The organism is Streptomyces sp. NBC_01808, assembly GCF_035917395.1.
Classification (GTDB): Bacteria; Actinomycetota; Actinomycetes; order Streptomycetales; family Streptomycetaceae; genus Streptomyces.
This window is the reverse complement of record NZ_CP109072.1, coordinates 4,876,291-4,932,134: the sequence shown is the minus strand read 5'-3', so window position 1 is coordinate 4,932,134 and position 55,844 is coordinate 4,876,291. Positions and strand designations below refer to the sequence as shown.

The 55,844-nt window shown below is 71.0% G+C and carries 59 protein-coding genes and 1 pseudogene (2 of these 60 only partly in view); 21 read left to right on the top strand and 39 right to left on the bottom strand.

Features of this window, described 5'->3' with window-relative positions; all coding sequences use genetic code 11:
* Positions 1-1,025, top strand: the 3' portion of a protein-coding gene (locus tag OG946_RS21855; protein ID WP_326797741.1) for a fumarylacetoacetate hydrolase family protein. Its footprint begins 199 nt before the window's first position; the window shows 1,025 of its 1,224 coding nt (coding positions 200-1,224); its start codon lies beyond the left edge, outside the window; the stop codon is at positions 1,023-1,025.
* A 42-nt stretch (positions 1,026-1,067) separates the two neighbouring features.
* Here OG946_RS21855 and nuoN read toward each other — a convergent pair whose 3' ends face one another.
* The 14 genes from nuoN to OG946_RS21785 form a co-directional block, all read right to left on the bottom strand.
* Positions 1,068-2,711, bottom strand: a complete 1,644-nt coding sequence (gene nuoN, locus OG946_RS21850; protein ID WP_326797740.1) for an NADH-quinone oxidoreductase subunit NuoN — start codon at positions 2,709-2,711, stop codon at positions 1,068-1,070.
* Positions 2,704-4,323, bottom strand: a complete 1,620-nt coding sequence (locus OG946_RS21845; protein WP_326797739.1) for an NADH-quinone oxidoreductase subunit M — start codon at positions 4,321-4,323, stop codon at positions 2,704-2,706. The genes nuoN and OG946_RS21845 overlap by 8 nt, the downstream gene beginning before the upstream one ends.
* A 6-nt stretch (positions 4,324-4,329) precedes the next feature.
* Entirely contained in the window at positions 4,330-6,231 is a 1,902-nt protein-coding gene (nuoL, locus tag OG946_RS21840) for an NADH-quinone oxidoreductase subunit L (protein WP_326797738.1), read from the bottom strand.
* 12 nt (positions 6,232-6,243) lie between these two features.
* Positions 6,244-6,543: an NADH-quinone oxidoreductase subunit NuoK gene (nuoK, locus tag OG946_RS21835; protein ID WP_326797737.1), complete on the bottom strand. Its 300-nt coding sequence runs from the start codon at positions 6,541-6,543 to the stop codon at positions 6,244-6,246.
* Positions 6,540-7,424 (bottom strand): NADH-quinone oxidoreductase subunit J, encoded by an 885-nt coding sequence (locus OG946_RS21830; protein ID WP_326797736.1) that lies wholly within the window; start codon positions 7,422-7,424, stop codon positions 6,540-6,542. Before OG946_RS21830 ends, nuoK begins: the two co-directional genes overlap by 4 nt.
* Entirely contained in the window at positions 7,421-8,044 is a 624-nt protein-coding gene (gene nuoI, locus OG946_RS21825) for an NADH-quinone oxidoreductase subunit NuoI (RefSeq protein WP_326797735.1), read from the bottom strand. The genes OG946_RS21830 and nuoI overlap by 4 nt, the downstream gene beginning before the upstream one ends.
* The gene (gene nuoH, locus OG946_RS21820; protein ID WP_326797734.1) at positions 8,037-9,422 is read right to left on the bottom strand and encodes an NADH-quinone oxidoreductase subunit NuoH; all 1,386 of its coding nucleotides are present in this window, start codon (positions 9,420-9,422) and stop codon (positions 8,037-8,039) included. The genes nuoI and nuoH overlap by 8 nt, the downstream gene beginning before the upstream one ends.
* A 64-nt stretch (positions 9,423-9,486) precedes the next feature.
* Positions 9,487-11,958: an NADH-quinone oxidoreductase subunit G gene (locus OG946_RS21815; protein ID WP_326797733.1), complete on the bottom strand. Its 2,472-nt coding sequence runs from the start codon at positions 11,956-11,958 to the stop codon at positions 9,487-9,489.
* Positions 11,955-13,301 (bottom strand): NADH-quinone oxidoreductase subunit NuoF, encoded by a 1,347-nt coding sequence (nuoF, locus tag OG946_RS21810; protein ID WP_326797732.1) that lies wholly within the window; start codon positions 13,299-13,301, stop codon positions 11,955-11,957. Before nuoF ends, OG946_RS21815 begins: the two co-directional genes overlap by 4 nt.
* Positions 13,301-14,191, bottom strand: coding sequence for an NADH-quinone oxidoreductase subunit NuoE (gene nuoE / locus OG946_RS21805; protein WP_326797731.1), 891 nt, complete (start codon positions 14,189-14,191; stop codon positions 13,301-13,303). Before nuoE ends, nuoF begins: the two co-directional genes overlap by 1 nt.
* Positions 14,188-15,516, bottom strand: coding sequence for an NADH-quinone oxidoreductase subunit D (locus OG946_RS21800; protein ID WP_326797730.1), 1,329 nt, complete (start codon positions 15,514-15,516; stop codon positions 14,188-14,190). Before OG946_RS21800 ends, nuoE begins: the two co-directional genes overlap by 4 nt.
* Positions 15,513-16,253: an NADH-quinone oxidoreductase subunit C gene (locus OG946_RS21795; RefSeq protein ID WP_326797729.1), complete on the bottom strand. Its 741-nt coding sequence runs from the start codon at positions 16,251-16,253 to the stop codon at positions 15,513-15,515. The genes OG946_RS21800 and OG946_RS21795 overlap by 4 nt, the downstream gene beginning before the upstream one ends.
* On the bottom strand, positions 16,250-16,804 hold the full coding sequence (locus tag OG946_RS21790; RefSeq protein WP_047017472.1) for a NuoB/complex I 20 kDa subunit family protein: 555 nt from the start codon (positions 16,802-16,804) through the stop codon (positions 16,250-16,252). Before OG946_RS21790 ends, OG946_RS21795 begins: the two co-directional genes overlap by 4 nt.
* Positions 16,805-16,816: 12 nt before the next feature.
* The gene (locus OG946_RS21785; RefSeq protein WP_018840719.1) at positions 16,817-17,176 is read right to left on the bottom strand and encodes an NADH-quinone oxidoreductase subunit A; all 360 of its coding nucleotides are present in this window, start codon (positions 17,174-17,176) and stop codon (positions 16,817-16,819) included.
* 811 nt (positions 17,177-17,987) lie between these two features.
* Here OG946_RS21785 and OG946_RS21780 point away from each other — a divergent pair.
* On the top strand, positions 17,988-18,719 hold the full coding sequence (locus tag OG946_RS21780; RefSeq protein WP_326800330.1) for a C40 family peptidase: 732 nt from the start codon (positions 17,988-17,990) through the stop codon (positions 18,717-18,719).
* A 96-nt stretch (positions 18,720-18,815) separates the two neighbouring features.
* Here the strand turns inward: OG946_RS21780 and OG946_RS21775 are convergent, their stop codons facing one another.
* The 5 genes from OG946_RS21775 to OG946_RS21755 all read right to left on the bottom strand — a co-directional run bounded on the left by OG946_RS21775 (position 18,816) and on the right by OG946_RS21755 (position 24,880).
* On the bottom strand, positions 18,816-20,102 hold the full coding sequence (locus OG946_RS21775) for a geranylgeranyl reductase family protein (RefSeq protein WP_326797728.1): 1,287 nt from the start codon (positions 20,100-20,102) through the stop codon (positions 18,816-18,818).
* A 95-nt stretch (positions 20,103-20,197) separates the two neighbouring features.
* Entirely contained in the window at positions 20,198-20,893 is a 696-nt protein-coding gene (locus tag OG946_RS21770; protein ID WP_326797727.1) for a demethylmenaquinone methyltransferase, read from the bottom strand.
* On the bottom strand, positions 20,890-22,086 hold the full coding sequence (mqnC, locus tag OG946_RS21765) for a cyclic dehypoxanthinyl futalosine synthase (protein ID WP_326797726.1): 1,197 nt from the start codon (positions 22,084-22,086) through the stop codon (positions 20,890-20,892). The genes OG946_RS21770 and mqnC overlap by 4 nt, the downstream gene beginning before the upstream one ends.
* A gap of 92 nt (positions 22,087-22,178) precedes the next feature.
* Positions 22,179-23,951 (bottom strand): serine/threonine-protein kinase, encoded by a 1,773-nt coding sequence (locus OG946_RS21760; protein ID WP_326797725.1) that lies wholly within the window; start codon positions 23,949-23,951, stop codon positions 22,179-22,181.
* A gap of 62 nt (positions 23,952-24,013) precedes the next feature.
* A complete protein-coding gene (locus OG946_RS21755; protein WP_326797724.1) occupies positions 24,014-24,880 on the bottom strand; it encodes a menaquinone biosynthetic enzyme MqnA/MqnD family protein in 867 nt (288 codons plus the stop codon).
* Between the two features lie 227 nt (positions 24,881-25,107).
* On the opposite strand from OG946_RS21755, the gene OG946_RS21750 reads away from it, so the two are divergent.
* On the top strand, positions 25,108-25,311 hold the full coding sequence (locus tag OG946_RS21750; RefSeq protein ID WP_018840208.1) for a cold-shock protein: 204 nt from the start codon (positions 25,108-25,110) through the stop codon (positions 25,309-25,311).
* A 360-nt stretch (positions 25,312-25,671) separates the two neighbouring features.
* The gene (locus tag OG946_RS21745; RefSeq protein WP_326800329.1) at positions 25,672-26,574 is read left to right on the top strand and encodes a phosphotransferase; all 903 of its coding nucleotides are present in this window, start codon (positions 25,672-25,674) and stop codon (positions 26,572-26,574) included.
* 48 nt (positions 26,575-26,622) lie between these two features.
* Here OG946_RS21745 and OG946_RS21740 read toward each other — a convergent pair whose 3' ends face one another.
* The 7 genes from OG946_RS21740 to OG946_RS21710 form a co-directional block, all read right to left on the bottom strand.
* Positions 26,623-28,596, bottom strand: coding sequence for an AMP-dependent synthetase/ligase (locus tag OG946_RS21740; RefSeq protein ID WP_326797723.1), 1,974 nt, complete (start codon positions 28,594-28,596; stop codon positions 26,623-26,625).
* Between the two features lie 210 nt (positions 28,597-28,806).
* Positions 28,807-29,226: a hypothetical protein gene (locus tag OG946_RS21735; RefSeq protein WP_326797722.1), complete on the bottom strand. Its 420-nt coding sequence runs from the start codon at positions 29,224-29,226 to the stop codon at positions 28,807-28,809.
* 79 nt (positions 29,227-29,305) lie between these two features.
* Positions 29,306-29,782, bottom strand: coding sequence for a GNAT family N-acetyltransferase (locus OG946_RS21730; RefSeq protein ID WP_326797721.1), 477 nt, complete (start codon positions 29,780-29,782; stop codon positions 29,306-29,308).
* Between the two features lie 73 nt (positions 29,783-29,855).
* On the bottom strand, positions 29,856-30,272 hold the full coding sequence (locus OG946_RS21725) for a hypothetical protein (protein ID WP_326797720.1): 417 nt from the start codon (positions 30,270-30,272) through the stop codon (positions 29,856-29,858).
* A gap of 83 nt (positions 30,273-30,355) precedes the next feature.
* A complete protein-coding gene (locus OG946_RS21720; protein ID WP_326797719.1) occupies positions 30,356-31,738 on the bottom strand; it encodes a caspase family protein in 1,383 nt (460 codons plus the stop codon).
* 6 nt (positions 31,739-31,744) lie between these two features.
* Positions 31,745-32,089: an effector-associated constant component EACC1 gene (locus OG946_RS21715; protein WP_326797718.1), complete on the bottom strand. Its 345-nt coding sequence runs from the start codon at positions 32,087-32,089 to the stop codon at positions 31,745-31,747.
* 51 nt (positions 32,090-32,140) lie between these two features.
* Positions 32,141-32,311 (bottom strand): hypothetical protein, encoded by a 171-nt coding sequence (locus OG946_RS21710; protein WP_326797717.1) that lies wholly within the window; start codon positions 32,309-32,311, stop codon positions 32,141-32,143.
* 240 nt (positions 32,312-32,551) lie between these two features.
* Here OG946_RS21710 and OG946_RS21705 point away from each other — a divergent pair, with 240 nt between their 5' ends.
* Genes OG946_RS21705 through OG946_RS21695 form a run of 3 tightly spaced genes read left to right on the top strand, consistent with a single transcriptional unit; the run spans position 32,552 to position 34,410 of the window.
* Positions 32,552-33,745, top strand: a complete 1,194-nt coding sequence (locus OG946_RS21705; RefSeq protein ID WP_326797716.1) for an AAA family ATPase — start codon at positions 32,552-32,554, stop codon at positions 33,743-33,745.
* 3 nt (positions 33,746-33,748) lie between these two features.
* Complete coding sequence (locus OG946_RS21700; RefSeq protein WP_326797715.1) at positions 33,749-33,925, top strand: hypothetical protein; 177 nt, start codon at positions 33,749-33,751, stop codon at positions 33,923-33,925.
* Positions 33,922-34,410: a DUF4276 family protein gene (locus tag OG946_RS21695; RefSeq protein ID WP_326800328.1), complete on the top strand. Its 489-nt coding sequence runs from the start codon at positions 33,922-33,924 to the stop codon at positions 34,408-34,410. Before OG946_RS21700 ends, OG946_RS21695 begins: the two co-directional genes overlap by 4 nt.
* Before the next feature lie 351 nt (positions 34,411-34,761).
* Here the strand turns inward: OG946_RS21695 and OG946_RS21690 are convergent, their stop codons facing one another.
* The 6 genes from OG946_RS21690 to OG946_RS21665 form a co-directional block, all read right to left on the bottom strand.
* The gene (locus tag OG946_RS21690; RefSeq protein ID WP_326797714.1) at positions 34,762-36,108 is read right to left on the bottom strand and encodes a dicarboxylate/amino acid:cation symporter; all 1,347 of its coding nucleotides are present in this window, start codon (positions 36,106-36,108) and stop codon (positions 34,762-34,764) included.
* A 349-nt stretch (positions 36,109-36,457) separates the two neighbouring features.
* Complete coding sequence (locus OG946_RS21685) at positions 36,458-36,769, bottom strand: DUF4229 domain-containing protein (RefSeq protein ID WP_125936568.1); 312 nt, start codon at positions 36,767-36,769, stop codon at positions 36,458-36,460.
* 99 nt (positions 36,770-36,868) lie between these two features.
* The gene (locus tag OG946_RS21680; RefSeq protein WP_326797713.1) at positions 36,869-37,396 is read right to left on the bottom strand and encodes a GNAT family N-acetyltransferase; all 528 of its coding nucleotides are present in this window, start codon (positions 37,394-37,396) and stop codon (positions 36,869-36,871) included.
* A gap of 7 nt (positions 37,397-37,403) precedes the next feature.
* Entirely contained in the window at positions 37,404-38,021 is a 618-nt protein-coding gene (locus tag OG946_RS21675) for a hypothetical protein (protein ID WP_326797712.1), read from the bottom strand.
* A gap of 63 nt (positions 38,022-38,084) precedes the next feature.
* Positions 38,085-38,537, bottom strand: a complete 453-nt coding sequence (locus tag OG946_RS21670; protein WP_326797711.1) for an Lrp/AsnC family transcriptional regulator — start codon at positions 38,535-38,537, stop codon at positions 38,085-38,087.
* Positions 38,538-38,631: 94 nt separating this feature from the next.
* Positions 38,632-39,381 carry a UbiX family flavin prenyltransferase gene (locus tag OG946_RS21665; protein WP_326797710.1) on the bottom strand — a complete coding sequence of 250 codons (750 nt, stop codon included), beginning with the start codon at positions 39,379-39,381 and terminating at the stop codon, positions 38,632-38,634.
* Between the two features lie 167 nt (positions 39,382-39,548).
* On the opposite strand from OG946_RS21665, the gene OG946_RS21660 reads away from it, so the two are divergent.
* The 4 genes from OG946_RS21660 to OG946_RS21645 are packed head-to-tail and all read left to right on the top strand — an operon-like array spanning position 39,549 to position 41,326.
* Positions 39,549-40,121 (top strand): rhomboid family intramembrane serine protease, encoded by a 573-nt coding sequence (locus tag OG946_RS21660; protein ID WP_326797709.1) that lies wholly within the window; start codon positions 39,549-39,551, stop codon positions 40,119-40,121.
* 47 nt (positions 40,122-40,168) lie between these two features.
* Positions 40,169-40,789 carry a DUF4870 domain-containing protein gene (locus OG946_RS21655; RefSeq protein WP_326797708.1) on the top strand — a complete coding sequence of 207 codons (621 nt, stop codon included), beginning with the start codon at positions 40,169-40,171 and terminating at the stop codon, positions 40,787-40,789.
* 37 nt (positions 40,790-40,826) lie between these two features.
* Positions 40,827-41,078 carry a type II toxin-antitoxin system Phd/YefM family antitoxin gene (locus OG946_RS21650; RefSeq protein ID WP_326797707.1) on the top strand — a complete coding sequence of 84 codons (252 nt, stop codon included), beginning with the start codon at positions 40,827-40,829 and terminating at the stop codon, positions 41,076-41,078.
* Complete coding sequence (locus OG946_RS21645) at positions 41,075-41,326, top strand: type II toxin-antitoxin system RelE family toxin (RefSeq protein WP_326797706.1); 252 nt, start codon at positions 41,075-41,077, stop codon at positions 41,324-41,326. The genes OG946_RS21650 and OG946_RS21645 overlap by 4 nt, the downstream gene beginning before the upstream one ends.
* Before the next feature lie 9 nt (positions 41,327-41,335).
* Here OG946_RS21645 and mqnP read toward each other — a convergent pair whose 3' ends face one another.
* Positions 41,336-42,256, bottom strand: coding sequence for a menaquinone biosynthesis prenyltransferase MqnP (mqnP, locus tag OG946_RS21640; protein WP_101422486.1), 921 nt, complete (start codon positions 42,254-42,256; stop codon positions 41,336-41,338).
* A gap of 179 nt (positions 42,257-42,435) precedes the next feature.
* Here mqnP and OG946_RS21635 point away from each other — a divergent pair, with 179 nt between their 5' ends.
* Complete coding sequence (locus OG946_RS21635) at positions 42,436-43,665, top strand: RNA-guided endonuclease InsQ/TnpB family protein (protein WP_326797705.1); 1,230 nt, start codon at positions 42,436-42,438, stop codon at positions 43,663-43,665.
* 35 nt (positions 43,666-43,700) lie between these two features.
* On the opposite strand, the gene OG946_RS21630 is transcribed toward OG946_RS21635, so the two are convergent.
* Entirely contained in the window at positions 43,701-45,146 is a 1,446-nt protein-coding gene (locus OG946_RS21630; protein ID WP_326797704.1) for a menaquinone biosynthesis decarboxylase, read from the bottom strand.
* Between the two features lie 189 nt (positions 45,147-45,335).
* On the opposite strand from OG946_RS21630, the gene OG946_RS21625 reads away from it, so the two are divergent.
* From OG946_RS21625 to OG946_RS21605, 5 genes are all read left to right on the top strand, one after another.
* On the top strand, positions 45,336-45,770 hold the full coding sequence (locus OG946_RS21625; protein ID WP_326797703.1) for a PLD nuclease N-terminal domain-containing protein: 435 nt from the start codon (positions 45,336-45,338) through the stop codon (positions 45,768-45,770).
* 71 nt (positions 45,771-45,841) lie between these two features.
* Positions 45,842-46,222: a PLDc N-terminal domain-containing protein gene (locus OG946_RS21620; protein ID WP_326797702.1), complete on the top strand. Its 381-nt coding sequence runs from the start codon at positions 45,842-45,844 to the stop codon at positions 46,220-46,222.
* A gap of 157 nt (positions 46,223-46,379) precedes the next feature.
* On the top strand, positions 46,380-46,748 hold the full coding sequence (locus OG946_RS21615) for a hypothetical protein (protein ID WP_326797701.1): 369 nt from the start codon (positions 46,380-46,382) through the stop codon (positions 46,746-46,748).
* A complete protein-coding gene (locus tag OG946_RS21610; RefSeq protein ID WP_326797700.1) occupies positions 46,745-47,182 on the top strand; it encodes a MerR family transcriptional regulator in 438 nt (145 codons plus the stop codon). The genes OG946_RS21615 and OG946_RS21610 overlap by 4 nt, the downstream gene beginning before the upstream one ends.
* Positions 47,183-47,255: 73 nt before the next feature.
* On the top strand, positions 47,256-48,062 hold the full coding sequence (locus OG946_RS21605) for an SAM-dependent methyltransferase (RefSeq protein ID WP_326797699.1): 807 nt from the start codon (positions 47,256-47,258) through the stop codon (positions 48,060-48,062).
* 22 nt (positions 48,063-48,084) lie between these two features.
* Here the strand turns inward: OG946_RS21605 and OG946_RS21600 are convergent, their stop codons facing one another.
* Entirely contained in the window at positions 48,085-48,321 is a 237-nt protein-coding gene (locus OG946_RS21600) for a hypothetical protein (RefSeq protein WP_326797698.1), read from the bottom strand.
* A gap of 126 nt (positions 48,322-48,447) precedes the next feature.
* Between OG946_RS21600 and OG946_RS21595 the strand changes: the two genes are divergently transcribed.
* Positions 48,448-50,559: an effector-associated constant component EACC1 gene (locus OG946_RS21595; RefSeq protein WP_326797697.1), complete on the top strand. Its 2,112-nt coding sequence runs from the start codon at positions 48,448-48,450 to the stop codon at positions 50,557-50,559.
* Positions 50,560-50,681: 122 nt separating this feature from the next.
* Here OG946_RS21595 and OG946_RS21590 read toward each other — a convergent pair whose 3' ends face one another.
* From OG946_RS21590 to OG946_RS21580, 3 genes are all read right to left on the bottom strand, one after another.
* Positions 50,682-50,978: a hypothetical protein gene (locus OG946_RS21590; RefSeq protein WP_326797696.1), complete on the bottom strand. Its 297-nt coding sequence runs from the start codon at positions 50,976-50,978 to the stop codon at positions 50,682-50,684.
* Between the two features lie 348 nt (positions 50,979-51,326).
* On the bottom strand, positions 51,327-52,376 hold the full coding sequence (locus tag OG946_RS21585; protein ID WP_326797695.1) for a fatty acid desaturase family protein: 1,050 nt from the start codon (positions 52,374-52,376) through the stop codon (positions 51,327-51,329).
* A 123-nt stretch (positions 52,377-52,499) separates the two neighbouring features.
* Positions 52,500-52,670, bottom strand: coding sequence for a hypothetical protein (locus OG946_RS21580; RefSeq protein ID WP_326797694.1), 171 nt, complete (start codon positions 52,668-52,670; stop codon positions 52,500-52,502).
* Between the two features lie 519 nt (positions 52,671-53,189).
* Between OG946_RS21580 and OG946_RS21575 the strand changes: the two genes are divergently transcribed.
* From OG946_RS21575 to OG946_RS21565, 3 genes and pseudogenes are all read left to right on the top strand, one after another.
* Complete coding sequence (locus OG946_RS21575) at positions 53,190-53,393, top strand: cold-shock protein (RefSeq protein ID WP_037748811.1); 204 nt, start codon at positions 53,190-53,192, stop codon at positions 53,391-53,393.
* 191 nt (positions 53,394-53,584) lie between these two features.
* Positions 53,585-55,048, top strand: a complete 1,464-nt coding sequence (locus OG946_RS21570; RefSeq protein ID WP_326797693.1) for a DEAD/DEAH box helicase — start codon at positions 53,585-53,587, stop codon at positions 55,046-55,048.
* Positions 55,049-55,217: 169 nt separating this feature from the next.
* Positions 55,218-55,355 (top strand): annotated as a pseudogene (locus OG946_RS21565) (transposase); the annotation flags it as partial.
* 28 nt (positions 55,356-55,383) lie between these two features.
* On the opposite strand, the gene OG946_RS21560 reads toward OG946_RS21565, so the two are convergent.
* Positions 55,384-55,844, bottom strand: the 3' portion of a protein-coding gene (locus OG946_RS21560) for an enoyl-CoA hydratase/isomerase family protein (protein WP_326797692.1). It continues 373 nt past the right edge of the window; the window shows 461 of its 834 coding nt (coding positions 374-834); its start codon lies off the right edge, out of view; the stop codon is at positions 55,384-55,386.

The following is a 55,844-nucleotide window of genomic DNA, read 5'->3' as shown; positions in this document are numbered from 1 at the left end:
CGCCGCTCATGGCCGCGGGCCGGCCGGTGTGGCAGGCCGTACGCGCCGGGGTGACCGGCTGGCTGACCGACCCGGCGCACCGCGACGCCGTCGAGCCGCACCTGCACGCGGTGGACCGCGTCGCGCTGCACATGCCGTTCGAGGTCGGCGACTACGTCGACTTCTACTCCAGCGAGCACCACGCCGCCAACGTCGGCCGCATCTTCCGCCCCGGCGAGGAGCCGCTGACGCCCAACTGGAAGCACCTGCCCATCGGCTACCACGGCAGGTCCGGCACGATCGTCCCGTCCGGCACGCCCGTCGTACGACCCGCGGGGCAGCGCAAACGCGCCGCCGACGACCCGGCCCGCGGCCCCGAGTTCGGACCCAGCATCCGCCTCGACATCGAGGCCGAGGTCGGCTTCGTCGTCGGCGTACCGTCGCGGATGGGCACGCCCGTGCCCCGTACCGCCTTCCGCGACCACGTCTTCGGCGTCTGCCTGGTCAACGACTGGTCCGCGCGCGACGTCCAGCCGTGGGAACAGCGCCCCCTCGGCCCGCACCAGGCCAAGTCCTTCGCCACGTCCATCGGCACCTGGATCACCCCCCTCGACGCCCTCGAAGCCGCCCGCGTCGCCCCGCCGGAGCGCACGCACCCGCTGCTGCCGTACCTCGACGACACCGGTCCCGACGCCCCCGACGACGGCTACGACCTGCGACTTGAGGTACGGATCAACGGCGAGCCGGTCTCCCGCCCGCCGTTCGCCTCCATGTACTGGACCGCGGCGCAGCAGTTGGCCCACATGACGGTCAACGGCGCTTCCGTACGCACCGGCGACCTCTACGCCTCCGGCACCGTCAGCGGTCCTGAACCCGATCAGGTGGGCTCGCTGCTGGAGCTGACGAAGGGCAAGGGCCCGTGGCTGGAGGACGGGGACACCGTCGCCATCGACGGCTGGGCCCCGGGTCCGAACGGCGTGCGGATCGCCCTCGGCGGAGTCCACGGCCAGGTCAAGCCGACCGGCTGGACCCCGCCGCAGGGATAGGCGGCTGCGGGGTCTGGGGGCGGCGCCCCCAGACCCCGCCGCTCAGCGGACGAACACCCCCGCGTTCCCGGCCAGATCCAGGAAGTACTGCGGCGCCACGCCCAGCACCAGCGTCGCGGCCAGGCCGACGGCGATGGCGGTGACGGTGAAGGCGCTCGGCACGGTCACCGCGGGGCCCTCGGGACGCGGCTCGCTGAAGAACATCAGCACGATGACGCGGACGTAGAAGAACGCGGCGATGGCCGAGGCGATGACGCCGACGACGACCAGCGGCGTCGCGCCGCCGTCCGCCGCCGCCTTGAACACCGCGAACTTTCCGGCGAAGCCGCTGGTCAGCGGGATGCCCGCCATCGCCAGCAGGAACACCGCGAAGACCGCCGCGACCAGCGGCGAACGCCGGCCGAGCCCCGCCCACTTGGACAGGTGCGTCGCCTCGCCGCCCGCGTCCCGCACCAGCGTGACGACGGCGAACGCGCCGAGCGTCACGAAGGCGTACGCGGCCAGGTAGAACAGCACCGAGGAGATGCCCTCCTCGGTGGCCGCGGTGACACCCGCGAGAATGAACCCCGCGTGCGCGATGGACGAGTACGCCAGCAGCCTCTTCACGTCGGTCTGGGTGATCGCGAGGATCGCGCCGATGACCATCGTGATGATCGCGACGCCCCACATCACCGGCCGCCAGTCCCACTTCATGCCCGGCAGCACGACGTACAGCAGCCGCAGCAGCGCGCCGAACGCGGCGACCTTGGTGGCCGCGGCCATGAAGCCGGTGACGGGGGTGGGGGCGCCCTGGTAGACGTCCGGGGTCCACATGTGGAACGGCACGGCGCCGACCTTGAAGAGCAGGCCGAGCAGCACCATCGCGCCGCCGATGAGCAGCAGCGCGTCGTTGCCCATGGTGTCGGCGAGCGCCGGGGTCATCTTCTGCGGGTTGCCTGCGACGACGTCGGCGATCTCGGCGTAGCGCACGCTGCCCGCGTAGCCGTAGAGCAGCGCGACGCCGAAGAGCAGGAACGCCGACGAGAAGGCGCCCAGCAGGAAGTACTTCACCGCCGCCTCCTGCGACATCAGCCGCTTGCGGCGGGCGACGGCGCAGAGCAGGTACAGCGGCAGGGAGAAGACCTCCAGCGCGATGAAGAGCGTCAGCAGGTCGTTCGCGGCCGGGAAGATGAGCATGCCGCCGGTCGCGAAGAGCAGCAGCGGGAACACCTCGGTGGTGGTGAACCCGGCCTTGACCGCGGCCTGTTCCGCCTTGCCGCCGGGTACGGCGGCGGCCTCGGCGGCGAAGGAGTCGACCCGGTTGCCGTGCGCGACCGGGTCCAGCCGGCGCTCGGCGAAGGTGAACACCCCGAGCACGCCGACCAGCAGGATGACGCCCTGGAGGAAGAGCGCCGGGCCGTCGACGGCCAGCGCGCCCATCGCCGCGGTCTGCGCCTCGTCGGTGCCCTTGCCGCTCGCGGCCTGCGCGACGATGACGCCGAACGCGCTGCCCATGGCGATCACGGCGAGGAAGACCTGCGTGAAGTACCGGTGCCGTCGCGGGACGAACGCCTCGATGGCGATGCCCAGCACGGCCGCGCCGATGACGATCAGCGTGGGCGCCAGCAGGTCGTACTCGATGTGCGGCGCCTTGATCTTGTCGACACCGTCCTGCGCCATCCACAGGCTGTGGACACCCCTACTCATGCGCGGCCTCCACAGGGTTCACATCGGGCTCCGGGTCGGACTTCTGCACGTCGGACATGGTGTGCTCGACGGCCGGGTTGACGATCTCGGTGAGCGGCTTCGGGTACACGCCGAGGCCGATGAGCAGCGCGATCAGCGGCGCGACCACCAGCACCTCGCGCACCCGCAGGTCGGGCAGCTTCGCGACCTTCTCGGTGACCGGCCCCGTCATCGTCCGCTGGTACAGCACGAGGACGTAGATCGCGGCCAGCACGATGCCCACGGTGGCGATGATGCCGATCGCCGGGTAGCGGCTGAACGTGCCCACCAGCACCAGGAACTCGCTGACGAACGGCGCGAGCCCCGGCAGCGAGAGCGTGGCCATGCCGCCGATCAGGAGGGTGCCGGCCAGCACCGGCGCCACCTTCTGCACGCCGCCGTAGTCGGCGATGAGCCGCGAGCCGCGGCGGGTGATGAGGAACCCGGCCACCAGCATCAGAACGGCGGTGGAGATGCCGTGGTTGACCATGTACAGCGTCGCCCCGGCCTGGCCCTGGCTGGTCATCACGAAGATGCCCAGCACGATGAAGCCGAAGTGGGAGATCGAGGCGTACGCGATCAGCCGCTTGATGTCCCGCTGCCCGATCGCGAGCAGCGCGCCGTACAGGATGCTCACCAGCGCGAGCACCAGCACCACCGGCGTCGCCCAGTCGCTCGCCTCGGGGAAGAGCCCGAGGCAGAAGCGGAGCATGGCGAACGTGCCGACCTTGTCGACCACCGCGGTGATGAGCACGGCGACCGGCGGGGTGGACTCGCCCATGGCGTTGGGCAGCCAGGTGTGCAGCGGCCACAGCGGCGCCTTCACCGCGAAGGCGAAGAAGAAGCCGAGGAAGAGCAGCCGCTCGGTGTTCGTCGAGATGTCCAGGTCGCCGTTGCCGCGCGCCTGGAGGATCTCCTGGAGCGAGAACGTGCCCGCGCCGAGCTGGTCGTCGGTGACGACGAAGAGGCCGATCACCGCGGCCAGCATGATCAGGCCGCCGGCCAGGTTGTACAGCAGGAACTTCACGGCCGCGTACGAGCGCTGCCGCGCCGCCTCTTCCTCGCCGTGTTCGTGCGCCTTGTCCCCGAAGCCGCCGATGAGGAAGTACATCGGGATGAGCATGGCTTCGAAGAAGATGTAGAAGAGGAAGACGTCCGTGGCCAGGAAGCTGACGATCACCATCGCCTCGACGGCCAGGATCAGCGCGAAGAAGCCCTGGGTGGGGCGCCAGCGGGAACTCTTGGTCTCGACGGGGTCCGCGTCGTGCCAGCCCGCGAGGATGACGAACGGGATCAGCAGCGCCGTCAGCGCCACCAGCACGACGGCGATGCCGTCGACCCCCAGCTCGTATCTCACCCCGAAGTCGGCGATCCACGCCCGCGACTCGGTGAGCTGGAAGCGGTCGCCGTCCGGGTCGTACCGGACCGCGATCACCGCGGCCAGCACCAGCGTCGCCAGCGACACGCCCAGCGCGAGCCACTTGGCCAGCTCGCGCTTGGCCGCGGGCACCGCGGCGGTGGCGATCGCGCCCACGGCCGGGACCGCCGCGGTGATCGTCAGCAGCGGGAACGTCGAAGAAGCAGCATCAGCCATGGATAATCAGACCGCCCTCATCAGCAGGGTGGCGGCGATGAGGACCACCGCGCCCCCGAACATCGAGACCGCGTAGCTGCGGACGTAGCCGTTCTGGACCCGCCGGGTCCTGGCGGAGAGCCCGCCGAACGCCGCCGCGGTTCCGTTGACGATGCCGTCGACCAGCTTGTGGTCCAGGTAGACCAGGCCGCGGGTCAGGTACTCGCCGGGCTTGACCAGCGCCACGTGGTTGAAGTCATCCTGCAGCAGGTCGCGCCGGGCGGCGCGGGTGAGCAGGGAGCCGCGCGGTGCGGCGGCGGGGACCGGGCGGCGGCCGTACTGCAGCCAGGCCACCGCGACACCGAGGACCATGCAGGTGACGGTGGCGCCGGTGACGATGCCGACGCTCAGGCCGTCCGGCAGGTGCCCGTGCTCGAAGCCGGTGACCGGCTCCAGCCAGTGCACGAACCGCTCGCCGATGTCGAAGAACGCGCCCGCGCCGACCGAGCCGATCGCCAGCACGATCATCGGGATCGTCATCGTCTTCGGCGACTCGTGCGGGTGCGGCTCATTGCCGTTCGCGTCCGGCTCCCAGCGCTTCTCGCCGAAGAAGGTCATGAGCATCACGCGCGTCATGTAGTACGCGGTGAGCGCCGCGCCCAGCAGCGCCGCGCCGCCCAGGATCCAGCCCTGCGTACCGCCCTTGGCGAACGCCGCCTCGATGATGAGGTCCTTGGAGAAGAAGCCCGACAGGCCCGGGAATCCGATTATGGCCAGATAGCCGAGGCCGAACGTCACGAACGTGACCGGCATGTACTTCCTGAGGCCCCCGTACTTGCGCATGTCGACCTCGTCGTTCATGCCGTGCATGACGGAGCCCGCGCCGAGGAAGAGCCCGGCCTTGAAGAAGCCGTGGGTCACCAGGTGCATGATCGCGAACGCGTAGCCGATCGGGCCGAGCCCGGCGGCCAGGATCATGTAGCCGATCTGCGACATGGTCGAGCCGGCCAGCGCCTTCTTGATGTCGTCCTTCGCGCAACCGACGATCGCACCGAAGAGGAGCGTGACCGCACCGACGATCGTGACGACGAGCTGCGCGTCCGGCGCCGCGTCGAAGATCGCGCCGGAGCGGACGATCAGGTAGACACCCGCGGTCACCATCGTGGCGGCGTGGATCAGCGCGGAGACCGGCGTGGGGCCCTCCATCGCGTCGCCCAGCCAGGACTGCAGCGGCACCTGCGCGGACTTGCCGCACGCCGCGAGCAGCAGCATCAGGCCGATCGCCGTCAGCTTGCCCTCGCTGGTCTCGCCGACCGAGTTCATCACCGGCTCGAACGCGAAGGTGCCGAAGGTGACGAACATCAGCATGATCGCGATGGACAGGCCGACATCGCCGACGCGGTTGACGATGAACGCCTTCTTCGCCGCCGTCGCCGCGCTCGGCTTGTGCTGCCAGAAGCCGATCAGCAGGTACGAGGCGAGGCCGACGCCCTCCCAGCCGACGTACAGCAGCAGGAAGTTGTCCGCGAGGACCAGCAGCAGCATCGCCGCGAGGAAGAGGTTCAGATAGCCGAAGAACCGGCGGCGGCGCTCGTCGTGCTCCATGTAGCCCACGGAGTACAGGTGGATGAGCGAACCGACGCCGGTGATCAGCAGCACGAACGTCATCGAGAGCTGGTCGAGCTGGAACGCCGCTTCGGCCTGGAACCCCTCGACCGGAATCCAGGTGAAGAGGTGGCTGTGCAGCGCCCGCTCCTCGCCGTCCTTGCCGAGCATGTCGGCGAAGAGGACGAGGCCGAGGACGAAGGAGGTGAAGGCCAGGCCCGTACCGAGCCAGTGGCCCGTACGATCCAGCCTCCGCCCGCCGCAGAGCAGCACCGCTGCGCCGAGCAGCGGCGCCGCGACGAGCAATCCGATGAGTGACTCCACTGGTGCGTCCCCTTACAGCTTCATCAAAGCGGCGTCGTCGACCGAGGCCGAGTGGCGGGAGCGGTAGAACGACACGATGATCGCCAGGCCGACCACGACCTCCGCGGCGGCGACGACCATGGTGAAGAACGCGACGATCTGGCCGTCGAGGTTCCCGTGCATCCGGGAGAACGTGACCAGCGCCAGGTTGGAGGCGTTCAGCATCAGCTCGATGCACATGAACACCACGATGGCGTTCCGCCTGATGAGCACCCCGGCCGCGCCGATGGTGAACAGCAGCGCGGAGAGATACAGGTAGTTGACCGGGTTCACTCGCCCTCTCCCTTTCCGGCCTTACCGCCGGCGTTCGCGCCGACGGAGCCGTCCCCGCCGTCGTCGCCGGTGTCCGGTTCCAGGGCCTTGCCCTGGTAGTCGGCGGTGCGCTGCTCTATGGCGGCGAGATCCGCCAGCGCCTGCGCGGAGACGTCCCGGATCTGGCCGCGGTCGCGCAGCGTGCGGTTGACGGTCAGCTCGGACGGCGTGCCGTCGGGCAGCAGGCCCGGGAGGTCCACCGCGTTGTGGCGGGCGTAGACGCCGGGCGCGGGCATCGGCGGCACCTGGACGCCGTCGCGTACGCGCTGCGCGGCCTGCTCGCGCTGGGTCGGGGTGCGCTCGGTCTTCTCGCGGTGGGTGAGGACCATGCCCGCCACCGCGGCGGTGATCAGCAGCGCGCCGGTCAGCTCGAAGGCGAAGACGAAGTCGCGGAAGATCAGCGCGGCCAGACCGTGGACGTTGCCGCCGGAGTTGGCGTCCTCCAGGCCCTCGAAGGTGTTGAGGCTCGCGTTGCCGATGCCGGCGATCAGCAGGATGCCGAAGCCGATGCCGCAGAGCATCGCCAGCCAGCGCTGGCCCTTGATGGTCTCCTTCAGCGAGTCCGCCGCGCTGATGCCGACGAGCATCAGCACGAAGAGGAAGAGCATCATGACCGCGCCGGTGTAGACGACGATCTGCACGACGCCGAGGAAGTAGGCGCCGTTGGCGAGGTAGAAGACCGCCAGGATCACCATCGTCCCGGCGAGGCAGAGCGCCGAGTGCACCGCCTTCTTCATCAGCACGGTGCCCAGCGCACCGGCGACGGCGAAGACGGCCAGCACCCAGAACTGGGTCGCCTCCCCGGTGGACGTGGTGTAGCCGGCCTGGGCGAGGGCGTTCATGCCTGGGCTCCTTCGGAGTGCGGCGCCGGCTCCGGTGCCGACTCGCCCTTGCTGACGGCGACCTGGCGCTCCGTACCCGGGGCGGCCTCGGTGACGAGGCCGCTGTAGTAGTCCTTCTCCGTCATCCCCGGGTAGATCGCGTGCGGCGCGTCGACCATGCCCTCCTGGAGACCGGCGAGCAGCTCGTCCTTGGTGAAGATGAGCGACTCACGGCTGCGGTCGGCCAGTTCGTACTCGTTCGTCATGGTCAGCGCCCGGGTGGGGCACGCCTCGACGCACAGCCCGCACAGGATGCAGCGCAGGTAGTTGATCTGGTAGACGCGGCCGTAGCGCTCACCTGGCGAGTAGCGCTCCTCTTCGGTGTTGTCCGCGCCCTCGACGTAGATCGCGTCCGCAGGGCAGGCCCACGCGCACAGCTCGCAGCCGATGCACTTCTCCAGCCCGTCCGGGTGCCGGTTGAGCTGGTGGCGGCCGTGGAATCGGGGCGCCGTCGGCTTCTTGTACTCGGGGTACTGCTCGGTCAGCCGCTTCTTGAACATGGCCTTGAAGGTCACGCCGAAGCCGGCCACCGGGTTGACGAACCCCTGCTTGTCCTTCTTCTCGTCCTTCTGGTCAGCCATTGTCGGCCACCTCCTCAGTGTCGCCTCCGGGACCGTTCGTGCCCACCAGCTCGCGCTCGCGGCGCGAGGGGCGGCGGGGCACGGGCGGGAGGGTCTGACCGGGCAGCGGCGGTACGGGGTAGCCGCCCGCCATCGGGTCGAACTCCGGTGTGGGCTTGGCCGCCTCGCGGGCCGCCTCCTCCTTGTCCTTGCGGTCGCGGAAGATGTCCACGACGAAGGACAGCAGCAGGATCACCAGCAGCCCGCCGGCGATGTAGAGCACGATCTCGGTGAAGTCCACGTCCTCGTTGCGCAGCGCCCGGACGGTGGCGACCAGCATCAGCCAGACCATGGAGACCGGGATGAGGACCTTCCAGCCCAGCTTCATGAACTGGTCGTAGCGCACCCGTGGGAGCGTGCCGCGCAGCCAGACGAACACGAACAGGAGGACGAGGACCTTGCCGGTGAACCAGAGCATCGGCCACCAGGCGGTGTTGGCGCCCTCCCAGACGGTGCTGATCGGCGCGGGCGCGCGCCAGCCGCCGAGGAAGAGCGTGACCGCCACGGCCGACAGCGTCACCATGTGCACGTACTCGGAGAGCATGAACATCGCGAACTTGATCGACGAGTACTCGGTGGAGTACCCCGCGACCAGGTCGCCCTCGGACTCCGGCATGTCGAACGGCAGCCGGTGTGCCTCGCCCACCATCGCGATGAGGTACACGATGAACGAGACCGGCAGCAGCACCGCGAACCAGCGGTCGTCCTGCGCCGCGACGATCTCCGAGGTCGACAGCGACCCGGAGTAGAGGAACACCGCGGCGAACGACAGGCCCATCGCGACCTCGTACGAGATCACCTGGGCCGTCGCGCGGACGCCGCCGAGCAGCGGGTACGTCGAGTTGGACGCCCAGCCCGCGAGCACGACGCCGTAGGCGGCGATGGAGGCGGTGGCCAGCACGTACAGCATGGCGACCGGGAGGTCGGTGAGCTGCATCGCGGTGCGCTCGCCGAAGATCGACACCTGGTTGTCGGCCGGACCGAAGGGAATGACCGCGATGGCCATGAAGGCGGGGATCACGGCGAGCAGCGGCGCCAGGATGTAGACGACCTTGTCGGCGCCCTTGACGATGATGTCCTCTTTGAACATCAGCTTCACGCCGTCGGCGAGCGACTGCAGCAGGCCCCAGGGACCGTGCCGGTTCGGGCCGATGCGGAGCTGCATCCAGCCCAGGACCTTGCGCTCGAAGACGATCGCCATGAGGACCGTCACCATCAGGAACGCGAAGCAGAAGACCGCCTTGAGGAGGATCAGCCACCAGGGGTCGCCCCCGAAGAAGCTGAGATCCTCCGCGGCGAGGACGCTCGCGCCCTGCGCCGCGGATGCGCTTGCGATCACCGTCGTGCCTCCGTCATGTACGCATCTCCGCCGCGCGATCGCGCGCCGCGCTTCCGCATCGCACTCACGCTTCGACCTCCTTGGATACGGCGGACACCCGGACCAGGTCGCCGGGGTTCGCGCCCGTGGCCGCCGTCACGCCCGGGTCCTTCGACTTCAGCGGCAGCCAGACGACCTGGTCGGGCAGCTCCGCTGTGACCCGCAGCGGGAGCGTCACCGTGCCGGCGGGCCCCGTGACCGCGAGCGGGTCGCCGTCGGCGACGCCGGTGGCCTCCGCGGTGGCGGGCGAGAGCCGGGCCGCCGCCTCGTGGCGGGTGCCGGTCAGGGCCTCGTCGCCCTCCTGGAGCCGGCCCTCGTCGAGCAGCAGCCGGTGGCCCGCGAGCACCGCCTCGCCCGCGCCCGGCTGCGGCAGCGGCACGGCGCGCTCGTCCGGCGGCGTGGGGCGGGGGCCTTCGGTGCGGACGCCGAGGCGGGCCAGCTCGGCCCGTGCCGTACGGGCGTCCGGCAGGCCCAGGTGGACGTCGAGGGCGTCGGCGAGCATGTGCAGCACCCGCTGGTCGGCGGGGGCGAGCCGGCGCGTCATCTGGTCCGGCTTCAGCGCGGCCTCGAACGGCCGTGCGCGGCCTTCCCAGTTCACATAAGTGCCCTGCTTCTCGGCGACCGCGGCCACCGGGAAGACCACGTCGGCCCGCTCGGTGACCTCGCTGGGCCGCTGCTCCAGGCTGACCACGAACGCCGCCCGGTCCAGCGCCTCGCGGGCCTTCTCCGGGTCCGGCAGGTCGGTGACCTCGATGCCGCCGACGAGCAGCGCGCCGATGTCGCCGGCCGCCGCCGCGTCGAGGATCCGGCCGGTGTCGCGGCCCTCACCGGTGGGCAGTTCCGCCAGGCCCCACGCGGCGGCCGTCTCGCGACGGGCCTCGGTGTCGCTGCCGGACCGGCCGCCGGGGAGCATCCCGGGCAGCGCGCCGGCCTCGATCGCGCCGCGCTCGCCCGCGCGGCGCGGGATCCAGGCGAGGGTGGCGCCGGTGGCCTCCGCGGTACGTACCACGGCGGACAGCCCGCCCCGTACCCCCGCCAGCCGCTCGCCGACGAGGATCACCGCGCCCTCCTGGCGCAGCGCGTCCGAGGCGGCCTTGCCGTCCTCGCCGAGTCCGGCGCCGGAGCCGAGGGCGTCGAGCCAGCTCGGCTCGGTGCCGGGGGCGGCCGGCAGCAGCGTGCCGCCCGCCTTCGTCAGGCCGCGGGTGGCGAACGGGGCGATCGAGTAGACCTTCAGGCCCTTCTTCCGCCACGCCTTGCGCAGCCGGAGGAAGACGCCGGGCGCCTCCTCCTCCGCTTCGAGGCCGGCGAGGAGCACCACGGGCGCCTTCTCCAGCGCGCCGTACGTGACGCCGCGGCCGCTGCCCGCGACCTGCGCGGCCAGGAACGCGGTCTCCTCGGCGCTGTGCACCCGGGCGCGGAAGTCGATGTCGTTGGTGTCGAGCGCGGCGCGCGCGAACTTCGCGTACGCGTAGGAGTCCTCCAGCGTCAGCCGCCCGCCGGTGAGCACCCCGGCCCGCCCGCGGGCCGCAGCCAGCCCCGCGGCCGCGGCGCGCAGCGCCTCGGGCCAGCTCGCCGGCTGCAGCTCACCGCTGTCGTCGCGGACCAGCGGGTGGGTGAGCCGGTCGGGGAGCTGTGCGTAGCGGAAGCCGAAGCGGCCCTTGTCGCACATCCACTCCTCGTTGACCGCCGGGTCGTTGGCGGCGAGCCGCCGCATGACCTTGCCGCGGCGGTGGTCGGTGCGGGTGGCGCAGCCGCCGGCGCAGTGCTCGCAGACGGACGGCGAGGAGATCAGGTCGAAGGGGCGCGAGCGGAAGCGGTACATCTTCGAGGTGAGCGCGCCGACCGGGCAGATCTGGATGGTGTTGCCCGAGAAGTACGACTCGAAGGGCACGCCCTCGCCCGTACCGACCTGCTGGAGCGCGCCGCGGTCCAGCATCTCGATCATCGGGTCGCCCGCGATCTGGTTGGAGAACCGGGTGCAGCGCGCGCACAGCACGCAGCGCTCGCGGTCGAGGAGCACCTGGGTCGAGATCGGCACCGGCTTTTCGAAGGTGCGCTTCTGGCCGTCGAAGCGGCTCTCGGCCTGCCCGGCGGACATCGCCTGGTTCTGCAGCGGGCACTCGCCGCCCTTGTCACAGACCGGGCAGTCCAGCGGGTGGTTGATGAGCAGCAGCTCCATCACGCCGCGCTGCGACTTCTCGGCGACGGCCGAGGTGAGCTGGGTCTTGACCACCATCCCGTCGGTGCAGGTGATGGTGCAGGATGCCGACGGCTTGCGCTGGCCCTCGATCTCGACGATGCACTGGCGGCAGGCGCCGACCGGGTCGAGCAGCGGGTGGTCGCAGAACCGCGGGACCTCGATGCCGAGTTGCTCGGCGGCCCGGATGACCAGGGTGCCCTTGGGCACGCTGACCTCGACGCCGTCGATGGTCAGCGTGACCATGTTCTCCGGCGCGGCAGGCTTCTCCGGTGCCTTCTCCGGCTCCGTGACGGTCACGCGGTCACCTCCTGGTGGGTCGTGGAGCCGGGGGTGTCGGCCCAGGCGGTGGATCTGGCCGGGTCAAAGGGGCAGCCGCCGCCGGTGATGTGCTGCTCGTACTCGTCGCGGAAGTACTTCAGCGAGGAGAAGATCGGCGCGGCGGCGCCGTCGCCGAGGGCGCAGAAGGACTTGCCGTTGATGTTGTCGGCGATGTCGTTGAGCTTGTCGAGGTCGGCGAGGGCGCCCTTGCCGGCCTCGATGTCGCGGAGGAGCTGGACGAGCCAGTACGTGCCCTCGCGGCAGGGGGTGCACTTGCCGCAGGACTCGTGCTCGTAGAACTCGGTCCAGCGGGTGACGGCACGGACCACGCAGGTCGTCTCGTCGAAGCACTGCAGCGCCTTGGTGCCGAGCATGGAGCCGGCGCCGCCGACGCCCTCGTAGTCGAGGGGGACGTCCAGGTGCTCGTCGGTGAGCATCGGGGTGGACGAGCCGCCGGGGGTCCAGAACTTCAGCCGGTGGCCGGGGCGCATGCCGCCGCCCATGTCGAGCAGTTGGCGCAGGGTGATGCCGAGCGGCGCCTCGTACTGACCGGGGCGGGCGACGTGGCCGGAGAGCGAGTACAGCGTGAAGCCCGGGGACTTCTCGCTGCCCATCGTGCGGAACCACTCCTTGCCCTTGTTCATGATGGCGGGAACGGAGGCGATGGACTCGACGTTGTTCACCACAGTGGGGCAGGCGTACAGGCCCTCGACGGCAGGGAAGGGGGGACGCAGCCGGGGCTGGCCGCGCCGGCCCTCCAGCGAGTCGAGCAGCGCGGTCTCCTCACCGCAGATGTACGCGCCGGCGCCGGCGTGCACCGTGACGTCCAGGTCGAGCCCGGAGCCCAGGACGTTCTTGCCGAGGAAGCCCGCGGCGTACGCCTCGCGCACCGCCTCGTGCAGCCTGCGCAGCACCGGCACGACCTCGCCGCGCAGGTAGATGAACGCGTGGTTGGAGCGGAACGCGTAACAGGCGATGACGATACCCTCGATGAGGGAGTGCGGGTTGGCGAAGAGCAGCGGGATGTCCTTGCAGGTGCCCGGCTCCGACTCGTCCGCGTTGACGACGAGGTAGTGCGGCTTGCCGTCGCCCTGCGGGATGAACTGCCACTTCATGCCGGTCGGGAAGCCCGCGCCGCCGCGGCCGCGCAGGCCGGCGTCCTTGACGTACGCGATGACGTCGTCGGGCGACATCGTGAGGGCCTTGCGCAGCCCCTGGTAGCCCTCGTGCCGCCGGTACGTGTCCAGGGTCCAGGACTCCGGGTCGTCCCAGAAGGCGGAGAGCACCGGGGTCAGCAGCTTCTCCGGCGAGTCGACGGTCATCACGCGCCCTCCTCCTCGGTGGGCTCATCCGCGGACGCGGTAGGCGGGTACGCCGGGTCGGACGCGGAGGTCTGCTGCGGCGCGTCGTGCGAACTGGGGTGGCCGGCGGGCGGCTGGTCCTCCAGCGCGTCCGGCGGCGGGTTCACCGGGTGCGGCTGGGCGCGCTGGCTGACCACGCGCGCGGCCGGCTCCTCGCCCTTGGCCATGCGCAGCCCGATGAGCGAGGCGGGGCCCGCACCGCCGGACTCCGCGACGGCGCCAGGGCGCTCGTCGGGGAATCCGGCCAGGATGCGGGCGGTCTCCTTGAACGTGCACAGCTTCGCGCCGCGGGTGGGGTGCACCTCCGCGCCGGCGCGCAGATCGTCCACGAGCCGCTTGGCGGACTCGGGGGTCTGGTTGTCGAAGAACTCCCAGTTGACCATCACCACGGGGGCGAAGTCGCACGCGGCGTTGCACTCGATGTGCTCCAGCGTGACCTTGCCGTCCTCGGTGGTCTCCTGGTTCCCGACGCCCAGGTACTCCTTCAGCTCGTCGAAGATGGCGTCGCCGCCCATCACCGCGCAGAGCGTGTTGGTGCAGACTCCGACCTGGTAGTCACCGGAGGGCTTGCGCCGGTACATGGTGTAGAAGGTGGCGACCGCCGTCACCTCGGCGGCGGTCAGGTCCAGCATCTCCGCGCAGAACTGCATGCCAGTGCGCGTGACGTGGCCTTCCTCCGACTGCACCAGGTGGAGCATCGGCAGCAGCGCGGACCGGCTGTCCGGATAGCGGGCGATGATCTCCCTGGCGTCCGCGGCCAGCCGCTCACGCACCTCGGCTGGATAGTCCGGGGCCGGCAACTGGGGCATGCCCAGCGACACGGCCGCCTGGCCCTGCTCTGCTGTCGTCATCGGTCGACGCCTCCCAGCACCGGGTCGATGGACGCGATCGCCACGATCACGTCGGCGACCTGGCCGCCCTCGGTCATGGCCGCGATGGCCCCCAGGTTCACGAACGACGGCTCGCGGAAGTGCACCCGGAACGGGCGGGTGGCGCCGTCGCTGACGGCGTGCACGCCCAGTTCGCCCTTGGGCGACTCCAAGGCCACGTACGCCTGCCCCGGTGGCACCCGGAAGCCCTCGGTGACCAGCTTGAAGTGGTGGATCAGGGCCTCCATCGAGGTCCCCATGATGTTCTTGATGTGGTCCAGCGAGTTGCCGAGGCCGTCGGGCCCCAGCGCGAGCTGCGCGGGCCAGGCGATCTTCTTGTCGGCGACCATCACCGGGCCCGGCTCCAGCCGGTCCACGCACTGCTCGACGATCCGCAGCGACTGGCGCATCTCCTCCAGCCGGATGAGGAACCGGCCGTAGGCGTCGGCGGTGTCCGCGGTGGGGACGTCGAAGTCGTACGTCTCGTAGCCGCAGTACGGGTCCGTCTTGCGCAGGTCGTGCGGCAGTCCGGTGGCGCGCAGCACCGGACCCGTGACGCCGAGGGACATGCAGCCTGCCAGGTCCAGATGCGCGACGTCCTGCATCCGGGCCTTGAACGCCGGGTTGTTGGTGGCCAGCGCGTCGTACTCCGGGAAGTTCTTGCGGAGCGTCTTGATCGTCTCGCGGATGGAGTCGACCGCGCCGGGGGGCAGGTCCTGGGCGAGCCCGCCGGGGCGGATGAACGCGTGGTTCATCCGCAGTCCTGTGATGAGCTCGAACAGGTCGAGGACCAGCTCCCGGTCGCGGAACCCGTAGATCATGACCGTGGTGGCGCCCAGCTCCATGCCGCCGGTGGCGATGGCCACCAGGTGGGAGGCGATCCGGTTCAGCTCCATCAGCAGCACCCGGATGACGGTGGCCCGGTCGGGCACGTCGTCGGTGATGCCGAGCAGCTTCTCCACCGCCATGCAGTACCCGGCCTCGTTGAAGAACGAGGTCAGGTAGTCCATGCGGGTCACGAAGGTGGAGCCCTGGGTCCACGTGCGGTATTCGAGGTTCTTCTCGATGCCGGTGTGCAGATAGCCGATCCCGCAACGGCACTCCGTCACGGTCTCGCCGTCGATCTCCAGGATGAGCCGCAGCACGCCGTGGGTGGAGGGGTGCTGCGGGCCCATGTTGACGACGATCCGCTCGTCGTCGGCGCGGTGGACCGACTCGACGACCTCGTCCCAGTCACCGCCGGTGACGGTGTAGACGGTGCCCTCGGTGGTCTCGCGGGCAGCCCCGGTCGTGTGGGTGGTGCTCATCGGTACGACCTCCGCTGGTCGGGAGCAGGGATCTGGGCACCCTTGTACTCGACGGGGATGCCGCCGAGGGGGTAGTCCTTGCGCTGCGGATGGCCCTGCCAGTCGTCCGGCATGAAGATCCGGGTCAGCGCCGGGTGGCCGTCGAAGACGATGCCGAAGAAGTCGTAGACCTCGCGCTCGTGCCAGTCGTTCGTCGGGTAGACCTCCACGACGGACGGGATGTGCGGGTCGTCGTCGGGCGCGCTGACCTCGACCCGCAGCAGCCGGGAGTGGGTCAGCGAGCGCAGGTGGTACACGGCGTGCAGCTCGCGGCCCTTGTCGCCGGGGTAGTGCACGCCGGAGACGCCGGTACACAGCTCGAAGCGCAGCGCCGGGTCGTCGCGCAGGGTCCGCATCACGCGGACGAGATGCGTGCGGTCGACGTGGAAGGTCAGCTCGCCGCGGTCGACGACGACCTTCTCGATGGCGTTCGCGGGGAGGAGCCCCTGCTCTTCGAGGGCACCTTCCAGTTCGTCTGCGGCCTCGTCGAACCAGCCGCCGTACGGGCGCGCGGACTCGCCCGGCAGCCGGACGCTGCGCACAAGACCGCCGTAGCCGGAGGTGTCGCCGCCGCCCTCGGAGCCGAACATGCCGCGCTGGACGCGGATGGTCTCGCCGTGATCGCCGCGCCTGCCCGGCAGGTTCTCGGCGTTCACGTCCTGGTCGGGGTTGACCCCGTCCGCGCTCTCCCCACTCACCGGAGAAGACCCTTCATCTCGATCGTCGGGAGCGCCTTCATCGCGGCCTCCTCGGCCTCCCTGGCCGCCTCCTCGCGGTTCACGCCGATCTTCTCGTGGCGGATCTTCTCGTGCAGCTTGAGGATCGCGTCCATGAGCATCTCGGGGCGCGGCGGGCAGCCGGGCAGGTAGATGTCGACCGGCACGACGTGGTCGACGCCCTGCACGATCGCGTAGTTGTTGAACATGCCGCCGGACGAGGCGCAGACGCCCATGGAGATGACCCACTTGGGGTTCGGCATCTGGTCGTAGACCTGCCGCAGCACCGGCGCCATCTTCTGGCTCACCCGGCCCGCGACGATCATCAGGTCGGCCTGGCGGGGCGAGCCGCGGAAGACCTCCATGCCGAAGCGCGCCAGATCGTAGCGGCCGGCACCGGCGGTCATCATCTCGAACGCGCAGCAGGCCAGCCCGAACGTCGCCGGGAACACGGACGACTTGCGCGCCAGCCCCGCGGCCTGTTCGACCGTGCTGAGGATGAACCCGCTCGGGAGCTTTTCTTCAAGTCCCATTCGTAGTACCCCCTAGTCCCATTCCAGTCCGCCGCGCCGCCACACGTAGGCGTACGCGACGAAGACGGTGAGCACGAAGAGCAGCATCTCCACGAGCCCAAAGATCCCCAGGGCGTCGAACGAGACGGCCCAGGGGTAGAGGAAGACGATCTCGATGTCGAAGATGATGAACAACATCGCCGTCAGGTAGTACTTGACCGGGAAGCGACCCCCACCGGGGGGCATCGGCGTCGGCTCGATGCCGCACTCGTAGGCCTCGAGCTTGGCCCGGTTGTAGCGCTTCGGACCCACCAGCGCCGCCGCGACCACGGAGAACACCGCGAAGGCCGCCGCAATGGCTCCGAGCACGAGGATCGGCGTGTATACGTTCACCGCTGGCCCCGCTCCTCTCCAGTCGACGATGACTGCCTGCAAGTCCACACCGGACTCGCGTTCCCGCCCCACCAAGATCGCTCACATGTGAGGCAGTTCACAAGCCCTACTGATGGGCATCTTATGCCCATCGCTCTGTGATCTGTGACACGGGGGTCCCCTACGGCTTTGTGATCTTAACCACCCGGTGATCGATCGGACGGCCGAATGCCCGCGGAGCAGGCTGCGCGGTGCGACGGAACGATCACCGGATCTCCGCCACCTGCGGCCGGCCGCAGGTCAGCGCGGTGGGGGCGGTGGGGTTCGGGAGGCGGGCGATTTCACCGTGGCGCGGCCGGAGGCGAATTCGAGCGCCGTCGCGCTCAATTGTTATTCGGGTGTCCCGGCACGTACGCGCACACGCACAAGGGGCTCCGCGGGGAGTACGGGCAGGGAAACGGATCCGAGTGATGTGGACCACAGTACGAGTGGCGAAGCAACCGCCCTTGCTTGGTTTGCGGCGGCAGAAGTGATAACCGTCCGGCAACGTTCGGCGGGCGGGCCAAATCCCTTGCGTATCAGGCGGGTAACGACGCCGGGAAGGCCGGCCGCCGGTGAACGCTCGGGGAACAGACCGCCCAAATGACCCATTTCACAGGACGGGCAGCCAAGTGTGGCGCATCCCACGACTGTTGAAACGCGGTCCTTCCCCCTGATAGCGCTGGTGTTCATGTCCCGTAAACCGCACATACCCAGCCACCGGAAGCCCCGGCGCCGGCAGGCCCCCGCGTGGGTCGTCCGCACCGGAGTCGCCGGTGGCGCCCTCGGCACGATGGTCGCGACGGCGGCGTCCGCTCCCGCCCTCGCAGACACCAGCAGGACCACCGGTTCGACGGCCACGGAGTCGACCGCCGCACTCCCCACCGTGGACGTGAGCACGGCCCTCACCACCGGCGTCGAGCAGAGCGCCGACGCCACCCAGACCGCGGCCCTGCGCCTCGAACTGCGCACGAACGCGCAGGAGGCCGCCGAGGACGCCCGCAAGGCGGCCGCGAAGGCCAAGAAGGAGGCGGAGGCCCGCGCGGCCGCCGAGGAGCGCGCCAGGGAGCGTGCAGCGGCCCGCGCGGCGGAGCGCGAGGAACTGGCCGCGGCCTCGGCCTCCTCGGACGCCCCCACCGCTGAGACCCCCGCGGCGGCCCCGGCCGCTTCGGGCAGCGTCGGCACGGTGCTGGACTTCCTCAACGCCCAGGTCGGCAAGGCGTACGTGCTCGGCGCCACCGGCCCGTCGTCGTACGACTGCTCGGGGCTGACCCAGGCCGCGTTCCGCACCGTCGGAGTGGAGCTCCCCCGCACCGCCGCGGAGCAGTCCACGGTCGGCACCCCGGTCGCGGTCTCCGACGTCCAGCCCGGCGACCTGGTCTTCTGGGGCGGCACCGGCTCGGCGTACCACGTGGCCGTCTACATCGGCGACGGCAAGTACCTGGACGCGGCCAACCCGTCGAAGGGCGTGGTCATCCAGGAGATGTCGTACTACATGCCCACATCGGCCGTGCGGGTCCTCTGAGCCTCCCGCACACCCGCGCACACGCACGCGAGAGCCCCCGCCGGACTGCCGGCGGGGGCTCTCGCGTATGCGTCCCAGGCGCGTGTGCGCGAATTCTCAAGCTCGCGGGGCGACCTTCGTCAGGCCGTTGATGATGCGGTCCATGGCGTCGCCGCCCTGGGGGTCCGTGAGGTTCGCCAGCAGCTTGAGGGTGAAGCGCATCAGGACCGGGTGGGTGAGGCCGCGCTCGGTGGCGAGCTTCATGACCTTCGGATTGCCGATGAGGCGGACGAAGGCGCGGCCGAGCTGGTAGTAGCCGCCGTAGGTGTCCTTGAGGACCTTCGGGTAGCGCTGCAGGGCCAGCTCGCGCTGGGCGGGCGTCGAGCGGCCCTGGGCCTGGACGACGACGTCGGCGACGATCTGTCCTGACTCCATCGCGTACGCGATGCCCTCGCCGTTGAACGGGTTGACCATGCCGCCGGCGTCGCCGACGAGGAGCAGGCCGCGGTCGTAGTGCGGCTGGCGGTTGAAGGCCATCGGCAGGGCGGCGCCGCGGATGGGGCCCGTCATGTTGTCCGGGGTGTAGCCCCACTCCTCCGGCATCGAGGAGCACCACGCCTTGAGCACGTCCCGCCAGTCCAGCTCCTTGAAGGCGGACGAGGAGTTGAGGATCCCGAGGCCGACGTTGGACGTGCCGTCGCCCATGCCGAACACCCAGCCGTACCCGGGCAGCAGCCGGTCCTCGGGGCCGCGCTTGTCCCACAGCTCCAGCCAGGACTCCAGATAGTCGTCCTCGTGCCGCGGGGAGGTGAAGTACGTCCGCACGGCCACGCCCATCGGGCGCTTCTCGTTGCGGTGCAGGCCCATGGCCAGGGAGAGCCGCGAGGAGTTGCCGTCGGCGGCGATGACCAGCGGGGCGTGGAAGGTGACGGGAGTCTTCTCCTCGCCGAGCTTGGCGTGCACGCCGGTGATCCGGCCCGTGCGCTCGTCGATGACCGGCTGGCCGACGTTGCACCGCTCGTACAGCCGGGCGCCGGCCTTCTGCGCCTGCTGGGCGAGCTGCTGGTCGAAGTCGTCGCGCTTGCGCACCAGCCCGTAGTCCGGGTACGCGGCCAGCTCCGGCCAGTCGAGCTGCAGCCTGTTGCCCCCGGCGATGATCCGCAGGCCCTTGTTCCGCAGCCAGCCGGCCCCTTCCGAGACGTCGATGCCCATGGCGAGGAGCTGCTTCGTCGCCCTCGGGGTGAGCCCGTCGCCGCAGACCTTCTCGCGGGGGAACGCCGTCTTCTCCAGGAGCAGGACGTCGAGCCCCGCCTTCGCGAGGTAGTACGCGGTCGTCGAGCCGGCCGGCCCGGCCCCGACGACGATCACATCGGCAGTGCGGGTGGACTCAGAAGCGTCGGTCACGGCGGCTCCCAGGGAACGCGGGTCGGTCCCCGCATTCTAAGTGCCGCCCCCGACACCCTCACGTCCACCCCGCCCGTGCCCGGGACCCGGCTGGCTCAGCTCGGGGCGTACGCGCGGTGGAGGGCGACGATGCCGCCGGTGAGGTTGCGCCATGCGGGGCGGGTCCAGCCGGCGGCGCCGAGTTCTGCGGCCAGCGCGGGCTGGTCCGGCCAGGCGCGGATGGACTCCGCGAGGTAGACGTACGCGTCCGGGCTGCTGCTCACCCGCTCCGCGATCGGCGGCAGCGCGCGCATCAGGTACTCCGTGTAGACCGTCCGGAACGGCGCCCACGTCGGGTGCGAGAACTCGCAGATCACCAGCCGGCCGCCCGGCCTCGTCACCCGCCGCATCTCGCGCAGGGCCGCGGCCGTCTCCTGGACGTTGCGCAGCCCGAAGGAGATCGTCACCGCGTCGAACACCCCGTCCGCGAACGGCAGCCGCGTCGCGTCCCCGGCCGTCAGCGGCAGCCGCGGGTGGCGCCGCTTGCCCTCGCGCAGCATGCCCAGCGAGAAGTCGCACGGCACCACGTACGCGCCCGCCGCCGTGAACGGCAGCGACGACGTGCCCGTACCCGCCGCCAGGTCCAGCACCCGCTGCCCCGGCCGCGCGTCGACCGCGCGGGCGACCGCCTTGCGCCACAGCCGCGCCTGGCCGAGGGAGAGGACGTCGTTGGTGAGGTCGTAGTTCGCGGCGACGTCGTCGAACATCGCCGCCACCTCGTGGGGCTGCTTCTCCAGGGTCGCGCGCGTCACCGGTCGGCCTCCACCAGCGTCAGTTCCGGGTGCGCCGTACCCCCGTCGAGGGCGGTGGACGACAGGTGCGAGACGACGCGGTCGTCCACGGGGTCGTCCGCCGGGTCGTCGTGCACCACGAGATGCTCGTATGTCGTCGCACGCTGCGCCGGCACCCGGTCGGCGCCGCGGATCATCTCGATGATCTCGCGCAGGTTCGAGCGGTGCCGCGCCCCGGCGGAGGACACCACGTTCTCCTCCAGCATCACCGAGCCGAGGTCGTCCGCGCCGTAGTGCAGCGTCAACTGGCCGACGTCCTTGCCGGTGGTCAGCCAGGAGCCCTGGATGTGCGCCACGTTGTCGAGGAAGATCCGCGCGATGGCGATCATCCGCAGGTACTCCAGCGTGGTGGCCTGGGTGCGGCCCTTCAGCTTGTTGTTCTCCGGCTGGTAGGTGTACGGGATGAAAGCCCGGAACCCGCCGGTGCGGTCCTGTACGTCCCGGATCATCCGCAGGTGCTCGATCCGCTCCGCGTTCGTCTCGCCCGTGCCCATCAGCATCGTGGACGTCGACTCCACGCCAAGACCGTGCGCCGTCTCCATGATCTCCAGCCAGCGCTCGCCGCTCTCCTTCAGCGGCGCGATGGCCCGCCGCGGCCGGGTCGGCAGCAGTTCGGCGCCGGCGCCGGCGAAGGAGTCGAGCCCGGCGGCGTGGATGCGGCGGATGGCGTCCTCCGCGGTGGTGCCGGAGATGCGCGCCATGTGCTCGACCTCGGAGGCGCCGAGGGAGTGGATGACGAGCTGCGGGTACGCCTTCTTGATCGCGGAGAAATGCTCTTCGTAGTACTCCACGCCGAAGTCGGGGTGGTGGCCGCCCTGGAACATGATCTGCGTGCCGCCGAGCTGCACGGTCTCCTCGCAGCGGCGCAGGATGTCGTCCAGGCCGCGGATCCAGCCCTTGTCCTTGGCGGTGGGCGGGGCGTAGAAGGCGCAGAACTTGCAGGCCGTCACGCAGACGTTGGTGTAGTTGATGTTCCGCTCGATGATGTACGTCGCGATGTGCTCGGTCCCGGCGTAACGCCGGCGGCGTACGGCGTCGGCGGCGGCGCCCAGCGCGTGCAGCGGGGCGGAGCGGTACAGGTCGAGGGCCTCGCCGGGGGTGACGCGGCCGCCCGCGGCGGCGCGGTCCAGGACTGCCTGCAGATCGGTGGTCACGGTGACCGGCCCCTTCCGCGAGTGGTGCGTACGAGCGGACCCAGCCTACGCGGAGCAGGTCACCCGCTCCGGCGCAGGGGCGGGCGCCGCCGTCAGCCGCCGTCCTTCCGCAGCGTGGCGCGCGGGTTGCCGGAGGCTTCGGCGTCGGAGCGGTACTCCAGCGTCGCGCCGCCCTTGTGCATCAGCGTCACCTCGGAAGTGCCGGGGGCGCACACGCCCTCGCTGTTCTTCCTCGACGGGTCGTCCTCCTCGCGCAGGACGAGGGTTTCGCCGGTGGCGGCGGTGAGCCTGGCGCGGCTGTAGCAGTGCGCGACGTCGTAGAGGGAGTAGTCGAAGTACGCGACGTACTCGCCCTTCCCGCCCTCCTCGATCTCGACGGTGACGCGGCCGTTCGGGACGCCGTTGTCCTGGAGGACCTCGCCGTTCCAGGTGCCGAGGAACCGCTCCGGGACGCCGTCGACGCCCTCCGTCGGATCGGGTGACGGGCTGTCGGTGGCCGCGCCGCCGCTGCCGCCTCCGCCGTCCTCGTTGCCTCTGTCGTTGTCGTTGCCGTTGCCGTTGCCCGCGGAGTTGCCACCGGTGGGGTTCTGGGCCTGCGGGCGGTCGGCGCCGTCGTCGTCCAGCAGTCCGGGTACGAGGAACAGGCCGAGCACCAGCGCCGCGAGGGCGCCGGCGACGGAGAGCACCAGGGTGCAACTGAACCGGCGCGAGCGCAGGCCGACTTCCGCACGCCGCTCGGGCGCCGTCGCCGCGGCGGCGCCGAGCGCGGCGCCCGCGGCCCCGGCACCGACCCCGCCCGGCGGCGTCGCCCCCGCCGGCGCGTCCTGCGCCCCGGACCCGGCCCCGGCCGCCGTGCCGTCCAGTACCGGCGGCGGCCCGAACGCCCCCGGCCCGTACTCCGCCGGCTGCAGCGGCACGGGACCCGACGGCAGCCCGTCGTCCCGCCGCTCCGGCGCCGCCGCCGGCTGCGCCTCCATCGCCAGCAGCTCCACGGCACGCCGGCTGATCTGCTCCGTGACCGGCGGCGGCAGCCATCCGGGCCGTACGAGGTGCGCCGCCGCGCCGCCCGCCGTCAGCCGGTTCACCAGCTCCGCCGGCTCCGGCCGCCCCGCGGGGTCCTTCGACAGGCACGCGAGGGCCAGCTCCCCCAGTTCGCCGGTGAGGCCGTGCAGTTGCGGCTCCTCGTGCACCACCAGGTACAGCAGCGTCGGCGCGCTGTCGCCCGGGAAGGGCGACCGTCCGGTGGCCGCGAAGACCAGCACGGCGCCGAGGCTGAAGACGTCGCCCGCGCCGGTGACGGGCCAGCCGAGGATCTGCTCGGGCGACATGTAGCCGGGCGAGCCGACCGAGGCGCCGGAGGCGGTCAGCGAGGCGGTGCCGTCGGTGGCGCGGGCGATGCCGAAGTCGATGAGCCGGGGGCCGTCGAGGGTCAGCAGGACGTTGGAGGGCTTGACGTCCCGGTGTACGAGCCCGAGCCCGTGCACCGCCGCCAGCGCCTCGGCGAGCCCGGCGCCCATGGGGCGCAGGGTCTCCTCGGGCAGCGGCCCGTGCTCGGCGACCGCGTCGCTGAGGCTGGGCCCGGCGACGTACCCGGTGGCGACCCACGGCACGTCGTCGTCGGGCCCGGCGTCGAGCACGGGCGCGGTCCAGGCGCCGCCGACGCGGCGGGCGGCCTCGACCTCGCGGCGGAAGCGGGTACGGAACTCGTCGTCGTGCGCGAAGTGCGGGTGGACGACCTTGACGGCCACGGTGGCGCCGCCCGGGCTGCGGCCCAGGAAGACCCGGCCCATGCCGCCGGAGCCGAGCCTGCCCAGCACCCGGTACGGCCCGACGGCCTCGGGATCACCGCTCTGAACTGGCTGCATGAACTCCCCCCGGCCCCGCCTCTCCTACGGTCCCTCGCATACCCCCCTGTGGCCGCCCCAGCCTAGGCGCCAGCCGCCGCCGGCAGCAGCCGCACCCGCGCCTCGTCCGGGAATCCCGCGCGGCTGGCGAACTCGTCGATGCCCTCCAACTGCTCGGCGCCCAGCCTGAAGTCCAGCGTGCGGAAGTACCGTTCCAGCAGCGGCGGGTCGAACGACTCCCACCGCGCCGCCTGCTCCGCCACCTTGTCGACCTCGGCCAGCGACAGGTCGCGGGAGTCGAGGAACGCCCGGTGCACGTTCGCCACCAGCTCGGGCTCGCGGGCCAGGAAGTCGCGGCGTACGGCCCACACGGCGAAGACGAACGGCAGCCCGGTCCACTCCTTCCACATCTGCCCGAGGTCGTGCACGTGCAGCCCGAGCCGCGGGGCGTCGTGCAGCGACGCGCGCAGCGCGGCGTCCCCGATGAGCACGCCGGCCTGCGCCTCGCGCATCATCAGGGAGAGGTCGGGCGGGCACGAGTAGTAGTCCGGCGTGATGCCGTACTGCTCGCCGATCAGAAGCTCGGCCAGGCGCACGGAGGTGCGGGAGGTGGAACCGAGCGCCACGCGCTCCCGGTCCAGATCCCCCAGCGGCCGCTGCGAGACGATCACGCAGGACATCACGGGCCCGTCGCAGCCCACGGCGATGTCGGACAGGGCGACCAGCTCGTCGGCGTGTCGCAGGTACTCCACGAGGGTGACGGGAGCGATGTCCAGCTCCCCGTCGATGAGCTGCTCGCTGAGCCGTTCCGGGGTGTCCTTCGAAAGCTCCAGGTCGAGCAGGGTGCCCGTACGGGCGAGGCCCCAGTAGAGGGGGACGCAGTTCAGGAACTGGATGTGGCCGACTCGTGGCCGGCGCCGAGCTCCTGCGTCGGGAGGTGGTGCTGTCACGGCTCCGAGGCTAACCGCAGCCCGACCGCACGCGGGTACGGGGGCTCACCGGAGGGTGATCTTTTCCCTACCGGGGCGGGCTCGCGCGTGCTAGGCTCAACCGCAAGTTGCAGTTTGGTTTCCTTGCAGTACCGTGCCTGCGGAGATTCTGACGCCGCGGGCATGTGTCGTTTTCAGGCTTCTTCGAGGCTCTGGGGCAGGGCGACCCTTTGGCCCAAGGAGGGCTCATGGCTACCGGAACCGTCAAGTGGTTCAACGCTGAAAAGGGCTTCGGCTTCATCGCCCAGGACGGCGGCGGTCCCGATGTCTTCGTCCACTACACCGCTATCAACGCCCAAGGCTTCCGCTCGCTCGAGGAGAACCAGCAGGTGACCTTCGACGTGCAGCAGGGCCCGAAGGGTCCGCAGGCGGCTAACGTCTCCCCGTCGTGACGCTAGCCCCAGGCTGACCTGAGGAACCCCCGTCCTCCTGGCGGGGGTTTTCTCATGCCCGGATGCCGGTGGGGGCGGATACGGTGGCGTCGTATGAGCGACGCGGAGACGGGCGCGGGGCCCGGACACGAGACGGGCGCGGCAGGCGGTACGGGGCAGGCGGCGGGAGCCGGTGGCGCGGCCGTGTCCGGGCGCGCGGCCGGGAGCGGGGCCGGGCGCGCGGCCGGGAACGAGGCCGAGCGCGGGACCGGGGCCGGGGACGGCGCCGCGGCGGGAGACGACGCCGCGGCGGGAGACGGCGCCGCGGCGGGAGACGACGCCGCGGCCGGGCCCGCCTCCGACGCCGGCACCGGCCCCGAGATCACCGCGGGCCTGATCCGCGAGCTGCTCCGCGAGCAGCACCCCGACCTCGCCGACCGCCCCCTCACCCTCGGCGCCCGCGGCTGGGACAACCAGCTCTGGCGGCTCGGCGACGACCTCGCCGTACGCCTCCCGTGGGCCACGGAGTCCGCCGACGAGCTGCTGCGCAAGGAGCACGCCTGGCTCCCCGAGCTGGCCCCGTACCTGCCGCTGCCCGTGCCCGTACCGCAGCGCATCGGCGAGCCCTCCGAGCGCTTCCGGCGCCCCTGGATCGTCACCACCTGGGTGCCCGGCACCCCCGCCGACCGCGCCCCGGTCACCCGCGGCCCGGCCGCCGCCGACGCCCTCGCCGCGTTCCTGACCGCGCTGCACCGGCCCGCCCCCGGCGGCGCCCCCACCGGGCGGGGCCGCGGCGGGCCGCTGTCCGACGCGGCCGGGTGGTTCGAGCAGCAACTCGCCGAGGCGGCCGGCCTCGGGCTCGTCGCGGACGCGGATGCCGTACGGGCCGTCTGGGACGACGCCGTCGCCGCGCCCGTATGGAGCGGCCCGGCGCTGTGGCAGCACGGCGACCTGCACCCCGCGAACGTCCTCACCGCCGACGGCACCCTGTGCGGCGTCGTCGACTTCGGCGACCTGTGCGCCGGCGACCCCGCCCTCGACCTCGCCGCCGCGTGGCTCCTGCTCCCCGACGCCGCCGCCGCGGAGCGCTTCCACACCGCGTACGGATCGGCCGTCGACGCGGCGACGCTGCGCCGCGCCCGCGGCGTCGCGGTGATGCGGGCCCTGGTCGGGCTGCTCGTCGGGGAGGCGGGCGTGCGGGGCCGTAAGGGCGGCAAGGCGACGTGGGGCCCGCCGGCGCGGGCGTCGCTGCGGAGGTTGCTGGCGGACGCGGACCGGGGGTAGGGGGCGCCCGCGTCCCACAAGCCGCCGGAGCCCGGGGGCCGTTCCCGGTCAGCCTTCGGCCCCGTACAGCTCGTCGATGACGTGCCCGAAGTCCCGTACGATCGCCGCCCGCTTCAGCTTCATCGACGGCGTCACGTACCCGGCCTCCTCCGTGAAGTCCGCCGGCAGCACCGCGAACCGGCGGATCGACTCCGCGCGCGAGACAAGCTCGTTCGCCCCGTCGACCGCCCGCTGGAGGTCGGCGCGGAGCAGCGGGTCGCGTACCAGCTCCGTGACCGGGACGTAACTGCGCTTGCGCATCATCCGCCAGTGCTGCAGTCCCTCGGGGTCGAGGGTGAGGAGCGCCGCGACGTACGGGCGGTCGTCGCCGACGACGAGGCACTGGCTGACCAGCGGATGCGCCCGCAGCCGGTCCTCCAGCGGCGCGGGCGCGAGGTTCTTGCCGGAGGCGGTGACGATGAGGTCCTTCTTGCGGCCGGTGATCGTCAGATAGCCGTCGGCGTCCAGTTCGCCGAGGTCGCCGGTGGCGAACCAGCCGTCGTCGGTGTCGAGCCGGGTGACGCCGGCCTCGGCGTCCCAGTAGCCGGAGAACAGGTGGCCGCCGCGGACCAGCACCTCGCCGTCGGGCGCGATCCGTATCGCGGTGCCCGGCAGCGGCCAGCCGACGGTGCCGAAGCGGGGTTTCAGCGGCGGGGTGACGGTGGCGGCGGCGGTGGTCTCGGTGAGCCCGTACCCCTCGAAGACCATGACGTCGGCGCCCGCGTAGAAGGCGGCGAGGCGGCGGCCGAGCGGGGAGCCGCCGCAGATCGCGTACTTGACGCGGCCGCCGAGCGCGGCCCGGATGCGGCGGTAGACGAGCGCGTCGTAGAGCTTGCGCAGCGCCCTGAGGCGCGCTCCTGGGCCCGGGCCCTCGCCGTGCAGCTCGGCCTCCAGGGCCTCGGCGTAGCGGACGGCGACCTTCGCGGCGCGGTCGAACGAGGCGGCGCGGCCGATGCCTTCGGCGGTCGCGCGGCCGGTGTTGTAGACCTTTTCGAGGACGTACGGGATGCCGACGAAGAACGTCGGGCGGAAGGCGGCGAGGTCGCGCAGCAGGTCTTCGGTCTTGATGCTGGGCGCGTGGCCGAGCTTGACGCGGGCGCGGAGGCAGCCGATGGCGGTCATGCGGCCGAGGACGTGGGAGAGGGGGAGGAAGAGGAGGGTGGCGGGAGGGTCTTCGCTGACGGCGGTGAAGAGGGGGTAGAGCAGCTCGATCGCGTTGTCGACCTCGGCGAGGAAGTTGCCGTGGGTGAGGACGCAGCCCTTGGGCAGGCCGGTGGTGCCGGAGGTGTAGATGACGGTGGCGACGCTGGCCGGGCCGAGGCCGGCGCGGCGCTGGCGGACGAGGGTGTCGGGGACGTCGCGGCCGGCGGCGGCGAGTTGGCCGAGGATGCCGGTGTCGAGCTGCCAGAGGTGGGCGAGGTGCGGCAGGTCCTGGCGCCGGCCGCTGATGAGGCGGGCCTGCTCGACGCTCTCCACGGCGCAGGCGAGGGCGCCGGAGTCGTGCAGGATGTGGCGGGCCTGGATGGCGGAGGACGTGGGGTAGACGGGGACGGTGATGAGTCCCGCGGCCCAGGCGGCGAAGTCCAGCAGGGTCCACTCGTACGTCGTACGCGACATGATCGCGAGCCGGTCGCCGGGGCGCAGCCCGGAGACGATGAGGCCCTTGGCGACGGCGAGGACGTGCTCGGCGAACTCGGCGGCGGTGACGTCGGCCCAGGTCCCGTCGGCGCGGGGGCGGGCGAGGGCGGGCTCGCCGGGGGCGTGGGCGGCGTTGTCGAAGGGGATGTCGGCGAGGGAGCCGTACTGGGCGTGCGGGGCGGCGGGGGGCACCTCCGCTTCGCGGACGCCGCGGGCGTCGGCGCGGACGGCGGGGGGCAGCAGCGGGGGGACCGCGGTGCCGGGGAGAAGTCTGGAGTTGATCCCCTTGAGGTACTGCGGCGGGGGTGCGGGCGCCGGGTGCTGCTGTGGTGCGGAGTGCGTCATGGGTGGCTCCGTGACGTTCGCGTCGGCTTCGTACGGCTCGCCGGGCGGCAACGGACGCAGCATTCTCGCGAACGGCCGGCCACCCCGCCAGAGGACGCCACACCTGATACTCCCGGTTCCGCATGCCCCGCGCGTCTCGCCCGGGTCGCCCGGGTCGCCCGGGTCGCCCGGGTCCCGCCCGCGCCCGGTGAGCGCCCCGTCAGCGCCGCATCAGCGGCAGACGGCGAAGGCCTCTTGCCCCGCATCAGGCTCTCCGCGCACGGCACCCACGGCGACGGCGACGAGGGCGGAGCCGACGAAGGTCCCCATGAGGATCAGCGCGACCCCGACGGCGAAGAGCCCGGTGTTGTCGTCCGACCAGTCGTAGTACGAGGCGAAGGTCAGCCCCGCGGTCGACCCGAGCACGGCGGGCACGAAGTGCCGCACGTACGCGACGACGGCCACGGCGACGAGCAGCGTCAGCACCAGCCCGCCGACCTGCCACGCCTCGTACGGCCCGGTCTCGGTGTCACCGCTCACCTCGCGCTCCTGGTCCCAGCCGAGCCACACGGCCCAGGCCCCGGCGGCGGCGCCGGCCAGGAGTAGGAGGGAGAGCAGTTGAAGGAGAAGAATCCGCAGCACACGACGCATACCCCCACCCTCGTGGCCCGCCCGCTGCCCGAACCAGAGCGAAGGTACTCACCCCCACCTGAGTACGAGCCCGCACCCCTCACTCCCCGGGCTCCCCCGCCGCCCGCCGGAACACCTGGCGCGAACCCCCCTCGGGCCCGGGCGGGGCGGCCTCGGCGGGCCTGAACCCCAGCCGCTCGTAGAAGACCCGTGCCCCACTGGCGACGGCCCCGGGATGATCGGCCCCGAACGTCACCACCTCGACCCACCCGGCCCGCCCCCGGACGAACCGCCGCTCCGCCTCCCCCATCAGCGCCTGCCCGACGCCCCGCCCCCGCATGTCCTCGGCAACCACCAGCCAGTGCACCCGGAAAACGGGCGCCTCACCCCCGAACAACAACCCCCCGACAACGGACCCCCCGGAAACGGCAACGAGCGCAACCCCCCGCCGTATGTGCCCCCGCACGGCCTCGTGGAACCCGGGCTCGCCGACCATGGCCCCGAACCACTGCTCAACCCCGCCCGCAAGCCCAAGAAACCCCCCGAAGTCCCGCTCCCCCGCAAGCCTGACGATCACCCCCGCAGTCTGACAGAGCCACCCACGGGCGCCGGCGAGCCCGGCAGCGGTCGGTCGTGCTGCCCTAGTCCGCTCAAGCGGGTAGCCACGAGGGCCACCAGGGCGGGATGTTGCTCGCCGGGCAGAGGCCGGAGTCGCCGGGATACCCGTCCAGGGTGCCGAGGGACGCGAACGCCGCCCACCCGATGAGCAGGCCGACTTCCAGGGAGATCGGCACCACGGTGAAGACGGCCGCCTTCCAGGAAGCGGGCCGGACGAGGCACCACAGGAAACCCGAGGCGATCCATGCGGCGAGAGCACAGACCAGCATGAGAGCGGGGAGGTCGAAGAAGATGAGGGCGAAACGGTGTCCCGGCTCGTTCCCGGCATCGCAGTAGGCACGCGAGCGCATGATGAGCGAGGCGGCGAGATACCCGCACAGCACCCCGGTCAGCGGGCCCAGCACGAAGGCAGGCAGGAAGCGTCCCGACGGCCAATCGATGCCCCTCACGCCCGTACGACGCCCCACCCGGGCGAACGGTTGTGCAGGGATCCCCGGTGCCCCGCGCATCACGGGCTCGTCGCGCCCACTCCTCAAGAAGTAAGTCCCGCGTCGACCCAGTACAGCCGACCGTCGCAGGTTTCCGTGTCGGTGCGTTGCGCGGTGATCTCGATTTTCTCGACATCGGGGGGAAGGGATTCGGTGAAGTAATGGGTGTCTTCGGACACGATGGTGCCGTGCTCCACCGGACGCGTGTCAGCGGTGACCGTCCACTTCACCGTCGCGTCGCAGTCCGCCTCCAGCCGCAGGTTTCCTCCCAGTACCCGGTCCGTCCCGGCGTCGTCCGGCCTCAGCGTCGTCCGTATCTTCTCGGAGGCGGGGATGTTCCATCTCCACCCGGCCGCTTGGCAGCCCCCGCCGGACTGAGGGGGCCGGCACATCTCGTGGTTTTCGGTGGGCCTGTCTCCGTTCGAGTAGTCCAGCCCCGGCGTGGGGTCGCCCTCTGGGCGGATAAAGAAGTAAGCGCCCAGCACACCCACGAGGAGCAAGGCGAAAAAGATCAACAGACCATGCCCGCAGCCGACCCTGCCGGGAGCGGCCTCGGCCGGCTCTGCCGACGATTCACCGTCGGGCGAACGGCCGTTGCCGCCCGGCGCCGACTCGGGTTCCGAAGGAGAGGACCGGGCCCCCTCCGTCTCCTTTTCACCCTCTGCGGACGGCGATGCGGCAGGCGGCCCCTGCCGGTACGCAGGATTGCGCACCAGTGCCAGGCGGCCGGCGTGATCAGCTATGCGCTGTCTGGGGATCGGCCGGGACTTCGCGCGCATCTCGGCCTCGATGTGCCGGAAGATCGTGTCCAGATCCAGCAGTTCCGGCCCGTCCGAGATGCCCTGGCGGCACAGACGTACCAGTTCGCCGGTGAAGGCCGTGAACCCCTCCCCGTCGTCCGCCAGCGCTTCCCTGGTTTCGCCGGCAGCGGAGATCAGGTACGTGCCGTGCACTTGGGCCTGCTCCAGGAGATGGCCTGTGGGGTCACCCATGGCGGGGAAGGCTCTGGCACCGAAGCAGCAGTCCAGGACGACAATCCTTCGCGAGGCACGAGAGCTGAGAATCTCTCGCCGGAGGTACTCATAGAGGACGGCTGTGTACGGCTCCTGGGATCGTGACTTCACGAGCGAGAGGCTCAGATCCCCGTTCCGGGGATCGATCAGGCCGTGCCCGGCGTAGTAGACGAAGAGCGAATCGGAGGCGGCGCGCGCCGCGTACCGTACGGCGTGGACGACGTCGTCCACATTCTCCGGATCCCGGACGACCCTGCAATGGCTGTTCTCCGGCAGAGACCAGGAAGAGTCCGACATCAGCACTGACGACAGCGCCGTGAGGTTGTTTCTCACGGTCGGCAGATTGTCCAGATGCCTGTGGCGGCTGACGCCGATGAGGACGGCCTGCGACTTGTCCGCGTCGGGAAAGAACACCCCCCGCTACCCCCGACTGAGGGTCCGGATCAAGGCCGCGACGGTCTCCGGCTCGGCATCGTTGATCGTCACCCTGGCGCCGTCATACTCGACCGTGACCGTGGGCTTGTCATGCCGTGTGCGGCGCCACGCCGCGTACGCCAGCACGAAATTCGCCGCGTTCCAGGCGGTATCGGTGACGAGCTGGAGCCACTCCATCACCTCCGGTCCCATGTGGCCGGGCTGTGTGGGTGGCGTCGCCCAGGACATCGCCGCATGCCGGCTGACCTCCGGCTCGGCCTCCAACCACGTGCGGAGCGACCTCAGCTCGTCTTCCGCCCCCGCCCCGTCCATCCTGACCCGAATGACCACTGGTACCCCCTTGTGGCATCAACCACTTTTCAACCCAGGGTAGTTGGCACATCACGTCGGCCGCAGGACAGACGAAGGTGCACACGGGCGCCCGCTCCCGTGCATCGGGGCCGGGGATCTCTGCAGGGCGGGGGATACGAGGTCGGGGGCGTTGATGCCGAAGCCGGTGGCGTTGTCGTACATGTCGCGGTCCAGGATCTTCTCCTGCGACGCGACCAGCACCGGGATCAGCCTGGCCCGCGACGTTCGCAGCCGGACCGTGTGTAGGCATGTCAGTCGTGCGCCAGCCCGCTTCGCCGGAGTTCAGGGGCGAGGTGCCTCATGGCGCCCACGGTAGGGCACGGATCGGAAAGCCTCGCCGCGGTGCAGCAGTCAGCGCAGATCTGGAACTCTAGGATGGGACACTTGACAGAGTGCGCCCCACAGGGTCACGGCACTGCGCGAGTTCGACGAGGAGCGTCCATGCGACCACCTGTGATTGAGGCGATCAAGATTGAAAACTACCGTGTCCTGCAGAACGTCGAGATCAAAAAACTGAAGCCGTTCACGGTTCTGGTGGGCCCCAACGGAAGCGGAAAATCCACACTCTTCGACGTATTCGCATTTCTGGAGACGTGCTTCACCCTCGGGGTGCGTAACGCGTGGGACCAACGAGGGGGACAACGTCAGCTTCGCTCTCGGGGCGCTGACGGCCCTATCGCCATCCAGATCTCGTATCGGGAACAGCCCGGAACAAGGCTCCTCACCTACCGCCTGGAGATTAAAGAGGAGAAGGGGCGTCCCGTGGTGAGCCGAGAATGGCTACGCTGGACCGTCGCACCCGCGCAAGGTCGACCTCAGCATATCCTCGACTTCCACCACGGATCAGGATACGTGATGGACGAGAACACGGGAAAGAAAACATCCGAGCAGTTGGATGGCTCGGACAGGCTGGCCGTCAACGCATTGGGACAGTTCCGGACACACCCGCGCGTTGCAGCGCTTCGTCGCTTTATCTCCGGCTGGTATCTCTCATACCTGTCCGTCGCAGAGGAACGAAAGTCACCAACCGCTGGGCCGCAAGAGCAACTATCCCGATCCGGCGACAACCTGAGCAACGTTCTCCAATATCTAAAAGAGAATCATCCGAAGCGCCTGCAAGCAGTCATAGAGGCACTCCAGGAAACGGTTCCCGCACTTGAGCGGGTAGATTATGACACCTCACCTGACGGGCGGCTTGTCCTCTTCATCAAGGATGCGCCATTCGACGAGGCCGTACTGGCCAGCAATGCCTCAGATGGAACTCTGAAACTTCTCTCCTACCTCACCCTGCTGTACGATCCCGACCCGGCACCTTTTATCGGGATCGAAGAGCCGGAGAATCATTTGTACCCCTCGGTGCTACCCGGTCTTGCCCATCAGTGCCGAAATTCCAGCGAACTGTCCCAGGTGCTGGTGACAACCCATTCACACGATTTCGTCAACTCCTGTAGGCCCGATGAAGTGATCGCTCTGTACCGAGACACTGACGGGTACACTCGGGTTGTCCGCCCGAACTCCATCCCACTCGTGATGGATATGCTTGAGCAGGGAGCACTGCTGGGCACACTGTGGCAGGAAAACTATTTTGAAGAAGTCCCCGTACCGACCACTCCCGTTGCCGATCTCGGGGAGTGAGCCGTGGCCACCAAGGGAAAAAGGAAAAAACCCAAGCCGCAACCGACCCCCATCCGCCTGGAAGTTCTAGTGGAGGAAGAGTCCGCAGGCGTGGCTCTCCGTCATCTACTCGCGAAGATCCTTGAAGGTCACAATGTTCGCGTCGGGATCCGCCAGTTCCGAGGAAGCCGGATCTCCTGAAAAAACTTCCTGATCGACTACAAGGTTACGCGGCCTCCCGCAGGAGGGGCGAGGATTTCCGAGTAGCCGTCCTTGTTGATCGCGATAATGATGACTGTCGGGATCTGAAGCGACGACTGGACTCGATAGCCCTGGACGCTGGCCTGACACCTCGAACCAAGCGAGGGCCAGAGGGTGACTTCGAGGTCTTGAACCGAATCGCTGTGCGCGAGCTGGAGAGTTGGTACTTCGGCGATTGGGATGCAGTTGTCCATGGATTTCCTAAAGTTACAAGCAGCGTCCCGCGCGCGTACCGCGGTGATCCTGATTCGGTGACCGGCAAGTGCTCCGATGCTTTCGAGAAAGTTCTTCGATCGCATGGCATCAAGATTGCGTCGAAACCAGAATGGGGGCGCAAGATCGGTCCTCATTTGAATCCGGATGTGAATCGGTCGACCAGCTTCAACAGCTTCGTGGCCGGGATACGCCAACTCCTCATGCGGTAGGCTTTCCCGTTCTACCCATGCCCCTCTCACCGCCGACGGAAATAGCAGTCCTGACGTCAGTCTTGATCACTCGGCAGCCCCCTTCTCTGGTACCGCCTCAGGGGTATGAGTGAGCGCGCCGACGTGGACGACTGCCCGCGACGCCCAAGCAGCTTCTGACGCCATGCCGGTACCAGCCCCCTGGTCGCGTGCGATCAGCCGGCGCGCGTATGTGTATGTGGCCAACCCCCACCCCCACCCACACCCGGGCACGACACCGACCTACCCACGAACCGCAGGGCTGACGAGGGTGCGCATGCGGACGCCCGCAGCCCCGGAAGTGCCGGGGTGCGGGCGTCGTGTGGTCGTGGGTCAGGCCGCGGCCGTGACCGGGGTTTTGGGTGGGGTGGTGTCCACCGGGTCCGGGTCGTCGAGGTCGAAGCTGGTGGCGTTGTCGTACATGTCGCGGTCCAGGATCTTCTCCTGCGACGCGACCAGCACCGGGATCACCGCCTGGCCCGCGACGTTCGTCGCCGTGCGGACCATGTCCAGGATCGGGTCGATCGCCAGCAGCAGGCCCACGCCCTCCAGGGGGAGGCCCAGGGTGGAGAGGGTCAGGGTGGTCATGATGGTGGCGCCCGTGAGGCCCGCGGTGGCGGCGGAGCCGATGACCGAGACGAAGGCGATCAGGATGTAGTCCTGGATACCCAGGCTGACGTCGAAGATCTCGGCGATGAAGATGGCCGCCAGGGCCGGGTAGATCGCGGCGCAGCCGTCCATCTTCGTCGTCGCGCCGAAGGGGACCGCGAAGGAGGTGTACTCCTTGGGGACGCCGAGGCGTTCGGTGACCTTCTTGGTGACCGGCATCGTGCCGACCGAGGAGCGGGAGACGAAGGCGAGCTGGATCGCGGGCCAGGCGCCGCGGAAGAACTGCAGGGGGTTGACCTTGGCGACCGTGGCCAGCAGGAGCGGGTAGACGCCGAAGAGGACCAGGGCGCAGCCGATGTAGACGTCGGCGGTGAAGGTCGCGTACTTGCTGATCAGGTTCCAGCCGTAGTCGGCGATCGCGAAGCCGATGAGGCCCACGGTGCCGAGGGGGGCGAGGCGGATGACCCACCACAGTGCCTTCTGCAGCAGTTCCAGAATCGTTTCGCTGAACGCGATGATCGGCTGGGCCTTCTCGCCGAGCTTCAGGGCAGCGACGCCGAGGGCGGCGGCCATGAAGACGATCTGCAGCACGTTCAGTTCGGTGAAGGGCGTGATGACGTCCGTCGGGATGATCCCGGTGAGGAAGTCGATCCACGAGCCGCTGTCCTCGGGGGCCGCGCCGTCCTTCGGGGACAGGTCGGTGCCGGCGCCGGGGTTGGTGAGCAGGCCGATGGCCAGGCCGATGGCGACCGCGATCAGCGAGGTGGCGAAGAACCACAGCAGGGTGCGGGTCGCGAGGCGGGCCGCGTTGTTGACGTTCCGCAGGTTGGTGATCGACACCAGGATGGCGAAGAACACCAGCGGGGCGACCGCCAGCTTGAGCAGTTGGACGAAGATGGTGCCGATCTGGTCCAGGGTGTCCTTCAGCCAGGCGACGTCGCCGGTACGGGCGGCCCAGCCGAGGAGCACGCCGAGGACGAGGCCGGCGAGGATCTGGGCCCAGAAGGGCACCTTGGGTATCCGGAAGCCGCTGCGCGGCTGCGCGGTGGGGGCGGGGGTGGGTGTGGACACGGGCGTCTCCGTGACTGGGCGCGCCGGGCCGCCTCGTCCGGGCACGGTGGTGCCGGGACCGGGACGACGGGCGCGCGTCTGCTACTTGGGGAATGTGGTGCGTGACCGGTCAGAGCGCGGGGACTAGCGGCTCTGACATGCCGCGGACAGGCAGCGGCAGAGATCGACGTGCAGGCGCGCCACGAGCAGAGGGCTCGTAGGCATGCGAAGCGCAGGCACCGTCGTCGTCATGACGAGAAGACTAACACTCCTGCTTTGACATTCCCATAGTGCGGCTTTGGGGGTGACGGTGACGCCCCTCACGTCCCCCTACGCGGTCGTCCTGCGCCAGTCCTCCGGCGCCGTTCCCCTACGCGGTGCCGCGCGCCTCGTCGTCCGCCTCGTCCTCGCGGCTGCGGTTCGCCGCCAGCCGCTCCTTCGACTTCTGCACCCGGCCCACGATCTGCTCCGACATCTCGTCCCGCTGCCGGCGGAGCAGGACGAAGCTCAGCGGCGCGGAGACGACGATCGACAGCAGCATGACCCACAGGTAGTTCGAGTCGCCCAGGCCCGCGGGGAGTGCGCCGACCCGGACCAGGACGGCCAGGATCACGAACGACGCGGCGAAGACGCCGAGGCGCATGGCGGTGTAGCGGACGGCGGGGTTCGGTTTGGGGGTCACGGCTGACAACTTCTCTCTGCTCTCTGCTCCGTCGGTCAAAGTGGTGCGGCGTGCGGGGTGGTGCTGCGCGTGCACGCGCGGCGTGCGCGCGGGTCGTACTCAAGTATGCAGCGGCAGCCACATCGTGATGTCGTCGCGGTAGTCGTCGTCCGCGACCCGTATCGCGTCGGGTACGCGGCCGACCTCCTTGTAGCCGCAGGATGCGTAGAACGTGTCGACCCCCGTCCCGCCCCGGCACGTCAGCCGGATCCCCCGCATCCCCGGCATGCCGCGCGCCGCGTCCGCCGCGGCGGCCATGAGGCGGCGGCCCTCGCCCGTGCCCTGCCGGTCGGGGTGGACCATCACGGTGTAGAGCCAGCACCAGTGCCGCATCAGGCGGTGGGTGTTGAGCGTCAGAAACGCGGTGGCGGCCGGGCGGCCCGCCGCGTCGAGGGCGGCGATCAGGTGGGTGCGGCCCTCCGCCATGGCCGCGAGGTGCCTGACCAGCTCTGGGCGGATGTCCTCGGGCGTCACCGGGGGTACGAAGCCCACCGCGCCGCCCGCGTTGCTGACGTCGGCCCAGAGCGTGCATATGCCGTCCCGCAGGGCAGGGGTGACCGCCGGGTCCAGCTCGTAGCGCAGGGTCATGGCGGCCTCAGAAGCGCATCGGCTGCGGCGTCTCGCGCCGCTCCGGGTCCGGGCCCGCGTGCTCGCGGACGGCGGCGTAGTGCGCGTCCCGCTCGACCGGGTGCAGGCCCGCGTCCTGGATCAGCTCGACGAGTTCCGCGGCCGGGAGGGTGTCGGCCGCCCCCGGGGCCGGGGCGAAGTCGTCCGCGCCGTGCTGGAGCGCGAGCTGCGCCGTCTGCGTGCCGTACGCGGTCCACGCGGCCCGTACGTGCGGCACGTTGTCCAGCAGCAGCCGCGCCACCGCGAACGTCTTCAGCGCCGCCGCGCCCGTGACCCGCCCCGCCGCCAGCGGTACGACGGCCAGCAGGCCGGCGCCGGCGTCCTGCCGGTCGCGGAGCGCCAGGAGCGCGTCGACGGTCTGCCCGGGGTCTTCCCCGTCGTACGAGACCTCCGCCACCGGCTCGGCGGGGTCCGCGGCCGCCGCGAAGTACCCGCGCTCCCCGTGCCGCCGCGTCCGCGCCTCGTGCGCGAGCCCGCCCAGCCACGCCAGATCGCCGCTCCCGTACAGCGCGACACCGTCCGCCCGGCTCAGCCGTGCGCCCGCGCGCGCCTTCTCCGCCAGCTCGCGCCTGAGCCCTGCGTCCACGCGCCGCCTCCCAGCCCGTAAGTCACGTTCCTGCGCATCTGCGCGTATCCGAGCCTACGCGGCCTACTCCTCCGCGATCTCGCCCACCCTGCTCTCCCACATCGTGGACAGCACCACCGTCGTCGCCGTGTGCGAGACGCCCTTGATCCGCGACATCCGCCGGACCGTCTTCCCCAGGCCGTCCACGTCCGGTGCCCGCACCTTGAGCATGAAGGAGTCCGACCCGGCGATGAAGAAGCAGTCCTCGATCTCCGGCAGGTCCCGCAGCCGGTCCGCGACGTCGTCGTGGTCCACCGCCTCGGAGAGCGAGATCCCGACGAGCGCGGTGACGCCCCGGCCCAGCAGGGCGGCGTCGACCGTGGCGCGGTAGCCGGTGATCACCCCGGCGGCCTCCAGGCGGTTGATCCGGTCCGTGACGCTGGGGCCGGAGAGCCCCACGAGCCGGCCCAGCTCGGCGTACGAGGCCCGGCCGTTCTCCCGCAGAGCCTGGATGAGCTGCCTGTCGACGGCGTCCATGTGCGATCTCAAGCCTTCCGTGCTGCTGTGTCGGCTGCCGGCTTTCTGCTGCGTTCTGCGTTCTGCGTTCTGCGTGCCGTGTGCTGTGTCTGCGTCAGCGGGAGCGCCCCAGCTCCCCTTCCCATCTGCGATAGAGCTTGTGCGCCACGCCCGCGGCGTCGAGGGCGCGGCCGGCGACGAAGTCCACGAGGTCCTGGATACCGGTGGCCCCGGCGTAGAAGGCGGGTGCGGCCGGAAGGACCACGGCGCCCGCCTCGTCCAGGGCGACCATCTGCCGCAGCGTCGGCCCGGGGAGCGGCGTCTCCCGTACGACGACGACCAGCGGCCGGCCCTCCTTGAGCGTCACGCTCGCCGCGCGCTGGAGGAGGTCCTTGGAGAGCCCGAGCGCGATGCCGGCCACCGCGGCGGTCGACGCCGGGACGACGATCATGCCCTTCGCGGCGTACGAACCGGAGGAGGGACCGGCCGCCAGATCGCCGGCCGCCCAGTGCCGTACGCCGGACAGGTCCATCGCCGGGTCGAAGGCGTCCGGCCGTCCTTCGGCGCCGGCGGCGAGCCAGCGCCGCAGGTCGTCGCGCCAGTGCGCGTCGCGGAACGGGCCGCCCGTCTCGTCCAGCACCGTCAGCCGTGCGGCCCGGCTGACGACGAGGTCGACGGCCTCCCCGGCCTGGAGCAGCGCGCGCAGCACGGCGGCGGCGTACGGGGTGCCGGAGGCGCCGGAGACGCCGACGACCCAGGGCCGGCGCCGGTCACGGCCCGGCTGCTCGGCGTACGGCTCGGCGAACGGCCCCTCGGACGGCGGCCCGACCGGGTCCTCGTACGGCGTCTGGTGCGGCGGCTCCACCCGGCGAGCCTATCCGGCGCCGGGAACCGCGACGCAGGCCGCCTGCGTTTCCCCAGGGAGGACACACTGGTCCGAAGGGGGCTTGGGTGATGTACGAACCTTACGGGCGCGGCACCCCCGCCGCGCGGCCCGCACGGGCGGCTCGGCCGCCGCGCGGGCGAATATACGTGAAGCGCGCCGCGGTGGTGATGCTCGCGTGGGTGGCGCTGCTGTGGGTGCTGGAGGCGGTCGACCAGGCCGGCGGCAACAAGCTGGACGCGTACGCGATCACGCCGCGCGACTTCGGCGAGCTGCGGGACGTGATCCCGGCGTCGTTCATGCACTTCGGCTGGGACCACCTGTCGGCGAACACGGGGCCGCTGCTGGTGCTGGGCTTCATAGCGGCGATGCGGGGGATCAGCCGGTTCGTGGGCGTGGTCGCGGTGATCATGCTGGTGAGCGGGCTCGGGGTGTGGCTGGTCTCGCCCGCGGGCACGGCCACGGCAGGTGCGTCGGGGGTCGTCTTCGGCCTCTTCGGCTACGTGGCGGTGCGCGGCTTCGTCGACCGGCGGATGTCCGACGTACTGATCGGCATCACGGTCGCCCTGGTCTACGGCTCCATGGTGTGGGGCGCCCTGCCGACGGACCAGGTCCTGGAGCAGTCGATCTCCTGGCAGGCCCACCTCTTCGGCCTCCTGGGCGGTGTCCTGGCGGCCTTCTATTTCAGCGACCGCAGAAGGGGCGCGCTTCAGGCGGGCTAGGGTCTGCGTCCGAAGGGGAACGGACGATCTCCCGGGGGATGGGACGTATGACCGAGCAGGACCCGAGCGACGACCGGGCGGCCGGACAGCCGCCCGGGCACCCGGCCGGACACCCGGCCGGGCAGCAGCCACCGCCGTTGCCGCCGTACGCGCCGCCTGGTGCCCCGACGCCGTACGCACCGCAGGGCGCCCCCGCCCTCCACCCGCATCCGGGCCCCGCCGTCCCGTACCCGCCGCAGCTCTACCCGCACGGCCCGCCCGGCAAGCCGCCGCCCGACTCGGCGATGTGGGCGCACCTGTCCGCGCTGCTCATCTTCATCGCCGGCACCGGCGCCTGCTGCATCGGCTTCCTGATCGCCTGGATCGGGCCGCTGAACATCCGCGGCAAGACCGCGGACCCGTTCATCCGCCACCACGGCACCGAGGGCCTGAACTGGGGCATCACGCAGATCGTCGCGGTCGCCGTCTTCGGCGCGCTGACGGGCGGGAGCATCTACATGGCCGAGGAACAGGGCTGGCCGGAGTGGGTGCCGGCGGTGCCGCTGACGGCGTGGGGGGTGCACCTGGCGACGTCCTTCGCCTTCGCGATCGTCGGCTGCAGGCGTGCCAAGAACGGTGTGCTGTGGTCGTACCCGCGGCCGGTCGCGCTCCCGTTCACCAAGCCCTGAGCGCAGACAGGACATGCATCTTCTGTACAGTTGATGCATGAGTGAGACGCTGCCCATCGCGCAAGCACGCAGCCAGTTCGGCGCGCTCGTCCGCCGTGCCGCTCTCGGCCGCGAGCGCACCATCATCACCGACCACGGTGAGCCGGCCGCGATGATCGTCGGTATAGGGGACATCGAGGACCTGGAAGACGCCCTTGCCGTTGCGCAGTACGAAGCCCGCAAGGCCCGCGGCGAGGACACGTACGTGCCGCACGACGAGGTACGCAGGCGACTGGGACTCGACGGGTGAGCCACGAAGTCGTCTGGGAGACCGATGCCGTGAACGCAGCCACCGGCTTCCTCGCTGACGACCCCGCCGGGCTGCGGGCGCTCATCGACGGCATCGACGCGCTCGCCGCGGAGCAGCGCCCGAAGAACTCGGCTCCCTGGGGCACCGACAAGCGCCGCCTGCGGATCGGCCGCTACCGGGCGATCTACCGGATCGACGACGGCAGGGTCACCGTGCTGGTACTCCACGTCGGCCGCGGGGCGGCATGACCCCGGCGGTCAGAGGCTCAGGTCGCGGACGAAGAGGTCTGCCGCGGCGCAGCAGAAGAGGATGATGCCGATCACGCCGTTGAGCGTGAAGAACGCGCGGTTCAGGCGGCTCAAATCGTCCGGGCGGACGATGCTGTGCTCGTACGCGAACACGCCCGCCACCACCGCCAGGCCGACCCAGAACAGCGCGCCCGCGTCCGTCGCCAGGGCGTACCAGACGAACAGCGCCATCGTCACGACGTGCGCCACCCGCGCCCCGTACAGCGCGCCCGCGATGCCGAAGCGGGCCGGGACCGAGCGGATGCCCTGGGCGCGGTCGGTGTCGACGTCCTGACAGGCGTAGATCAGGTCGAACCCGCCGATCCACACGCCCACCGCGAGCCCCAGCAGCACCGCGGGCCACGACCACTCCCCCGTGACCGCCAGCCACGCGCCGATCGGGCCGATCGCCTGGGCGAGGCCGAGGATCGCGTGCGGGTACGTGGTGAACCGCTTGCCGTACGGGTAGACCACCATCGGCACCGCCGCGACCGGCGCCAGCACCAGGCACAGCGGGTTCAGCAGCGCCGCGGCGCCGAGGAAGATCGCCAGCGCGATCAGCGCGCCCGTCCACGCCGAGCGCACGGAGACCGCGCCGGTGACCAGTTCGCGGTGGGCGGTGCGCGGGTTGCGGCCGTCGATCTCGCGGTCGATGATCCGGTTCGCGGCCATCGCGAACGTCCGCAGCGCCACCATCGCGACGGTGACGAGCAGCAGCGTCCCCCACTCGATCGCCCCGTCGCCGTCGACCAGCATGGCCGTCAGCGCGGCGATGTACGCGAACGGCAGCGCGAAGATCGAGTGCTCGATCATCACCAGCCGCAGGAACGCCCGCACCCCGCTGCCCGACCGGGCGGGGCCGGGACCGACGACGCTCCCCGCGGCCGTCACAGGTTTCCTCCGAGGACGCTCCGGTCTTCCGGCCGGGGAGAAATCGGACTCCGGTGGGGCAGGGCAGAGGTGGCTGAACCCCCGCCAGGGCGATCCAGGGTCCGCCCTTTCTGATGGTGAGGGGCACTGTAAAGGTCGATGAGGCTCAACTGTCAGTCCTCCCGGATAGGTTGGGATACATGACGGCGGCGGCGAAGGCGGGGGATTGCGGGTATGCCCGGTATGCCTACCGTCTTCGCGTGTCCGCCGGTGCGGAGCGGCTGCTCCTGGCCGAGTGGGACCGGTGTCGTTGGACGTGGAACGAGTGCGTGGCGAAGTCCAAGGGGATCCACGAATGGAACAAGAACCATCCCGGGGGCGCCGCAAGGCGCACTTGTGGCCTGTCCCAGCTCGACGAAATGCTGACGGCGGCCAGGAAGAGCACGCCGTGGCTGGCGGAGGGCGCCAGCGTTCCGCAGCAGCAGATCATCCAGGATTTCGGGAAGGCGAGAGCGAAGGCCGGGAAGGACATCCGTGAGCGGCTGCCGATGTCCCGTCGGGCCGGAATGCCCAGATGGAAGAAGAAGGATCAGGCCCGGCCGTCGCTGAACTACACCAAGCGCGGCTTCCGTCTCCAGAACGGGCGCCTGCGCCTTGCAGGCGGTATCGCGCTGGTCGTGGTGTGGTCGCGCGGACTTCCCGCCGAGCCCTCGTCGGTCCGGGTGTATCGGGATTGTCTGGGCCATTGGTACTGCTCGTTCGTTGTGCCGGCCCGGCTTGAGCCGCTGCCGGAATGCGGCCGGGCGATCGGTGTGGACTGGGGCGTGCGGGAGACCGCGACCACCACCAGCAGCGCACACGACCTTCCGCATGCTCAGCACGGCAAGACGGCTGCTGCGAAGCTGGCTCGCTACCAGAGGGTCATAAGACGGCGGGAACGGCCGAAGGGCAAGCCGCAAAGCCGCGGCTACCGCAAGGCCGGGTCGCGGGTCGCGAAGCTGCACAAGAAGGTCGCCCGGCCACGGCAGGACACCGGCCGCAAGTGGGCCAGGACCGTCGTCCGTGAACACGACCGCATCGCAGTGGAGGACTTCCGACCGAAGTTCCTTGCGAAGTCGCCAATGGCCCGTACGGCTGCCGACGGAGCCATCTGCGCCACTAAGCGGGCGCTGATCGAGATGGGCCGTAAGCATGGGCGGACCGTCCGCCTGGTACATCCCGCGCACACCACGATGGACTGCGCGCACTGCGGGGCGAGAGCCAAGCACCGCATGCCGCTGAGTGAGCGCACCTACCCCTGCACACACTGCAAGACCTCCTCTCCCAGGGACAAGAACTCTGCGGCTGTGATGCTCGTCCGGGCAGGTGGGAACCCGGCAGGTGCTGAGGGCATAGGACCGCCCGAGCCGCAGGCTCGGGCGGCGGCCTGAGCCTGGAATCCCCCGCCCTTCAGGCGGAGGAGCCTTCAAAGGCCGTACTCCCGCCACCGGGCGTCGACCTTCGCGGCCGTGTCCGGATCGGAGACGACCATCTCCGGCCAGCCGCGCGTGTAGCCCTCCTCGGGCAGCTTCGCGGTGGCGTCGATGCCCGCCTTGCCGCCCCAGAACTGCTGGTACGAGGCGTGGTCGAGGTGGTCGACCGGGCCCTCCACGACGGACAGGTCGCGGCTGTAGTCGGTGTTGCCCAGCGCCCGCCAGGCGACCTCCTGGAGGTCGTGCACGTCGCAGTCGGCGTCGACCACGATGATCAGCTTGGTCAGCGACATCATGTGGGCGCCCCAGATCGCGGACATGACCTTCTGCGCGTGCTTCGGGTACTTCTTGTCGATCGAGACGATCGCGCAGTTGTGGAAGCCGCCTGCCTCCGGCAGGTGGTAGTCCACGATGTCCGGCACGATCACCTTCAGCAGCGGCAGGAAGAACCGCTCGGTGGCCCGGCCCAGCGGCCCGTCCTCGGTCGGCGGGCGGCCGACGACGATGGACTGCAGCAGCGGGCGGCGGCGCATCGTGACGGCGTCGATGGTCAGCGCGGGGAACGGCTCCTGCGGGGTGTAGAAGCCGGTGTGGTCGCCGAACGGGCCCTCGGGCAGCTCCTTGCCGGGCTCCAGCCAGCCTTCGAGCACCACCTCGGCGTGCGCGGGGACCTGGAGCGGCACGGTCTTGCAGTCGACCATCTCGACGCGCTTGCCGCCGATGAAGCCGGCGAGCATGTACTCGTCCATGTCGCCGGGCAGCGGCGCGGTCGCCGCGTACGTCACGGCCGGCGGGCAGCCGAAGGCGATGGCCACCGGCAGCTTCTCGCCGCGGCGGGCGGCGACCTGGTAGTGGTTGCGGCTGTCCTTGTGGATCTGCCAGTGCATGCCGATGGTGCGGCGGTCGTGGCGCTGGAGGCGGTAGAGGCCGAGGTTGCGGACGCCGGTCTCGGGGTCCTTGGTGTGGGTGAGGCCCAGGTTGTAGAAGGACCCGCCGTCCTGGGGCCAGGTGAAGAGCGCGGGGATCGTGTCGAGGTCGACGTCGTCGCCGGTGAGCACGACCTCCTGGACCGGCCCGTCCTTCGCCTTCCGCGGCGGTACGTGCGCCATGGTGCCGAGCTTGCCGAACGCCTCGCGTACGCCCGTGAAGCCCTGCGGCAGTTCGGGCTTGAGCAGCCCGCCGATGCGCTCGCCGATCTCCGCGTACGAGTCGAGGCCGAGGGCTTTGAGGAGCCGGCGGTCGGTGCCGTAGACGTTCATCGCCAGCGGCATGGCGGAGCCCTTGACGTTCTCGAAGAGCAGCGCGGGGCCGCCGGCCTTGTTCACGCGGTCGGTGATCTCGCCGACTTCGAGGTACGGATCGACCTCGGCCTTGATGCGTGTGAGGTCGCCGTCGCGCTCCAGAGCCCGCAGCAGCGAGCGGAGATCGTCGTAAGCCATGCGCCCCAGTATCCGCCAGGCGCCGGGCGCGATCCGCGAAGGGGGTACGGGGCGGGGCGCGGGCGGGGTCGCCGGGGTGTCTCCGCCACGGATTACCCTGGACGGACCGCGGGGTCCGTACGGGAACCGCACCGAACCGGCGAGGGAGACCGCCGCACCGCCGCTGCACCGCACGTCGAAGGGCCGCACATGCTCAGGTATCTGCCGTTTCTCCTGGTCCTGGCGGTGTGGATCTATGCGTTCATCGACTGCCTGAACACCCCGGAGAAGGACGTACGGAACCTGCCCAAGCTGGTCTGGGTGGCGATCATCGTGCTCTTCGGCTCGGTGCTCTTCGGCCCGCTGGCGTGGTTCATCGGCGGCCGGCCGCGGGGCCGCCCGGTGATCGCGGGCGAGGGTTCGGGCGGCGGGCGCCGGCCGGGCCGGGGCGGCTGGGTGGCGCCCGACGACAACCCGGACTTCCTCCGCTCGCTGGGGGAGGACCGGCGGAAGGACGAGCCGCGGGAGGAGCCCCGGGAGGAGCCGCGGCAGGAGTCGCGGCAGGAGCCCGAGGACGAGCGCGGCCGCGAGCGGGACGAGGAAGGTCCGGAAGGACGCCAGGGACCCGACGAGGACCGGCGCTGAGACGTTAACCTGACGCGGAGACGCAGCGGGGGCCGAGGCCGTAGCCCCGCGACATTCAGGGGGTTTGCCGCGTGCTCCGCTACCTGCCGTTGATCGTTCTTCTCGGCGTGGTGATCTACGCGCTGATCGACTGCGCGACCACGAAGAAGGAGGACGCCAAGCACCTCCCCAAGATCGTCTGGCTCCTCCTCATCGTCCTGTTCCCGCTGCTGGGTTCGATCGGCTGGCTGATCGCCGGCCGCAACCGCCGCCGCCTGCCGCCCGGCGGCTCGGGCGGCGGCACCGGCGGGGGGCGGCGCTCGACGTGGGTGGCGCCGGACGACAACCCGGAGTTCCTGAAGAAGCTCGGCGACGAGAACGCGAAGGGCGACGAGGGCAAGAGCGACGACGGGGACGACGAGAGCGACGGCGACGGTGACGGCAAGCGGGACGGCGACCCGCGCGAGAAGTGATCCCCGCCTCCCCCGCGCCCGAAGGGCGAGCCGCCCCTGCAGACGGACCGCGTGCCGCGGACTCCTCGGTCCCCCGCGCTTGCAACCGGTACCCCGGTACGGGTTTACCGTCGAGAACGTCCCCGCCCGCGGGGACGCGACGACGGGAGTGAGCACCATGAGTGACCTTGCGTGGGTGCCGCGGTCCTGCACGCTGCCCACCGCCGAACGGCCCCTGCGGGTGGCCGAGTGGGACGCGCTGTTCGCGGCGGGGCCGGTCTCGCTCTCCCGGCCGGAGCCGCTGCGGCTGCGGCTGGTACTGGCGGGCGGGCCGGAAGTCGGGGAGCGGGTGCGGGAGTTGGCGGAACGGGAGAGCGGCTGCTGCTCGTTCTTCACCTTCACGACCGGGCGCGGCACCGACCGCGTCGCCGGCCGCCACCGGGACCGTACGGCCGGCCGGCTGTGGCTGGACATCGCCGTGGACCCGGCGCACGCGGCCGTCCTCGACGCCCTCGCCGCGCGGATCGACGCGGTGGCGGCGCGGTGAGCGGGACCCTGCGCAGCGGGCAGGTCGCCGCGGCGGCCGGCGTGCACGTACAGACGCTGCGCTACTACGAGCGCCGCGGCCTGCTCCCCGCGCCCGCGCGCAGCAACGGCGGCCACCGGCTGTACGGCGAGGACGCGGTGACCGCGCTCCGCGTGATCAAGGCGGCCCAGCGGCTCGGGTTCACGCTGGCCGAGGTCGCCGACCTGCTTGCCGCCGGGCGGCGCCGCCGCGGCGGGACCGCCGGCCGGACCGCCGCCGGGCTCGGGGACCGGGCGGCGGCGAAGCTCGCGGAGATCAACGCGAGGATCGCCGACCTGACCACGGTCCGTACGGCCCTCGCCGCCGCCGTGGAAGCGGGCTGCGACGACCTCGCCGTCTGCGCCTCCCACCCCCGCTGCCCTTTCCCCTTCGCCGCCCCCGGCGGGGGCCGCTGACGCGCCCCGGCATGGCGCCCGGTCCTGCGCCCCGCACAATGGGGCGGCAGGTTCGGGCGGCGAAGGGCTGATGATGGGCGCGGGTCGGAAGTCGGTCTGGCCGGTGGACGCCTCCGTGGCGCACAACGCGCGGGTGTGGAACCACTGGCTCGGCGGCAGGGACAACTACGCCGTGGACCGGCAGGTGGGCGATCACGTGGCGGGCCTGTTCCCGGTGATACGCGACGTGGCCCGCGCCGACCGGGAGTTCCTGGGCCGCGCGGTGCGCTACCTCGCGGGCGAGGCGGGGATACGGCAGTTCCTCGACGTCGGCACCGGGCTGCCGACCGCGGAGAACACCCACGAGGTGGCCCAGGGGGTGGAGCCGGCGGCCCGGATCGTCTACGTCGACAACGACCCCCTCGTCCTCACCCACGCCCGCGCCCTGCTCACCGGCAGCCGCGAGGGCGCCACCGCGTACGTCGCCGCCGACGCCCACGACCCGGAGGCGATCCTGCTCGGCGCCAAGCGCACCCTGGACTTCGAGCAGCCGGTGGCGGTCATGATGCTGGGCATCCTCAACTTCGTCCTGGACACCGGCGAGGCGCGCCGGGTCGTACGCCGGCTGATGGCCGCCGTACCGCCCGGCAGCTACCTCGCGCTCACCCACCCCACGGCGGAACTGGGCGGCGAGGGCAACGCGGCGGCGATGCGCTTCTGGAACGAGCACGCCACCCCGCCGATCACCGCCCGCAACCGGACCGAGGTCGCGAGCTTCCTCGACGACCTGGACCCCCTGTCCCCGGGCCTGGTCTCCTGCACCCGCTGGCGCCCGTCCCCGGGCGACACCGCCGAACTCCCGGAGGTACCGCAGTTCGGCGCCCTGGCCCGCAAGGTCTGACCCCCGGGCCCGGGCGCCGCGGTCAACGCGCGGTCGGCTCCGGTGCCGTTGCCGGCCGGTCCATGGCCCGGTCCAAGTGGGCGATGTTCGCCGGTACGTCGTCGCTCTCCGTGCTGCGGATCAGTTGCAGGGCAGGCTGGACGAGGCCGCCGGGGCGGGCGATCAGGCGGGCCAGCACGGCGGCGCGGATGTCGAGGCGGTCGATCGTGGCCGCGGTCGAGGTCGTACATCGCGCGGGGCTCGGCCGGGTGGCGGACACCTCGCCTGATCGGGTCGGCCTCCCCCGCTCCGCTGCCATGTGTGACCGTTCCGGTACAGCCTGTGACCTGACGGCGCTACGGTACCGGTCAGCGAGTGAAAGTCCGCGGGCCGGCAGGGAGATCCCATGCACATCAAGATCACGGCACAGGGCGGGCCGGAGGGCGAGGAGGAGCTGCGCTCCTTACGCAGGCATCTGGAGGATGACCCGGCCATCCCGCTGACCCCCTCCATGGGACTCACCCTGGAGGCCATCGAGTTCGTCACCGGAAGCTCTTTCGACCTCGCCAACCTGGTCCTGGCGCTGTCCGCCTGGCGCGCCTCGCGGCCGGTGAGTTCGACCCTGGAGGTGCGGCAGGACGAGCACACCGTACGGCTCTCCCCGCAGGCCCTCGCCAACCCCCCGACGACCGACGCGGCCCTGCGCCCCCGGCTGCCGCTGCCCCACCTCTCGTACGCCGTGCTGATCGGTGTCGCCGACCACGTCCCCGAGAGCGGCCTCCGTCCGCTGCCGGCCGTGGACCGCGGCTGCCTGGAGCTGCGGGACGTACTGGGCGACTCCCGGGTCTGGGGGCTGCCGACCAACCGGTGCCAGATCGTCCGCCCGCAGAACCGCGAGCAGCTCCTGGACCCGGTGGCCCACGCCGCGCGACAGGCGTCGGACTGCCTGGTCGTCTACTGGGCGGGCCACGGCCTGACCCACGACGGCGCGCTCCATCTGGCCCTGCCCGACAGCCGCGAGGCCGACGTCCCGGGCACCGCGGTTCCGTTCACCGACCTGCTCCGCCGGCTCGGCGCCGCCCCCGGCCCGCCGTCCCGGACGATCGTCATCCTGGACTGCTGCCAGGGCAGTGTCGCCTTCGATGCCGTACGAAGGGAGGTCGAAGCCGCCGAGTTGCGCGACATCTACGTACTGGCGGCCTCGCCCCCCGGCGGCGACGCGGTCGGCACCACCGGCACCGGGCTCACCGCCTTCACCCGGGCCCTGGTCGAAACGGTCCGGGCCGGCATCGGCAACCGCCAGGACTTCCTGACGCCGAACGACATCGCCGACGAGCTGCGCCGGATGGTTCCCGGCCAAGGCGGCCCCGCGCCCCACACCCTGGACCCGCACACGGTCGGCAGCCGCCCCTTCGTCCGGAACCTCCGTGCCAAGCCGGGCACCGCGCACCTCTCCTGGCCGCGCCGGCACTCCAGGGCCCTGACGGCTGCGGCGGTCGCCCTCGCCGTGATCACGGGCGTGGGGGTCTGGAAAGGCTCCTCCGACACCGGCGCCACAGGACCCTGCTCGAAACGGGTCGGTCTGCTGGGCTACTCCGATGCCCTGGACACCCTCACGGACCCCATGCCGGTGCAGGGGATTTCGGCCCTCGCCGTCACCGGGGACCGCACCATCCTGGCTCTGGGGGACAACCGCCCTCCCCGTCTCCACTCCCTCACCCTCGACGACGCGCGCCTCGTCCCCGCGGTCGGAGACGCCACGATCCTGCACCCCCGGGACGACAATCTCTCCGCCGCCGACATCGACGGCGAGGGGATGGCGGTGGACGGGAAGAACGTCCTGATCAGCTCGGAGGCAGGGCCGTCGATCCGGTCGTACCGACTCGGCGACGGGATACAGAACGGGGAGATCGACCTGCCGGAGGGCTTCAAGGATTCCAGCCCCGCACGGCGGCTGGAATCCCTGAGCCTGAGCGAGGACCGCACCCAGTTGTACGCGGGTATGGAGGGCCCCCTGCACATCGACGGCGAGGCGGCGGGTCGCAGCCACGTACGGATCCTGCGCTACACCCGTTCTCCGGGCGGGGAGTTCGGCAAGAGGCCCCAGCAGTACGCGTACAAGACCGAATACGGTCTCTTCCTCACCGAGCTGATCGCCCTGAGCGGCGACCGGCTGCTCGCCCTGGAGCGCGGCTACATGCCGGAGGGCAATTCGGTTCACCTGTTCCTGCTGTCGCTGGCGAAGACGCCGGACATCAGCGGGGCGAAGTCGCTCTCCGGCATCACCGACGACTCCTGGGTGGAGAAGAAGCTGCTGGCCAATCTGGGGAACTGCCCCACCGCCGGAGCACCTCGCAGGCAGCCTCAGCTCAATCCCCTGCTGGACAACATCGAGGGCATGGCCCTGGGCGAGCACCTGCCGGATGGCCGCCGCGCCCTCTACCTGGTCAGCGACAACAACGCCAACACGAAGAAGCAGACGACCAGGTTCTACAAGCTGAGCGTGGACCTGTCCTGACGTCCCGACAGCGTCGGGCGCCCCGTGGAGCGAAACCCGGTAGACGCGGACGGTGTTGCCGACTCCTGCCGGGCAGTGGCCCCTTGGCCGCGGGCCGGCGAGGCTTGCCGCCGTTGCGAGTCTTACAGTTCGTCGGGGTGCGGGTGGCCGATGACGGAGAGACGGCACGGCCCGATCGGCTCGGGGGCGTGCATGGTGTCGATCGTGAGGTGAAGCCGGGTGCCTTGGCCGTCTTCACCGGCGGGGTAGCTGCGTTGTTCGTCGGCTGCGAAGCGGAGACGGAGCACCTCGGCGATCTGGCGCGCCGTTTCCGGGCCGGCCGCGACGATGCGGACCTCTGCGAAGCCCGGTGCGGGGAGTGACCGCGGCTGTGCGGCCGGCGGGGGTGCCGCGTGGCCGTTGCCGGTCTCCGCGGTCATCCCGTGCCCTGCCCCCGGCGCCGGGGGCATCTGCGTGCCCGGCTGCTCGGCCGCCGTCGGCCGCGACCGCCGTCCCGGTGGTCGCGCCGCACGACGTGATCGACGTGGTCGCCGAGATCGGGGCCGGAGCGCGTGAGCGCTGGTGTCGTGGGGCTTGCGGTCCAGACAGGGCTGCGGACAACGGACAGAGCCGTCATGGGCGGGACCGATCTCGGGCGGCGGTCACGCCGGCCCGGTGTATCCGTGCGCCGGGAACGGCGCCGACCATGAAGTCGGCACGCGAAATGCTCTCGGTGTTCACCACCCTACTCCGCCACGGCCCCCGGCGGAGTCGGCCACGACGACACGTCAGGACGCCCGGGCGGGGCGGCGCAGCGGGGCGCCGGCCTCGTGCAGGCTGCGCAGGGCCTGCTTGTAGGAGGTGAGCAGCCCTGTCTCGACGTAGGACACACCCAGCTCCTGGCAGTGGCGCCGGACGATGGCCTGCGCCTTTGCCAGATGCGGGCTGGGCATGCTCGGGAAGAGGTGGTGTTCGATCTGGTAGTTCAGACCGCCCAGCGCCAAGTCGGTGAGCCGGCCGCCGCGCACGTTGCGCGAGGTGAGCACCTGGCGGCGCAGGAAGTCCGGGAGATCGTGCCCGGACAGGGTCGGCATGCCCTTGTGGTTGGGGGCGAAGACGGAGCCGAGGTACAGGCCGAACAGGCCCTGGTGGACGGCCAGGAAGGCGAACGCCATGCCGGGCGGCAGGACCAGGAACAGCACCGCGAGATACGCCGCGATGTGCCCGAAGAGCAGGGTGCCTTCCAGCGTCCGGTGCTTGACCTGGCGGCCGGCCAGCGCCCGGACACCGGCGACATGCAGGTTGACGCCCTCCAGGGTGAGCAGCGGGAAGAACAGCGCGGCCTGCCAGCGGCCGAGCAGGCGGGGCAGGCCCCGCGCGGCCCGGGCCTGCTCGGGTGTCCAGACCAGGATGTCGGGGGAGAGGTCGGGGTCGCGCTCTTCGTGATTGGGGTTGGCATGGTGGCGGGTGTGCTTGTCCTGCCACCATTCGTAGCCCATACCGATGGCGGCGCCGGCGATCCGGCCGGACACGGTGCTGGCCCGGCGCAGCCGGAACACCTGGCGGTGCGCCACGTCGTGGGCGACCAGGGCGACCTGGCCGAAGACCACGGCGAGTACGGCGGCGACCGCCAGCGTCCACCAACTGGCGCCGACGAACCCGAAGACGGTCCAGGCGGCGGCGTAGCACGCGACCACGGCCGTGATCCGGACCGCGTAGTAGCCGGGGCGGCGGGCCATCAGCCCGGCGTCGGAGATCTTCTTCGACAGCCGGGAGAAGTCACTGCCGGACTCGTCCGGCGGCCGGACACGGGCTGAGGGGGCTGGAGATGCGGTCATGGTGAGGCGTCCTTGTCTTCGGCGGTGCGTACGTCGCCCTCCCGCCGGTCACCGCGGCGGGAGGGCGGCGAGTCGGGCCTGGAGAACATCGGTGATCTCTTTCGGCGGGTGGGCCACCCGCGTTTACCGAGCGGTGTGTTCGGCGCGAAGTAACGCCTGCTTGTCCCGGGCGACGGTGAAGTGCATGCGGTCGGTGTCCAGTGGGTCCCGGCTGTCCTCGCCGTGGCCCGTCTCGCCGTACCACCGTCCCCCGGGCGTGACTTTCGCGGTGTGGACGACGCGGTGGACAGCCATCACGCCTGCGGCGCGTTCACGCGCCCGAACGGTCTGGCTCCAGGGCCCGGCGGCGTCGCGGCCCGGCCGGCTCCGCCGGCTTTCGCGTACTCGGCGCAAAACACCCGCTGCCCGGATTCGATTGTGGGCAGCCGATCGAGAAGATCGCCCAAGCCAGTCCTTCATGGTATGGGCCGGAGGCCCTTGCGCCCCATTGGACGTATTTTCCGTGCCGATGTCAAAGAGCCGGAGGGCACGGAACCCGCAATCGGGCCCCGACCTGCCGCGGGGCCCGTCGAGGAGCGGTCCCGGATCAGCAGAGGTCCGGCCGCCGCGGCCTGCGCAACCAGCTCGTGGCCACCCGTGCTAGGCTGGTTGAAGTTGCAGTTGTGGTTCCCATGAACTTTGTGTGCGCCTGCTGGCTTTGACCTTCAGGCGCATTTCTGTTTTTCGGTGCTTTCCGGACCTGGTAATCATCACGGCGACGCGGGATCGCGCACCGTGCGGATCTCCGGCACAGCCACCAAAAGGAGAAGAGACATGGCCACTGGCACCGTGAAGTGGTTCAACAGTGAAAAGGGCTTCGGCTTCATCGCCCAGGACGACGGCGGCGCCGACGTCTTCGCCCATCACTCCAACATCAACGCTCAGGGCTTCCGTGAGCTGGCCGAGGGCCAGCGGGTGGAGTTCGACGCCACCCAGGGGCAGAAGGGCCTGCAGGCGGAGAACATCACCCTCATCTGAACCCTGATCCGAGGACGTGGCGCAAGTCACAAGCACGGGCCGGCGCCGCGTGGCGCGGGCCCGTGCCCCGCGGCCGGAGCGCTCTGCGCACCGCGCCGCCGTTCGCCCATTCCCCGGCCCGTTCCTGCGGCTTCCGTGCGGCTCGTCTCCGCCGGAATCTCCTCGACACGCGCCGCAACGAGGAGGTTCCCATGAACCGCAGTACACGTCATAACTCCGGCAACCCGGCCCGTCGCCGTTCGCGCGGTCAGACTCCGCGCCGGCCGGGCGGCCGGAAACCCGCCGCCGCGCAGGGCGAGTTCGCGCTGCCGGTGAATGCCACTCCGGCGCTCCCCCCGGCCGCGTCGTTCGCCGACCTGGACATGCCGCCCGTTCTGCTGACGACGCTGCAACACCAGGGGGTGAGCGTGCCGTTCCCCATCCAGGCGGCCACCCTCCCCGACTCCCTGGCCGGCCGGGACGTCCTCGGTCGCGGCCGTACCGGCTCGGGCAAGACCCTGGCCTTCGGCCTGGCCCTGCTGGCCCGTACCGCCGGGCGGCGCGCGGCCCCCCGGCACCCGCTGGCCCTCATCCTGGTACCCACCCGCGAACTGGCCCAGCAGGTCACCGAGGCACTCACCCCCTACGCCCGGGCAGCGCATCTGCGGCTCGCCACGGTGGTCGGCGGCACGTCTCTGGCACGGCAGGCCGCCGCGCTGCGCGACGGCTCCGAGGTGGTCGTGGCCACCCCGGGACGGCTGCGGGATCTGATCGACCGCCGCGACTGCCACCTGGACCAGGTACGCATCACCGTGCTGGACGAAGCCGACCAGATGGCCGACATGGGCTTCCTGCCCCAGGTCACCGCCCTGCTGCGGCAGGTGCGGGCAGACGGCCAGCGGATGCTGTTCTCGGCGACGCTGGACCACAACGTCGACCGGCTGGTGCGGGCCTTCCTCACCGACCCGGTCGTCCACTCGGTCGACCCGTCGGCCGCCACCGTGACGACGATGGAGCACCACGTGCTGCACGTCGCGGACGGCGACAAGCGGACGGCCGCCACCCACATCGCCGCCCGCGACGGCCGTGTGCTGCTGTTCCTCCACACCAAGCGCGGCGCCGACCGGCTGGCCCGGCACCTGCTGAGCAACGGGGTGAAGGCCGCCGCGCTGCACGGCGGCAAGTCCCAGTCCCAGCGCACCCGCACCCTCGAACAGTTCAAGCGCGGAGACATCACCGCACTGGTCGCCACCAACGTCGCCGCCCGCGGAATCCACATCGACGACCTCGACCTGGTCGTCAACGTCGACCCGCCCGCCGACCACAAGGACTACCTCCACCGCAGCGGCCGCACGGCCCGCGCCGGCGAGTCCGGCAGGGTGGTGACCCTCGTCCTGCCCGACCAGCGCCACGAGATGACCCGTCTGACCACCACAGCCGGCATCACCGCACACACCACCCGCATCCAGCCCGGCAGCACAGAACTCGCCCGCATCACCGGTGCCCGCACCCCGTCCGGCGTCCCCGTCACCCTCGCCGCAGCCGCCGTGAGCCCCGTCAAGCGCAAGAACGCCGGAGGAGGCAGCGGCCGCCGCGGCGGCTCCGCCCTTACCCAGCGCGCGTCCTTCCGCACCCGCTTCCCGGAGAAGACGACGCCGCGCAGGGCGGCCGCATAGCGCCACAGCTCAGCCCGGCCGCCACACCGATGGAGGCCGGGCGGCGGTACGAGGCCCGGAACCCGTCCCGCTCGGTGACGCCGACTCCGCTCGCGGGCAAGATGCCCTGGCGGCTCTGATTCACCGCTCCGGCGGGACCCTCTTCGACGGCGGTTCTGACCCGTGTCCTGACGGTGAGATGACCGACCACCCCGCCTACGAAAAGCACGACGCGGCCCGCCGGGACGGCGGCAACTCCCGTAACGGCCGCCGGACCAAGACCGTGACCACCGACATCGGCCCGGTTCAGATCAGCGTGCCCCGGGACACCGGTGAGTACGTGGGCCCTCGTCCGGCTATCGGGCCAGTCCCCGGAGCAGGCCCTCAAGATCGCGCTCGCCGTCGCGGGTCTGGGCGCCGTGGGCCAGCCCGCCGCGGATCAAACGCTCGGCCGCGGGGCGAACGAACTGGCCCGCCCAGGCGTCGTGTTCCCGCAGGAGACCCTCGGCCAGGTCCTCGGGGACGATGGCGCGCTTGGCCGCCGCGATCACACCCTCGGGCAGGGCTGCGATGTTGCGGGCGAGGCGGTCGACGATGTCGTCGAGTTCGTCAGCAGGGACGGCCCGGTTGACCCAGCCGTAGCGCTCTGCGGTTTCGGCGTCGTACAGGTCGGCACCCAGCACCGCCTCCAGGGCGCGATTGCGGCCGACCCGGCTGGCGAGGTACTGAGTGCCCCCTCCACCAGGGACGATGCCCATGAGAGCTTCGATCTGGCCGATCCCGGCGCGACCGATTGCCGCGAACGCCATGTCCGCGG

Bases quoted from the DNA above. Each gene is read 5' to 3' on its own strand.
- OG946_RS21680 (WP_326797713.1), bottom strand. From the start codon at position 37,396: ATGACCCTGCGCTACGAGCTGGACCCGGCGGTCACCCCTGCCCTGCGG.
- OG946_RS21585 (WP_326797695.1), bottom strand. From the start codon at position 52,376: ATGACCGCATCTCCAGCCCCCTCAGCCCGTGTCCGGCCGCCGGACGAG.
- OG946_RS21735 (WP_326797722.1), bottom strand. From the start codon at position 29,226: ATGCGTCGTGTGCTGCGGATTCTTCTCCTTCAACTGCTCTCCCTCCTA.
- OG946_RS21670 (WP_326797711.1), bottom strand. From the start codon at position 38,537: ATGGACGCCGTCGACAGGCAGCTCATCCAGGCTCTGCGGGAGAACGGC.
- OG946_RS21625 (WP_326797703.1), top strand. From the start codon at position 45,336: ATGCTCAGGTATCTGCCGTTTCTCCTGGTCCTGGCGGTGTGGATCTAT.
- OG946_RS21580 (WP_326797694.1), bottom strand. From the start codon at position 52,670: ATGGCTGTCCACCGCGTCGTCCACACCGCGAAAGTCACGCCCGGGGGA.
- OG946_RS21705 (WP_326797716.1), top strand. From the start codon at position 32,552: ATGCGACCACCTGTGATTGAGGCGATCAAGATTGAAAACTACCGTGTC.
- OG946_RS21800 (WP_326797730.1), bottom strand. From the start codon at position 15,516: ATGAGCACCACCCACACGACCGGGGCTGCCCGCGAGACCACCGAGGGC.
- OG946_RS21780 (WP_326800330.1), top strand. From the start codon at position 17,988: ATGGTCGCGACGGCGGCGTCCGCTCCCGCCCTCGCAGACACCAGCAGG.
- OG946_RS21830 (WP_326797736.1), bottom strand. From the start codon at position 7,424: ATGAACGCCCTCGCCCAGGCCGGCTACACCACGTCCACCGGGGAGGCG.
- OG946_RS21595 (WP_326797697.1), top strand. From the start codon at position 48,448: ATGCACATCAAGATCACGGCACAGGGCGGGCCGGAGGGCGAGGAGGAG.
- OG946_RS21790 (WP_047017472.1), bottom strand. From the start codon at position 16,804: ATGGGACTTGAAGAAAAGCTCCCGAGCGGGTTCATCCTCAGCACGGTC.
- OG946_RS21740 (WP_326797723.1), bottom strand. From the start codon at position 28,596: ATGACGCACTCCGCACCACAGCAGCACCCGGCGCCCGCACCCCCGCCG.
- OG946_RS21630 (WP_326797704.1), bottom strand. From the start codon at position 45,146: ATGGCTTACGACGATCTCCGCTCGCTGCTGCGGGCTCTGGAGCGCGAC.
- OG946_RS21575 (WP_037748811.1), top strand. From the start codon at position 53,190: ATGGCCACTGGCACCGTGAAGTGGTTCAACAGTGAAAAGGGCTTCGGC.
- nuoN (WP_326797740.1), bottom strand. From the start codon at position 2,711: ATGAGTAGGGGTGTCCACAGCCTGTGGATGGCGCAGGACGGTGTCGAC.
- OG946_RS21615 (WP_326797701.1), top strand. From the start codon at position 46,380: ATGAGTGACCTTGCGTGGGTGCCGCGGTCCTGCACGCTGCCCACCGCC.
- OG946_RS21655 (WP_326797708.1), top strand. From the start codon at position 40,169: ATGACCGAGCAGGACCCGAGCGACGACCGGGCGGCCGGACAGCCGCCC.
- nuoI (WP_326797735.1), bottom strand. From the start codon at position 8,044: ATGGCTGACCAGAAGGACGAGAAGAAGGACAAGCAGGGGTTCGTCAAC.
- OG946_RS21760 (WP_326797725.1), bottom strand. From the start codon at position 23,951: ATGCAGCCAGTTCAGAGCGGTGATCCCGAGGCCGTCGGGCCGTACCGG.
- nuoF (WP_326797732.1), bottom strand. From the start codon at position 13,301: ATGACCGTCGACTCGCCGGAGAAGCTGCTGACCCCGGTGCTCTCCGCC.
- OG946_RS21650 (WP_326797707.1), top strand. From the start codon at position 40,827: ATGAGTGAGACGCTGCCCATCGCGCAAGCACGCAGCCAGTTCGGCGCG.
- OG946_RS21590 (WP_326797696.1), bottom strand. From the start codon at position 50,978: ATGACCGCGGAGACCGGCAACGGCCACGCGGCACCCCCGCCGGCCGCA.
- OG946_RS21570 (WP_326797693.1), top strand. From the start codon at position 53,585: ATGAACCGCAGTACACGTCATAACTCCGGCAACCCGGCCCGTCGCCGT.
- OG946_RS21605 (WP_326797699.1), top strand. From the start codon at position 47,256: ATGGGCGCGGGTCGGAAGTCGGTCTGGCCGGTGGACGCCTCCGTGGCG.
- OG946_RS21750 (WP_018840208.1), top strand. From the start codon at position 25,108: ATGGCTACCGGAACCGTCAAGTGGTTCAACGCTGAAAAGGGCTTCGGC.
- OG946_RS21635 (WP_326797705.1), top strand. From the start codon at position 42,436: ATGACGGCGGCGGCGAAGGCGGGGGATTGCGGGTATGCCCGGTATGCC.
- nuoE (WP_326797731.1), bottom strand. From the start codon at position 14,191: ATGACGACAGCAGAGCAGGGCCAGGCGGCCGTGTCGCTGGGCATGCCC.
- OG946_RS21845 (WP_326797739.1), bottom strand. From the start codon at position 4,323: ATGGCTGATGCTGCTTCTTCGACGTTCCCGCTGCTGACGATCACCGCG.